58 protein-coding genes (2 of these 58 only partly in view) are annotated in these 55130 nt (G+C 67.5%); 32 read left to right on the forward strand and 26 right to left on the reverse strand.

What is annotated here, in order from left to right; all coding sequences use genetic code 11:
* Together ACW18C_RS10530 and ACW18C_RS10535 are read left to right on the forward strand one after the other, a co-directional pair.
* Positions 1-1003 carry the 3' portion of a peptidoglycan DD-metalloendopeptidase family protein gene (locus tag ACW18C_RS10530; protein ID WP_492070817.1) on the forward strand. It extends 143 nt beyond the left edge of the window, so the window shows 1003 of its 1146 coding nt (coding positions 144-1146); its start codon lies beyond the left edge, outside the window; the stop codon is at positions 1001-1003.
* Positions 987-1544: a bactofilin family protein gene (locus ACW18C_RS10535; protein WP_492070819.1), complete on the forward strand. Its 558-nt coding sequence runs from the start codon at positions 987-989 to the stop codon at positions 1542-1544. The genes ACW18C_RS10530 and ACW18C_RS10535 overlap by 17 nt, the downstream gene beginning before the upstream one ends.
* Before the next feature lie 78 nt (positions 1545-1622).
* Here the strand turns inward: ACW18C_RS10535 and prfB are convergent.
* Both prfB and ACW18C_RS10545 read right to left on the reverse strand, forming a co-directional pair.
* Positions 1623-2748 (reverse strand): peptide chain release factor 2 gene (gene prfB, locus ACW18C_RS10540; protein ID WP_492070820.1). Its coding sequence is split into 2 segments (ribosomal slippage): positions 1623-2678 and positions 2680-2748, totalling 1125 coding nucleotides; the frame shifts between segments, so codons are not numbered across the junction.
* 119 nt (positions 2749-2867) lie between these two features.
* Complete coding sequence (locus ACW18C_RS10545) at positions 2868-5279, reverse strand: penicillin-binding protein 1A (RefSeq protein ID WP_367118258.1); 2412 nt, start codon at positions 5277-5279, stop codon at positions 2868-2870.
* 138 nt (positions 5280-5417) lie between these two features.
* Between ACW18C_RS10545 and ACW18C_RS10550 the strand changes: the two genes are divergently transcribed.
* From ACW18C_RS10550 to ACW18C_RS10560, 3 genes are read left to right on the forward strand one after another with little or no spacing between them, the layout of a single operon-like run.
* Positions 5418-5846: an organic hydroperoxide resistance protein gene (locus tag ACW18C_RS10550; protein WP_492070822.1), complete on the forward strand. Its 429-nt coding sequence runs from the start codon at positions 5418-5420 to the stop codon at positions 5844-5846.
* Between the two features lie 57 nt (positions 5847-5903).
* Complete coding sequence (gene cobS / locus ACW18C_RS10555; protein ID WP_008262747.1) at positions 5904-6908, forward strand: cobaltochelatase subunit CobS; 1005 nt, start codon at positions 5904-5906, stop codon at positions 6906-6908.
* A 6-nt stretch (positions 6909-6914) separates the two neighbouring features.
* Positions 6915-7577 carry a Shedu anti-phage system protein SduA domain-containing protein gene (locus tag ACW18C_RS10560; protein ID WP_492070825.1) on the forward strand — a complete coding sequence of 221 codons (663 nt, stop codon included), beginning with the start codon at positions 6915-6917 and terminating at the stop codon, positions 7575-7577.
* Here ACW18C_RS10560 and ACW18C_RS10565 read toward each other — a convergent pair.
* Both ACW18C_RS10565 and ACW18C_RS10570 read right to left on the reverse strand, forming a co-directional pair.
* Positions 7574-7855: a HigA family addiction module antitoxin gene (locus tag ACW18C_RS10565; RefSeq protein WP_492070826.1), complete on the reverse strand. Its 282-nt coding sequence runs from the start codon at positions 7853-7855 to the stop codon at positions 7574-7576. The two genes, ACW18C_RS10560 and ACW18C_RS10565, sit on opposite strands and share 4 nt — an antisense overlap.
* A gap of 7 nt (positions 7856-7862) precedes the next feature.
* The gene (locus ACW18C_RS10570) at positions 7863-8144 is read right to left on the reverse strand and encodes a type II toxin-antitoxin system RelE/ParE family toxin (protein ID WP_008259369.1); all 282 of its coding nucleotides are present in this window, start codon (positions 8142-8144) and stop codon (positions 7863-7865) included.
* A 103-nt stretch (positions 8145-8247) separates the two neighbouring features.
* Between ACW18C_RS10570 and ACW18C_RS10575 the strand changes: the two genes are divergently transcribed.
* The 5 genes from ACW18C_RS10575 (at position 8248) to ACW18C_RS10595 (ending at position 13773) form a co-directional block, all read left to right on the forward strand.
* Entirely contained in the window at positions 8248-10020 is a 1773-nt protein-coding gene (locus ACW18C_RS10575; protein WP_492070828.1) for a response regulator, read from the forward strand.
* Between the two features lie 63 nt (positions 10021-10083).
* Positions 10084-11982 carry a DNA mismatch repair endonuclease MutL gene (mutL, locus tag ACW18C_RS10580; protein ID WP_492070830.1) on the forward strand — a complete coding sequence of 633 codons (1899 nt, stop codon included), beginning with the start codon at positions 10084-10086 and terminating at the stop codon, positions 11980-11982.
* Between the two features lie 110 nt (positions 11983-12092).
* Positions 12093-12767, forward strand: coding sequence for an FRG domain-containing protein (locus ACW18C_RS10585; RefSeq protein WP_492074004.1), 675 nt, complete (start codon positions 12093-12095; stop codon positions 12765-12767).
* Positions 12761-13246 (forward strand): low molecular weight protein-tyrosine-phosphatase, encoded by a 486-nt coding sequence (locus ACW18C_RS10590; RefSeq protein ID WP_492070831.1) that lies wholly within the window; start codon positions 12761-12763, stop codon positions 13244-13246. The genes ACW18C_RS10585 and ACW18C_RS10590 overlap by 7 nt, the downstream gene beginning before the upstream one ends.
* 176 nt (positions 13247-13422) lie before the next feature.
* Entirely contained in the window at positions 13423-13773 is a 351-nt protein-coding gene (locus ACW18C_RS10595) for an endonuclease domain-containing protein (protein WP_492070832.1), read from the forward strand.
* A 213-nt stretch (positions 13774-13986) separates the two neighbouring features.
* On the opposite strand, the gene ACW18C_RS10600 is transcribed toward ACW18C_RS10595, so the two are convergent.
* On the reverse strand, positions 13987-14280 hold the full coding sequence (locus ACW18C_RS10600) for a hypothetical protein (RefSeq protein WP_008261540.1): 294 nt from the start codon (positions 14278-14280) through the stop codon (positions 13987-13989).
* A gap of 98 nt (positions 14281-14378) precedes the next feature.
* Here ACW18C_RS10600 and ACW18C_RS10605 point away from each other — a divergent pair, with 98 nt between their 5' ends.
* The gene (locus ACW18C_RS10605) at positions 14379-14894 is read left to right on the forward strand and encodes an RNA polymerase sigma factor (protein ID WP_492070833.1); all 516 of its coding nucleotides are present in this window, start codon (positions 14379-14381) and stop codon (positions 14892-14894) included.
* On the forward strand, positions 14891-15463 hold the full coding sequence (locus tag ACW18C_RS10610; protein WP_492070834.1) for a hypothetical protein: 573 nt from the start codon (positions 14891-14893) through the stop codon (positions 15461-15463). The genes ACW18C_RS10605 and ACW18C_RS10610 overlap by 4 nt, the downstream gene beginning before the upstream one ends.
* Positions 15464-15470: 7 nt before the next feature.
* Here the strand turns inward: ACW18C_RS10610 and rsmD are convergent, their stop codons facing one another.
* Genes rsmD through ACW18C_RS10625 form a run of 3 tightly spaced genes read right to left on the reverse strand, consistent with a single transcriptional unit; the run spans position 15471 to position 18030 of the window.
* Complete coding sequence (gene rsmD / locus ACW18C_RS10615; RefSeq protein ID WP_492070836.1) at positions 15471-16034, reverse strand: 16S rRNA (guanine(966)-N(2))-methyltransferase RsmD; 564 nt, start codon at positions 16032-16034, stop codon at positions 15471-15473.
* Between the two features lie 4 nt (positions 16035-16038).
* On the reverse strand, positions 16039-16452 hold the full coding sequence (locus ACW18C_RS10620; RefSeq protein WP_292150462.1) for a GFA family protein: 414 nt from the start codon (positions 16450-16452) through the stop codon (positions 16039-16041).
* 21 nt (positions 16453-16473) lie between these two features.
* Positions 16474-18030, reverse strand: coding sequence for a pseudouridine synthase (locus ACW18C_RS10625; RefSeq protein ID WP_492070838.1), 1557 nt, complete (start codon positions 18028-18030; stop codon positions 16474-16476).
* Between the two features lie 12 nt (positions 18031-18042).
* Here ACW18C_RS10625 and tadA point away from each other — a divergent pair, with 12 nt between their 5' ends.
* Positions 18043-18501, forward strand: coding sequence for a tRNA adenosine(34) deaminase TadA (tadA, locus tag ACW18C_RS10630; RefSeq protein WP_492070840.1), 459 nt, complete (start codon positions 18043-18045; stop codon positions 18499-18501).
* A gap of 39 nt (positions 18502-18540) precedes the next feature.
* Positions 18541-18984: an MliC family protein gene (locus tag ACW18C_RS10635; RefSeq protein ID WP_008264014.1), complete on the forward strand. Its 444-nt coding sequence runs from the start codon at positions 18541-18543 to the stop codon at positions 18982-18984.
* Here the strand turns inward: ACW18C_RS10635 and ACW18C_RS10640 are convergent.
* From ACW18C_RS10640 to ACW18C_RS10650, 3 genes are read right to left on the reverse strand one after another with little or no spacing between them, the layout of a single operon-like run.
* Positions 18981-19568, reverse strand: coding sequence for a GNAT family N-acetyltransferase (locus ACW18C_RS10640; RefSeq protein ID WP_426026354.1), 588 nt, complete (start codon positions 19566-19568; stop codon positions 18981-18983). The two genes, ACW18C_RS10635 and ACW18C_RS10640, sit on opposite strands and share 4 nt — an antisense overlap.
* On the reverse strand, positions 19568-20674 hold the full coding sequence (gene aroB / locus ACW18C_RS10645; protein ID WP_492070842.1) for a 3-dehydroquinate synthase: 1107 nt from the start codon (positions 20672-20674) through the stop codon (positions 19568-19570). Before aroB ends, ACW18C_RS10640 begins: the two co-directional genes overlap by 1 nt.
* Positions 20671-21237 carry a shikimate kinase gene (locus ACW18C_RS10650; RefSeq protein WP_035309752.1) on the reverse strand — a complete coding sequence of 189 codons (567 nt, stop codon included), beginning with the start codon at positions 21235-21237 and terminating at the stop codon, positions 20671-20673. Before ACW18C_RS10650 ends, aroB begins: the two co-directional genes overlap by 4 nt.
* A 125-nt stretch (positions 21238-21362) precedes the next feature.
* Here ACW18C_RS10650 and ACW18C_RS10655 point away from each other — a divergent pair, with 125 nt between their 5' ends.
* The 5 genes from ACW18C_RS10655 to ACW18C_RS10675 all read left to right on the forward strand — a co-directional run bounded on the left by ACW18C_RS10655 (position 21363) and on the right by ACW18C_RS10675 (position 24821).
* Positions 21363-22283 carry a site-specific tyrosine recombinase XerD gene (locus tag ACW18C_RS10655; RefSeq protein ID WP_492070843.1) on the forward strand — a complete coding sequence of 307 codons (921 nt, stop codon included), beginning with the start codon at positions 21363-21365 and terminating at the stop codon, positions 22281-22283.
* A 17-nt stretch (positions 22284-22300) separates the two neighbouring features.
* Positions 22301-22594 (forward strand): DUF1902 domain-containing protein, encoded by a 294-nt coding sequence (locus tag ACW18C_RS10660; protein ID WP_492070845.1) that lies wholly within the window; start codon positions 22301-22303, stop codon positions 22592-22594.
* 175 nt (positions 22595-22769) lie between these two features.
* Entirely contained in the window at positions 22770-23717 is a 948-nt protein-coding gene (locus ACW18C_RS10665; RefSeq protein ID WP_492070846.1) for an acetyl-CoA carboxylase carboxyltransferase subunit alpha, read from the forward strand.
* Positions 23718-23853: 136 nt separating this feature from the next.
* A complete protein-coding gene (locus ACW18C_RS10670) occupies positions 23854-24336 on the forward strand; it encodes a response regulator (protein WP_230307721.1) in 483 nt (160 codons plus the stop codon).
* Complete coding sequence (locus ACW18C_RS10675) at positions 24333-24821, forward strand: chemotaxis protein CheE (protein ID WP_291753419.1); 489 nt, start codon at positions 24333-24335, stop codon at positions 24819-24821. Before ACW18C_RS10670 ends, ACW18C_RS10675 begins: the two co-directional genes overlap by 4 nt.
* Here the strand turns inward: ACW18C_RS10675 and ACW18C_RS10680 are convergent.
* The 3 genes from ACW18C_RS10680 to ACW18C_RS10690 form a co-directional block, all read right to left on the reverse strand.
* Entirely contained in the window at positions 24806-26629 is a 1824-nt protein-coding gene (locus ACW18C_RS10680) for an ABCB family ABC transporter ATP-binding protein/permease (RefSeq protein ID WP_232216246.1), read from the reverse strand. The two genes, ACW18C_RS10675 and ACW18C_RS10680, sit on opposite strands and share 16 nt — an antisense overlap.
* A gap of 125 nt (positions 26630-26754) precedes the next feature.
* Positions 26755-27771 (reverse strand): threonine aldolase family protein, encoded by a 1017-nt coding sequence (locus ACW18C_RS10685; protein ID WP_035308845.1) that lies wholly within the window; start codon positions 27769-27771, stop codon positions 26755-26757.
* Complete coding sequence (locus ACW18C_RS10690; protein ID WP_492070847.1) at positions 27771-28718, reverse strand: mechanosensitive ion channel family protein; 948 nt, start codon at positions 28716-28718, stop codon at positions 27771-27773. Before ACW18C_RS10690 ends, ACW18C_RS10685 begins: the two co-directional genes overlap by 1 nt.
* Positions 28719-29504: 786 nt before the next feature.
* Here ACW18C_RS10690 and ettA point away from each other — a divergent pair.
* The 8 genes from ettA (at position 29505) to metH (ending at position 38569) form a co-directional block, all read left to right on the forward strand.
* Positions 29505-31172 (forward strand): energy-dependent translational throttle protein EttA, encoded by a 1668-nt coding sequence (gene ettA / locus ACW18C_RS10695; RefSeq protein ID WP_035308847.1) that lies wholly within the window; start codon positions 29505-29507, stop codon positions 31170-31172.
* A 24-nt stretch (positions 31173-31196) separates the two neighbouring features.
* Positions 31197-31430 carry a DUF433 domain-containing protein gene (locus tag ACW18C_RS10700; RefSeq protein ID WP_035308849.1) on the forward strand — a complete coding sequence of 78 codons (234 nt, stop codon included), beginning with the start codon at positions 31197-31199 and terminating at the stop codon, positions 31428-31430.
* Entirely contained in the window at positions 31427-31759 is a 333-nt protein-coding gene (locus ACW18C_RS10705) for a DUF5615 family PIN-like protein (protein ID WP_492070849.1), read from the forward strand. The genes ACW18C_RS10700 and ACW18C_RS10705 overlap by 4 nt, the downstream gene beginning before the upstream one ends.
* The gene (locus ACW18C_RS10710; RefSeq protein WP_492070851.1) at positions 31756-32682 is read left to right on the forward strand and encodes a 2-hydroxyacid dehydrogenase; all 927 of its coding nucleotides are present in this window, start codon (positions 31756-31758) and stop codon (positions 32680-32682) included. Before ACW18C_RS10705 ends, ACW18C_RS10710 begins: the two co-directional genes overlap by 4 nt.
* Before the next feature lie 47 nt (positions 32683-32729).
* On the forward strand, positions 32730-33704 hold the full coding sequence (locus ACW18C_RS10715; RefSeq protein WP_291754398.1) for an ArsR/SmtB family transcription factor: 975 nt from the start codon (positions 32730-32732) through the stop codon (positions 33702-33704).
* Positions 33704-34657 (forward strand): methylenetetrahydrofolate reductase [NAD(P)H], encoded by a 954-nt coding sequence (gene metF / locus ACW18C_RS10720; protein WP_040350142.1) that lies wholly within the window; start codon positions 33704-33706, stop codon positions 34655-34657. Before ACW18C_RS10715 ends, metF begins: the two co-directional genes overlap by 1 nt.
* Entirely contained in the window at positions 34657-35751 is a 1095-nt protein-coding gene (locus ACW18C_RS10725) for a homocysteine S-methyltransferase family protein (protein WP_492070852.1), read from the forward strand. Before metF ends, ACW18C_RS10725 begins: the two co-directional genes overlap by 1 nt.
* A 151-nt stretch (positions 35752-35902) precedes the next feature.
* Positions 35903-38569 (forward strand): methionine synthase, encoded by a 2667-nt coding sequence (gene metH / locus ACW18C_RS10730; protein WP_492070854.1) that lies wholly within the window; start codon positions 35903-35905, stop codon positions 38567-38569.
* 45 nt (positions 38570-38614) lie between these two features.
* Here the strand turns inward: metH and ACW18C_RS10735 are convergent, their stop codons facing one another.
* Both ACW18C_RS10735 and ACW18C_RS10740 read right to left on the reverse strand, forming a co-directional pair.
* Positions 38615-39223 carry a hypothetical protein gene (locus ACW18C_RS10735; RefSeq protein ID WP_492070856.1) on the reverse strand — a complete coding sequence of 203 codons (609 nt, stop codon included), beginning with the start codon at positions 39221-39223 and terminating at the stop codon, positions 38615-38617.
* 146 nt (positions 39224-39369) lie between these two features.
* Positions 39370-42291, reverse strand: a complete 2922-nt coding sequence (locus ACW18C_RS10740) for a TonB-dependent receptor domain-containing protein (RefSeq protein ID WP_492070857.1) — start codon at positions 42289-42291, stop codon at positions 39370-39372.
* Positions 42292-42609: 318 nt separating this feature from the next.
* Between ACW18C_RS10740 and ACW18C_RS10745 the strand changes: the two genes are divergently transcribed.
* Together ACW18C_RS10745 and ACW18C_RS10750 are read left to right on the forward strand one after the other, a co-directional pair.
* On the forward strand, positions 42610-43140 hold the full coding sequence (locus tag ACW18C_RS10745; protein WP_492070858.1) for a hypothetical protein: 531 nt from the start codon (positions 42610-42612) through the stop codon (positions 43138-43140).
* 219 nt (positions 43141-43359) lie between these two features.
* On the forward strand, positions 43360-44262 hold the full coding sequence (locus ACW18C_RS10750) for an MBL fold metallo-hydrolase (RefSeq protein ID WP_492074007.1): 903 nt from the start codon (positions 43360-43362) through the stop codon (positions 44260-44262).
* Here ACW18C_RS10750 and ACW18C_RS10755 read toward each other — a convergent pair.
* Positions 44259-44945 carry a DUF1499 domain-containing protein gene (locus ACW18C_RS10755; protein ID WP_492070859.1) on the reverse strand — a complete coding sequence of 229 codons (687 nt, stop codon included), beginning with the start codon at positions 44943-44945 and terminating at the stop codon, positions 44259-44261. The genes ACW18C_RS10750 and ACW18C_RS10755 overlap by 4 nt on opposite strands.
* A gap of 15 nt (positions 44946-44960) precedes the next feature.
* Positions 44961-46595: a long-chain-fatty-acid--CoA ligase gene (locus ACW18C_RS10760; protein ID WP_492070861.1), complete on the reverse strand. Its 1635-nt coding sequence runs from the start codon at positions 46593-46595 to the stop codon at positions 44961-44963.
* A gap of 189 nt (positions 46596-46784) precedes the next feature.
* Here ACW18C_RS10760 and udk point away from each other — a divergent pair, with 189 nt between their 5' ends.
* Complete coding sequence (gene udk, locus ACW18C_RS10765; protein WP_492070863.1) at positions 46785-47432, forward strand: uridine kinase; 648 nt, start codon at positions 46785-46787, stop codon at positions 47430-47432.
* On the opposite strand, the gene ACW18C_RS10770 is transcribed toward udk, so the two are convergent.
* Together ACW18C_RS10770 and ACW18C_RS10775 are read right to left on the reverse strand one after the other, a co-directional pair.
* Positions 47429-47665 carry a hypothetical protein gene (locus ACW18C_RS10770; protein ID WP_008258972.1) on the reverse strand — a complete coding sequence of 79 codons (237 nt, stop codon included), beginning with the start codon at positions 47663-47665 and terminating at the stop codon, positions 47429-47431. The genes udk and ACW18C_RS10770 overlap by 4 nt on opposite strands.
* A 754-nt stretch (positions 47666-48419) precedes the next feature.
* Positions 48420-49676, reverse strand: a complete 1257-nt coding sequence (locus ACW18C_RS10775) for an alkaline phosphatase family protein (protein ID WP_492070865.1) — start codon at positions 49674-49676, stop codon at positions 48420-48422.
* Between the two features lie 99 nt (positions 49677-49775).
* Here ACW18C_RS10775 and ACW18C_RS10780 point away from each other — a divergent pair, with 99 nt between their 5' ends.
* Both ACW18C_RS10780 and ACW18C_RS10785 read left to right on the forward strand, forming a co-directional pair.
* Positions 49776-50702, forward strand: coding sequence for an ABC transporter ATP-binding protein (locus tag ACW18C_RS10780; protein ID WP_008260680.1), 927 nt, complete (start codon positions 49776-49778; stop codon positions 50700-50702).
* Positions 50692-51549: a hypothetical protein gene (locus ACW18C_RS10785; RefSeq protein WP_492070867.1), complete on the forward strand. Its 858-nt coding sequence runs from the start codon at positions 50692-50694 to the stop codon at positions 51547-51549. Before ACW18C_RS10780 ends, ACW18C_RS10785 begins: the two co-directional genes overlap by 11 nt.
* Here ACW18C_RS10785 and ACW18C_RS10790 read toward each other — a convergent pair.
* The 6 genes from ACW18C_RS10790 to ACW18C_RS10815 all read right to left on the reverse strand — a co-directional run.
* Positions 51509-52438, reverse strand: a complete 930-nt coding sequence (locus ACW18C_RS10790; protein ID WP_492070869.1) for a LysR substrate-binding domain-containing protein — start codon at positions 52436-52438, stop codon at positions 51509-51511. The genes ACW18C_RS10785 and ACW18C_RS10790 overlap by 41 nt on opposite strands.
* 188 nt (positions 52439-52626) lie before the next feature.
* The gene (locus ACW18C_RS10795) at positions 52627-53073 is read right to left on the reverse strand and encodes a GNAT family N-acetyltransferase (protein WP_492070870.1); all 447 of its coding nucleotides are present in this window, start codon (positions 53071-53073) and stop codon (positions 52627-52629) included.
* A 24-nt stretch (positions 53074-53097) separates the two neighbouring features.
* Positions 53098-53229 carry a hypothetical protein gene (locus ACW18C_RS10800; RefSeq protein WP_492070872.1) on the reverse strand — a complete coding sequence of 44 codons (132 nt, stop codon included), beginning with the start codon at positions 53227-53229 and terminating at the stop codon, positions 53098-53100.
* A 22-nt stretch (positions 53230-53251) separates the two neighbouring features.
* Positions 53252-54208, reverse strand: a complete 957-nt coding sequence (locus ACW18C_RS10805; RefSeq protein ID WP_492070873.1) for a hypothetical protein — start codon at positions 54206-54208, stop codon at positions 53252-53254.
* Positions 54209-54318: 110 nt separating this feature from the next.
* On the reverse strand, positions 54319-54738 hold the full coding sequence (rplQ, locus tag ACW18C_RS10810) for a 50S ribosomal protein L17 (protein WP_035307159.1): 420 nt from the start codon (positions 54736-54738) through the stop codon (positions 54319-54321).
* A 104-nt stretch (positions 54739-54842) separates the two neighbouring features.
* Positions 54843-55130, reverse strand: partial view of a DNA-directed RNA polymerase subunit alpha gene (locus tag ACW18C_RS10815; RefSeq protein WP_183194957.1) — the 3' end only. The gene runs 732 nt beyond the window's last position; only the last 288 of its 1020 coding nucleotides appear in the window; its start codon lies beyond the right edge, outside the window; its stop codon occupies positions 54843-54845.

The following is a 55130-nucleotide window of genomic DNA, read 5'->3' on the forward strand; positions in this document are numbered from 1 at the left end:
GGCCGTCGTCCTCTGGTCCCTGGTGGCCTCCGGCGCCTTCCTGTTCGACCTCATCGCCCAGCACCGCTCCGACGCCGAGGTCGTGCGCGCGCGCGCCGCGTCGGAACGTCTGAACGCCGACCTTCAGGCCCGGCTGGAAAGCGCGGTGGTCCGCATGTCCGCCGCCAACGGCTCGCTGGAACAGACCGCCGCCATGATCGAACGGCGCCACGCCGCCCTGACCACGGTGATGACCGACTTCCATGGCGTAGAGGGAGCCCAGCGCGCCCTCGCGCCCGCCGCCATCCCCGACAGCGCCAGCCCGATCCAGCGGATCCTGGCCGTGCGGCTGGATCAGGAGCGGCTGCTGGACCGGGCCGAAGACTTCGCCCAGACCCGGGCCGAACGCCTGCGCCTCGCCTTCCGTCTGGCGGGTCTGAACCCCGCCGCCTATGTCGCCGCGTCCGAGCCCCTGGGCGGCCCCCTGGTCGAGGCGCGCGACCCGCGCGCCCTGGCCGCCATCCTGGACGTGGACGAGCCCTTCGCCGTCCGCATCCGCCACGCCGCCACCAACCTGAACGAGATGCGGGCCTTGACCGACGCCGCGGGGGGCCTGCCGTTCAAACGCCCGACACAGGCCCGCACCACCTCGGGCTTCGGCGTCCGCTTCGATCCGTTCAACGGCCGGCCCGCCGTCCACCAGGGCCAGGACTTCGCCGCTCCCCTGAACACGCCCATCTACGCCACGGCCCCGGGCGTGGTCGCCTACGCCGGCGTCCGTTCAGGCTATGGCAATACTGTAGAGCTAGACCATGGTCGCGGTTTCAAGACGCGTTACGCCCATCTCAACACCCTGGGGGTTCAGCCCGGCCAGTCGGTCGCGCTCGGCCAACGTATCGGTGGGATGGGCACGACGGGCCGCTCCACCGGCGTCCACCTCCATTACGAAGTCTGGCTGAACGGCCGACCCCAGAACCCCGCACGCTTCCTCAGAGCAGGAGACCAACTTGTTCAACAAAATTAGCAAACCCTCGAGCCCGACCCCGGCGGCTCGCCCGACCGCTCCGGTCATCCCGCCGCTGCCGGACATGCCCGCCGCGCCGCGCGCCGGCGGCGGCGCCCCTTCGGCCGTGCCGACCGGCCGCGGTCTGTCGACCCTGTCGTCCGACCTGGTGTTCGAAGGCAATGTCTCGGGCGCCGGCGATCTGCAGATCGACGGCCAGGTGAAGGGCGACGTCCGCGTCGGCCGCCTGATCGTCGGCGAGACCGGCGCCGTCGAAGGCAATGTTCAGGCCGACTATGTCGAGGTGCGCGGCCGGGTCGTCGGCGGCGTCCAGGGCAAGCAGGTCAAACTGGTCGCCACCGCCTATGTGGACGGCGACATCACGGCCGAACAGCTGTCGATCGACGTCGGCGCCTTCTTCCAGGGCCGCGTCGCCCAGGGCCAGCGTCAGGCGCCCGCCCCCGCCGCCGTGACCCCGGTCGCGCCGGTCGTGCAGGCGGCGGCCCCTCTCGCTCCGAAGCCGGAAACCGCTCCGGTCGTCCAGGGGAAGGAAACGGTCTGACCCCGAGGCCCTGAAGTCAAAAGGGCGGCCCGGTGTCCGGGCCGCCCTTTTTCTTGTCCGCGGTCGTCCCGGCGCCGATCAGGCGTCCGCGCTGGAGCCGCGCGTCTCGCCGACCCGCGCCGCCAGGGCCGCGCCCATGAAGGCGTCCAGATCGCCGTCCAGCACCCCTTGGGTGTCCGAGGTCTCGACCTCGGTCCTCAGGTCCTTCACCATCTGATACGGCTGCAGCACATAGGATCGGATCTGGTGGCCCCAGCCGATGTCCGTCTTGGCGTCCGCCAGGGCCTGGGCCACGGCTTCGCGCTTCTGCAGTTCCAACTCATACAGCCGCGCCCGCAGCATCTTCCACGCCTGTTCGCGGTTCTGGTGCTGCGACCGGCCGGCCTGGCAGGCCACGACGGTGTTGGTCGGAACGTGGGTCAGACGCACGGCCGAGTCCGTCTTGTTGATGTGCTGGCCGCCCGCGCCCGAGGCGCGATAGGTGTCGGTGCGCACGTCCGATGGATTGATGTCGATCTCGATGGCGTCGTCCACCACCGGCGAGACGCCGATGGAGGCGAAGCTGGTGTGCCGTTTGGCCGCCGCGTCATAGGGGCTGATGCGCACCAGGCGATGCACCCCTGATTCCGACTTCAGCCAGCCGTAGGCGTTCGGCCCGGAGATCAGGATGGTGGCCGACTTGACCCCCGCCTGTTCGCCCTCTTCGTGGGCCTCGATCGTGACCTCGTACCCATGCGCCTTGGCCCAGCGGGAATACATCCGCAGCAGCATGCTGGCCCAGTCGTTCGACTCCGTGCCGCCGGCGCCGGAGTTGACTTCCAGATAGGCGTCGTTGCCGTCGGCCTCGCCGGACAGCAGGGCTTCCAGCTCGGCCCGGGCGGCGCGGTCCTTGATGCCCCGCAGCAGGACGCGCGCCTCTTCCAGCGTGCCCTCGTCGCCTTCCTCGTCCGCCATCTCGGCCAGCATCACCCCGTCCTCGAGATCCTGCTCCATCGCCTTGACGGTGTTGATCTTGGCTTCCAGCTGCGAACGATCGCGGCTGACGGCCTGGGCTTCTTCGGGCTTGTCCCACAGGGTCGGATCCTCGACCCGCGCGTTCAGCTCATCGAGCTTTCTTAGAGCGACATCCCAGTCAAAGACGCCTCCTGAGCAGAGCGACGCTCTGCTCGATGTCGGCCTTCATGGCCTCGACATCCGGTCTCATCGCAATCTCCAGCGACACAGGGCCCTCAGACAGCAAGGCTCGCGGCCATGCAAAAGGGCAGGATTAAAGGAAAACGGCGCGCCACGAGGACGCGCCGTTCGAAAGGCCTACCTAGAGCCTCAATACAATCCGCTCAAGTCCTCGGCCGGCGCCTTCTTCGGCGGAGGGGCGGCGGCGGGCGGCGGTGGCGCTGCGGCTGCGGCGGCGGCTGCCTCCTGCTCGCGGCGGATCACCTCATAATAGTTCTGGGGCCCGACGGGCTGGGTCGGGGCCTGGACCGGCCGCGGGGCCTGACGTTCCGTACCCGGACGGAATGCCTCTTCGATGCCGTTCACCATGCGGAAGACGGCGTTCTTGGGCCGCACGAAGGGCCGCGCCGGCCGTTCCTTCAGCGCCGTCTGCATGAATTCGGTGAACACCGGCACGGCGGCCGAGGCGCCCGCCTCGCCCGACCCCAGCGACCGGTTGTCGTCGAAGCCGATGAAGACGCCCACCACGATGTCGGTGGTGAAGCCGACGAACCAGGCCGACCGATATTCATTGGTCGTGCCGGTCTTGCCCGCCACCCAGCGGCCCAGGCCGCGCGCGCTGGCGGCCGTGCCCCGCTGGACCACGCCTTCCAGCATCGAACTCATCTGATAGGCGGTGATTGGATCGATGACCTGGGTTCCGCGCGGTTGAAGGCGCGGCGATTCCTGACCGGAGAAGCCCCGGGAGCAGTCGCGGCAGCTGCGGGTGTCGGCGCGGAAGATGGTCTCGCCGTCGCGATCTTGGACATAGTCGATCAGATAGGGGGTGACCCGCCGCCCGCCGTTGGCGAAGGCGGAATAGGCGGCCGTGATCTCCAGCGGCGTCACCTCGCCGGCGCCCAGCGACACCGACAGGTTGGGCGTCAGGCCGGGGATGCCCATCCGGGCCGACTGATCGACGATCTTCTTCATGCCCACCGACTGGGCCAGCCGCACCGTCATGACGTTCCGGGACAGCTCCAGCCCGCGCCGCAGGCTCTGGGGCCCATAGTATTCGCGGCTGTAGTTCTCCGGCGTCCAGCGCTGGCCGTTGGCCCCGCCCGCGAAGCTGATCGGCGCGTCCAGCACGATGGAGGCCGGGGTGAAGTCGCCTTCCAGGGCGGTCGCATAGACGAAGGGCTTGAAGGCTGAACCCGGCTGGCGCCGCGCCTGGGTCGCCCGGTTGAAGCTGGACAGGGCGTAGGAATAGCCCCCCACCATCGCCAGCACCCGGCCCGACTGGGGCTCGATCGCCACCAGGGCGCCGTTGACGCGCGGCACCTGTTTCAGGGCGTACTGACCGCCCTTCCGCTCGACGAAGATCAGTTCGCCGCGCCGCAGTTGCTTGTTGGCGTTGGCCCAGGCGGCGTCGGCGGCGATCAGGGTTCCGGTCTCGTCATCCTTGGCGGTGCGGATGCGGACGGTGTTTCCGCTGACGCTCTCGATGGCGGCGGCCTGCCAGGTGCGGCGTTCGGGCGGCGCCTGTTCCTTCAGGGCGGCGGCCTGCCATCCCTCGGCGAAGTCCGTCGTGCCCCAGCCCCCGCGCCAGCCGTGGCGACGGTCATAATTCTCCAGCCCCTGCATCAGGGCCTGCCGCGCCGCCGTCTGCAGCGTCGGATCCAGGGTGGTGCGCATATAGAAGCCGCCGGCGCGCAGCTGCGCCCCGAAGTCCGGATTGGCGGCGGCCTGGCGCCGCGCCTCTTCCACGAAGAAGTCGGCGTCCTTGTACTCTGACCGTTGCGGCGCATCGCGCGTGACCAGCGGCCGGGCGCGCGCCTCGACCAGCTGGGCCTCGGTCAGCCAGCCGCTCTGCTCCATCTCGCCCAGCACCCAGTCCCGCCGGCCCTTGGCCGCGCCGGGGTGGCGTTTGGGGTGGTAGTTGTTCGGTCCCTTGGGCAGGGAGGCCAGGAAGGCCGCCTCGTCCGGCGTCAGCTGCGCCAGCGACTTGCCGAAATAGTTGTAGGCCGCCGAGGCGATGCCGAACGAGCGATAGCCCAGGAAAATCTCGTTCAGATACAGGTTGAGGATCTGCTCCTTGGACAGGGTCGCCTCCAGGCGATTGGCCAGGATGGCTTCCTTCAGCTTGCGGTTCAGGCTCGATTCGTTGGTCAGCAGGACGTTCTTGGCCACCTGCTGGGTGATGGTCGATCCGCCCTCCAGCCGGCGCCCCTGCACCAGGTTGAAGATGTTCTTGATCGAGGCCCGGCCGATGCCGCCCACGTCGATCCCGCCGTGCTGGAAGAAGTTGCGGTCTTCCGCAGCCAGGAAGGCCTGCACCACGGTCAGGGGAATCTGGTCATAGGACACATAGATTCGGCGCTCGTCCGAGAATTCGCCGATCAGGGTGCCGTCGCCGGCATAGACCCGCGTCGCCGTCGGCGGCCGATAGTCGGCCAGCTCGGACGCGTCCGGCAGGTCGTGAAACAGCCACGCCGCATAGACGGCGACGACCAACCCCGCCAGGGCGATGCCGCCCAGCAGAACCATGCCCGCCCATACGAACCAGCGTTCGGCAATCTTCACTGCGTACTCCGACGACGCGCCCCGAAAGGGTGCTTTAGACCGCGTCGCCCCCTAAAGGCTAGGGCGCGGATGCAACGCCCCCTTACCGTCTCCCGTTAACCCCCCATCTGAAGCCTTCCCAACCCCCAGGAGCCCACCATGGAAGTTCTGTATCGCGCCCAGGCCACCGCCTCCGGCGGCGGCCGCGAGGACGGCCGCTCGGCCACCGACGACGGCAAGATCGACGTCAAACTGTCCACCCCCAAGGAAATGGGCGGCAAGGGCGGCGACGGCACCAATCCCGAACAGCTGTTCGCCACCGGCTACGCCGCCTGCTACCTCGGCGCCCTGCGTCTGGTCAGCGGCAAGGCCGGAACCCCGGTCGGCCCGGACACCAAGATCACCGCCGGTATCGGCTTCGGCAAGAATACGCGCGGCGAGGGCTTCAACCTCGACGTCGAACTGACCGTCACCGACCATGGCCTGGACCAGGCGGTCATCGACGACCTGATCGAGAAAGCCCACCAGGTCTGTCCCTATTCCAACGCCACGCGCGGCAACGTCGATGTGCGTCTCAGCGCGAAATAACCGCATGAAGGGCCGCGCGCGTGTTGAGCCGCGCGCGCGGCGCCTCTAGATGGAGGCATGACCTCCCCGCTCGACGCCACTCCCGACCCCCTGCTGACGCTCGAACCCGCCCGCCGCGTGACCCTGCGCGAGGCCTTCGGCGTGGACAGCGACATGACCGTGCCCGCCTTCGCCGAGCGCGACAGCCATGTGCCCGAGATCGACGAGGCCTATCGTTTCGACCCGCAGACGACGATCGCCATCTGCGCCGGCTTCGCCTTCGACCGCCGCGTCATGGTCCAAGGCTATCACGGCACGGGCAAGTCGACCCATATCGAACAGGTCGCGGCCCGCCTGAACTGGCCCCTGGTGCGCGTGAACCTGGACAGCCATGTCAGCCGGATCGACCTGATCGGCAAGGACGCCATCGTCCTGAAGGACGGCAAGCAGATCACCGAATTCCGCGAAGGCATCCTGCCCTGGGCGCTGCAACGCCCCGTCGCCCTGGTGTTCGACGAATATGACGCCGGCCGCCCCGACGTGATGTTCGTGATCCAGCGCGTGCTTGAGGCCCAGGGCCGCCTGACCCTGCTGGACCAGAACCGCGTCATCCGCCCCAACAAGCATTTCCGCCTGTTCGCCACGACCAACACCATCGGTCTGGGCGACACCACGGGCCTGTATCACGGCGCGCAACAGATCAATCAGGCCCAGCTGGACCGCTGGAACATCGTCACGACGCTGAACTACCTCGACCACGACGTCGAGGCCGAGATCGTCGCCGCCAAGGTGCCCGAGTGGAAGGACGCCGAGGGCCGCCGCCGCATCGCCGCCATGGTCCGCGTCGCCGACATGACCCGCAACGCCTTCATGAACGGCGACATCTCCACCGTCATGTCGCCCCGCACCGTCATCACCTGGGCCCAGAACGCCATCATCTTCGGCGGCGACCTGGCGCTCAGCTTCCGCCTGACCTTCCTGAACAAGTGCGACGAACTGGAACGCCCCACCATCGCCGAGTTCTACCAGCGGGCCTTCGGCGAAGACCTGCCCGAGGCGGCCACGCGGGTGAAGGTGGGCTAAACGGCAGTGGGCAAGCCCTACTACGAGCTGCACGAAGATCTTGAGCCGTTTGCCTCATCGCACTCGGACGCGAAGCTCACCGATATTGAGAAGTTTTTCGACCTTTTGGCGTCGGGGCCGAAAGAGCGCGACTGCCAAAAATTTATCGAAGAGCACCCTGCGCTAATAGCAGCCTATGGGCGCAGCGGTCATGGCGAGTGGGTGATCCCGCAAAAACGGCTCGGCTCAGAATTCATACCCGATTTTGTCCAAGGTCACGCTCATTCCGGGGGCTATCAGTGGGCCTTATGGGAACTGGAGTGTCCGTCAGACGTGCCATTCAATCGTGACGGCACGTTCTCAAAGTCCCTTCGCGAGGCAATCGATCAAATCGAGCGCTGGCGCGGCTGGTTAGAGTCAAATCTTGATTACGCGCGCCGACCTCGTTCTCAAAATGGTCTGGCGCTGTTCGACATCTCTCCGAGAGCATCGGCGATCATCGTAATCGGGCGCAGGATACAATTTCCTCCGCATTATAATCGCCTGCGTGAACGCCTGCGATTTGACAAGCATATCGAAGTAATGAGCTACGACCGCTTTATTGAAGCGCCAAAACGCCAAGCGGAGTTCTGGGATCGTGATGGTGGCCTCGCGGTAATTCCATTTTATCCAGAGGACGAAAATCTCTAAGCCGCCCTCGGCCTGATCATCTCCAGCGCATCGCCCATCTTCGCCCGCTGCATCCGCAGGTCGTAGCTCTTCTGCAGGTTTAGGAAGAACCCCTCGCTCACTCCCCAGTAGCGGGCCATGCGCAGGTCGGTGTCGGCGGTGATGGCGCGTTTGCCCAGGACGATCTCGTTGATCCGGCGCGGCGGCACCCCAATGGCCTTGGCCAGCGCAGTCTGGCTCAAACCCGCGGGAAGGATGAACTCCTCCAGCAGGATTTCACCCGGCGTCACCGGTTCCATCAGTTCCTCAGTGGTAGTCGCAGATTTCGACATCTTCGGCGCCTCCGTCTGTCCAGCGGAAACAGATCCGCCACTGCTGATTGATCCGTATCGAATGCTGTCCCTTCCGGTCGCCTGACAAGGCCTCCAGCCGGTTTCCCGGCGGCGATCTCAGGTCGTCCAGCCGCGAGGCCGCATCGATCAGCTCCAGCTTCCGCTGCGCCGCGCGTCGGATATCCGGCGGCAGTCGCCGTATGGCGACGCCGTTCCAGAAGCGCTCCGTCTCGCGATCACGGAAACTGCGGATCATGGCGGCAGCATAACGTACGGCGTTATGCCGATCAATCAAGCACGATTGAGGCCTCGTTAAGCTCCCTCGCGTAAGGCCACGCTTGAAGCGGGGACTTGGCGTAGTGGCCGACAGTACAGATTACCTAAAAGCCTATGCCGACCGTTACCGGGACATGTTCCCGGTGCGGCTGGTCACTATCGCCGCGATCGTGATCGTGGGCTGGTGGGTGATCGGCTGGGGTTGGGCGACCAATTTCGCGGTCTTCCAGTTCGGCCTCTACCTGGTGCTCTGGAACGTCGTCCAGACCGCTCGCGCTCGCCCCCGCGCCCCGGGGGCCGAGCGACGTTTCAGGCTCAGCACCGAGGCCGTCACCCTCGGCCTCTCCACGCACAACGCCCTGTTCATTCTCGCGGTCTGGCATTCCCAGCCCCACTATCTCGACTATCTGCGCCTGCTGCTGGCCGGCAATCTGATGGTCGGCGCCCTTCAGGTGCACATCAGCCGGCGCAGTTTCGCCGCAGCCGTCGTCCCGCCGTCCATCGCGGCCATGATCCTCGCCTCCAACCAGCCCCAGGCGACCACGGGGATCAAGGTCGCCGTCGGCGTGTTCGTCCTGGGGGTCATCGCCGCCTCCTGGCGCCAATGGCGCAGCGATCGCCAGACGGTCGAACTGATGGTGGCCCTGACCGAACGCTCGCGCGAACTTCAGACCGCCCTGGCCCAGGCCGAGACCGACCGCGCCGCCGCCGAACGGGCCAACAAGGCCAAGTCCCGCTTCCTGGCCATGATCAGCCACGAGGTCCGCACCCCCCTGAACGTCATCCTGGGCCTGACCGAGGTGCTGCGCGGCCGCCGTCGCCCCAAGGCCGAGGCCGCCGTGATCGACGACATGGCCAACGCCGGCGGCATGCTGCTGCGCCTGCTGAACGGCGCCCTGGACATCTCCAAGATCGAGTCCGGCGAGGTCGATCTGCGCCTCGCCCCGGTCGATCTGGGCGAGCGGCTGGACGCCATCGCGCGCGTCTGGCGATCCCGCGTGGACGAACTGGGCCTGAGCCTGAAGATCGAGCTTCAGGGCGCGCGCGAGCATTTCGTCGTGATGACGGACGAGGGTCGGGTCGAGCAGGTCCTGATCAACTATCTGTCCAATGCGCTGAAGCTGACGCCGGCCGGGACCATCTGCATCCGGATACGCGCCCTGCCCGCCGCCGACGGCCGCATCGACCTGGATTTCGAGGTTCACGACCAGGGCCCCGGCGTGCCCGAGGATCAGCGCGAACGCATCTTCCTGCCGTTCGAACAACTGGACGCCGGCCGCGCGGCGGGCGGCGCCGGCCTGGGTCTGGCCCTGTGTCGCGCCAGCGTCCAGGCCCTGGGCGGCGCCCTCGGCGTGCGGGCGGCCCAGCCCCGGGGCGCGGTCTTCTGGTTCCGCTTCACGGCGGAGCGGGCGACGCTTTCGACCGCCGCCGTCCAGCCCCACGCCCCGAACGCCTCGGTCGCCGCCCCGCGCGCGCCCCGCGTCCTGGCCGCCGAGGATCATGCGGCGAACCGCAAGCTGCTGGCCCTGCTGTTCCAGTCCTTCGGCCTGGACCTGGTGCTGGTCGAGAACGGGCGCGAGGCGGTCGAGGCCCTGCGCGCGACGCCCTTCGATCTGGTCCTGATGGATGTGATGATGCCGGTCATGGACGGGGTCGAGGCCCTGACGGCGATCCGCGCCGAGGAGGCCGCCACCGGCCGCCCCCGCACGGCGATCCAGATGCTGACCGCCAATGTGTTCGACGAGGACGTGGCCCGCTATATGGCGGCCGGCGCCGACGGCGTTCTGCGCAAGCCCATCGAGATCGCCGCCCTCCAGGCCGTTCTCTCGGCCGCCCCCCAGCACGCCGACGCCTGACGGGGCCGCGTCCCCACACGCCGTCGTGGCGCGAATCCCTTCGCCGCCCTATCTTGGGTGAACATGCCCATCCGCCGCCTCTCCCCCGAAACCGTCAACCGCATCGCCGCCGGCGAGGTGGTCGAGCGGCCGGCCAGCGCCATCAAGGAACTGGTCGAGAACGCCCTGGACGCGGGCGGCCGCAATATCGAGATCCAGGCCGACGGCGGCGGCCTGTCGCGCATCCTGATCGCCGACGACGGCAAGGGCATCCCGCGCGACGAACTGCCCCTGGCCGTCGAACGCCACGCCACCTCCAAGCTGGAGCCCGACGACGCCGGCGACGTGGACCTGTTGCGCATCCACACCCTGGGCTTCCGGGGCGAGGCCCTGCCCTCCATCGGCTCGGTCGCCCGCCTGTCGATCACCACCCGGTCGCGTGACGAGACCGAGGCCTGGGTCATCCAGGTCGAGGGCGGCGCGACCCGCCCCCTGGCCCCCGCCCCCTTCCCCGGCCCCCACGGCGCGCGGGTCGAGGTGCGCGACCTTTTCTACGCCACCCCCGCCCGGCTCAAGTTCATGAAGTCCGAACGGGCCGAGGCCATGGCCATTTCGGAAGAGATCAAACGCCAGGCCATGGCGCACGAGGCCGTGGCCTTCACCCTGTCGCTGGACGGCAAGGTCGCCCTGCGCCTGCCCGCCGAACACCCCGGCGACGAAGGCCGGCTGAAACGGCTGTCGGCCCTGCTGGGCCGCGACTTCGAGGCCAACGCCCTGCTGATCGATCAGGCGCGGGACGGGGTGCGCCTGTCGGGCTACGCCGGGCTGCCCACCTATTCGCGCGGCAATGCGGCGCATCAGTATCTGTTCGTCAACGGCCGCCCGGTGAAGGACCGGCTGCTGCAAGGGGCCCTGCGCGGCGCCTATGCCGACTTCCTGGCGCGAGACCGGCACCCGGCCGCGGTCCTGTTCCTGGACATCGACCCGCTGTACGTGGACGTCAACGTCCACCCCGCCAAGGCCGAGGTCCGGTTCCGCGACCCGGCCCTGGTGCGCGGCCTGATCGTCGGCGCCCTGCGCCACGCCCTCCACGCCGCCGGCCACCGCGCCTCCACCACCGTCGCCGCCGACGCCCTATCCAGTTTCCAGGCAGGCTTCCAGCCCCACACCGGCGTCTCCACCGGACCGGCCTACAGCCCCAGTTCCCCGTCAGCCCAGGGCTTCAGCGGCTGGACCGGCTGGTCCCAGCCCGCCGCCGCCGCGCAAGTCCTGCCCGGCCTCCACGAACGCAGCGCCCGCGTCGAACCGAGCTGGGACGGCCCCGCCTGGCCTCAGCACCCCGCCCAAGACAGCGACCTCGCCACTCGACACTCGACACTCGACACTCCCCTAGACCCCCTCGACTACCCCCTGGGCGCCGCGCGGGGCCAACTGCACGCCAACTATATCGTGGCCCAGACCCGCGACGGCCTGGTCATCGTCGATCAGCACGCCGCCCACGAGCGGCTGGTCTATGAGCGGATGAAGGCCCAGATGGCCGAGGGGTCCGTGACCCGCCAGGCCCTGCTGACGCCCGAGGTGGTCGATCTGGACCCGGCCGAGGCCGAACGCGTCGCCTCGCGCGCCGAGGAACTGGCCGAGATGGGCCTGATCGTCGAGGCCTTCGGCGCGGGCGCCGTCCTGGTGCGCGAAACCCCGGCCATGCTGGGCGACACGGACGTCCAGGGCCTGATCCGCGACATCGCCGACGACCTGGCCGAACACGGCGCCGCCCTGTCGCTGAAGGAACGGATGGCCGAGGTCTGCGGCACCATGGCCTGCCACGGCAGCGTCCGCTCCGGCCGCATCCTCACCGCCCCCGAAATGAACGCCCTGCTCCGCCAGATGGAAGCCACCCCGCATTCGGGCCAGTGCAACCACGGGCGGCCGACCTATGTGGAGCTGAAGCTGCACGATCTGGAGAAGCTGTTCGGGAGACGGTGATGAAGAATTATTCCTCCGGCGTATTTGGCAGACTGGTCGCTCCGGAAACGTTTTCGGAAGTCTTGGAGCTTACATTAAGACCACCTGAGCCTAGCATTGGGCGCGTCCGAATGTGGCGAGGACAGAGCGACATCCGATGGCCAATTCATAGCTCCGCCTTCAGACGTCTACAGCTCGAGGGTCCCACCCCGACTGAAAGAAACCTTATTTCCTATGAGAAGCGTCTCCTGATGCACGCTACCCATAAAGGCTATCGGCACGTCGGAGGTCGGCGTCTAAGTGATTTCGACCTCTTGGCACGATTACAACATCACGGAGCAGCCACAAGGCTGATAGACGCCACACGAAATGCTCTCGTGGCACTCTACTTCTCTGCTATTTCAAATCCTCGAACAGACGGAGTTCTTATAGGTCTGAATGCCCACTTCTTAGGAGGTTACGAGAACGAGCCGAAGGAAGATGAATATGATAAAGTCGTTGAAGGCCTAGAGAAATTCGAACACCCGCAAACTTGGGAACCCCCAGCCATCACAGCAAGAATATCTGCTCAAGGCTCCCAGTTTCTTTACAGCTCAGTGGCAATCACCGAACGCGGGAGCCTTTCCGTTTCCTCCAAGAAACATGCGCTCACAATCATTCCCATACTCTCATCCACAAAGCGCGAAATCGTAGAAACTCTCTCCGAGTCCTTCGACATTAGGCACCTAAATCTTTTTCCCGATATCGACGGGTTTTGCTACACTAACCGCGCCGACGTTAAGCAGTATGATGCGCTACGGTGGTAGTATCCTCCATCCTCTTCGTCTGCCTCGGCAACATCTGTCGCTCCCCCCTCGCCGAGGCCGCCCTCCGCGCCGAGGCCCAACGCCTGCGCCTTGACCTGATCGTCGAGTCCGCCGGCACGGGGAACTGGCATGTCGGCCATCCGCCCGATCCGCGCGCCCAGGCCGTGGCGCGCAAACATGGGATCGATATTTCCGGCTATCAGGGCCGGCAGGTGACGCCGGCGGACTTCCGCCGCTTCACCCACGTCATCGCCCTGGACCACGACAACCTGGCTGATCTGCGCCGGATCCAGCCCAGGGACGATGAAGGGGGCGCCGTCGCCGAACTCAGCCTGCTGCTCGACCACGTGCCCGGCCGCGAGGGCCAGGCCGTGACCGATCCCTATTTCGGCGACGACGCCGGGTTCGAGATCACCTGGGCCGAGGTGACGGCGGCGGGGGAACAGCTGGCCGGGAGACTGCGCCGCACGCGCGACTGACCGCGCCCCCTCCGTCTCGCCGGCTTCGCCGGCGATCCACCTCCCCCAAGGGGGGAGGATTTCGGTCGTCGTCACCGTTCGCATTCCTCCCCCATTGGGGGAGGGGGACCGCCGCGCTCTTCGCGCGGTGGTGGAGGGGGCTTGCCGCGCACCGGGTCTCGACGCACATTCCCGCCATGGATGCACCGCGCAAAACCCTGGATCGCGCCCGTGAACTCCGCCGCAGCCTGACCCTGCCCGAGGTCCTGCTGTGGCAGGCGTTGCGCGAACGCGGGCTGTGCGGGGCGCGGTTCCGGCGTCAGCATCCGATCGGCCCCTATATCCTCGACTTCTACTGCGACGCGGCCCGGCTGGCGGTCGAGATCGACGGGTCCAGCCATGACGCCCCCGATCAGGCGCGGCATGACGCCCGCCGCACCGACTGGCTGACCCAGAGGGGCGTCGCCGTGCTGCGGATACCGGCGCGGGATGTGCTGGCGGACCTGGCCGGGGTGCTGGAGGGGATCGGGTTGCGGCTCAGGGGCTAGACGGGCCCCCTCCGTCTCGCCGGCTTCGCCGGCGATCCACCTCCCCCAAGGGGGGAGGATTTCGGTCGTCGCCACGCGCATTCTGGATCATCGCCGTTCGCATTCCTCCCCCCTTGGGGGAGGGGGACCGCCGCGCCTCTTCGCGCGGTGGTGGAGGGGGCTGGGCGCGCGGCCGGCGCCCGAAGCGGTCGCCCCCGCCGTCGGCCTCGACGATCAGTCGCGGCCCCGTCCCGTGATCCTGCGCCAGATCCGCTTGCGCGCCTCGACCACCGACACCCCCAGCAGGGCCGCCGTGGTCCAGAACAGGGCCTCAGTCGTCACCGCCGCGACGAGGACCAGGGTGATGCGCGCGCCGCGATCCAGATCCAGATAGAGGCCCAGCCCGAACCCGGCCCAGGCGCATACCGCCGCCACCAGCAGGGCCGCCGCCAGGGCCTTCAGGAACCCCTTGCCCCGCGTCAGCACGCCCTTTTTCGGCGTCTCCACCGTCCCCGTTTCGATCGTCATGGCGAACTCCTTTGTTTTTCGACGCCTGACCTGAAAGTCTCGGCGCTTCCTTGAGTCTTTCATCCCGACCGACGATTCTTTCACGGAGACCGCCGCGCTTGGGACGCGACCAGACCTTCGAGGCCCTGCTGGCCGAGCACGGCGGCATGCTGCGCCGCATCGCCTCCGCCTATGAGGCGGATCGCGAGCGGCGGCGCGAGCTGGAGCAGGACATATTGCTGGCCGTCTGGCGCGCCCTGCCCCGGCACCGGGGCGAGGCGCCCCTGCGCCATTTCATCGCCCGGGTGGCCCACAACCGCGCCGTCACCCATGTGGCGCGCGAGGCGGCCGAGCCGCGCCGCCAGCCCCTGGACGAGGCCGCCCCCTGCGACGCCCCCACCCCGCACGAGGCGGCCGAGACGCGGGATCTGCACGACCGGCTGGGCCAGGCGGTGCGCGCCCTGCCCCTGTCGCTGCGCCAGCCGGCGCTTCTGACCCTGGAAGGCTTCGCCCCGGCCGAGATCGCCGACATGCTGGGCCTGAACCCCAACGCCGTCTCCATCCGCCTGACCCGCGCCAAGGCGGCGCTGCGGGAGGCGTTGAACCCCACACCGTCCCAAGAGGTCCGCCCATGACCCGCCCTGATGACGACTGGACCGACCTGACCCAGGCCTGGACCGAGACCCCCGACCCCGAACCCCGCCTGGACGCCGACTTCATCCGGACCTTGCGCCGCCGCGACCGACTGGCCCGGCTCAATTTCTGGCTGGAGATGGGCGGCGGGGTCGTCGTGCTGGGGGTCGTGGGCTGGGGCGCCTATCGCGGCATTCCCCTGGCCCCGCTCGCGGCCGGCCTGGTGTTCGTCCTCGTGGCCCTGGGCCTGACCGTCTGGGCGCGACGCGACCATCCCGGCCTATTGACCGAGACGCCCCAGGCCGGGCTGCGCTTCGCCCTGGGCCAGGCTCGCACCGGCTATCGCTGGGCCCTGTCCGGCGTCGCCATCAGCGTGGCGGCCATGATCTTCCAACTCGTCATCCTGACGACGGTCGATCCCGCGCGGGGCCCCGCCGGGGCCGTCATCGCCGGGATGTTCGGCTTTCTGGTCATCTGCATCGCCTACTACCTGCGTCACGCCCGCCGCTGCCGCCGTCGGATGGCGGCGCATCGGGCGGCGCTGGAGGCGCTGGAAATGGACGCCCCCTAGGTCCGGATTAGGCGACCCGGAGGAACAGCACTCGCGCCGCGCCGTAATCTCGGGCGTCCAGCCGTTCATAGCCGGGCGTGTCGATGTCGGGCTCGTCCGACCCGCGCTCGAACACCACCAGGGCGCCGGGCTTCAGCCAGTTCCCCTCCAGCAGCCTTGCCAGCGTCTGCTCCCCCAGACCCTTGCCGTAGGGCGGGTCCAGGAAGGCGATGTCGAAGGCCTCGCCGTCCGATCCGGGCCGCACCCCCAGATCCGTCGCGCTGCGCCGATGCACCCGCGTGCGCCCCATGACCCCATAGGCGTCGGCGTTCTCCCGGATCGCGCCCCGCGCCCCGTCGTCGGTCTCCACGAACAGGCAGAAGCCCGCGCCCCGACTGACGGCCTCGAACCCCAAGGCGCCCGATCCGGCGTACAGGTCGATGACCCGCGCGCCGTTCAGGCTCTCGGCCCAGGCGGCGTGTTCCAGCACATTGAACACCGCCTGCCGCGCGCGGTCGGAGGTCGGGCGCGTGCCCTGCCCCTCCGGCGCGACGATGGCCCGCCCCTTCAGGCTTCCCGCAACGATCCGCACGGCGTCAGTCCTGCGGCGGCGCGAACTGCGCCCACAGCTGTTCGGTCGTCAGGCGCGGCCGGTCGCCCGCCAGCGCGTAGCCGTCCGGCTTGCTTTCAATGCAGAACTCGTCCTCCAGCGCAAAGGCCGTCGGATCGTCGAACGCCTGGGCCGAGACCATGGTGATCCCGCCGTCGTTGGCGCGCCAGAACAGGCCGGTTCCGCAGGCCGGGCAGAACTGCCGCGTCGCCCAGTCGGACGAGGCGTAGGTCGCCACATCGCCCTGGACCTCGACGCTGTCGCCGCAATCGACGCTGAACAGGATGCCGCCCGAAATGCGCCGGCACGTGCCGCAATGGCAGGCGTGCATGCCGCCGTTGGGCGTTGCTGTGAAGGTTACCGCGCCGCACAGGCACCGGCCGGACAGGCGTGCATCCATCGTCAGGTCTCCATTCGCCTCTTAGCGCGGCGTGCGGGGCTTGCCCCCCGGCGCACGGCCGCTGGTGCCCGACGGGCCAGCCGGCTTGCCGCCGCCGGTGCGTGGCGGCCGGGTTTCGCGTCCGCTGGGCGAAGCCGCGCCGAAGCCGCGCGGCTTGAACTCGCGCTTGCCGGCGTCAGCGCCCGCCGTGCGCGGCTTGTACTCGCGCTTGGGCCCGTCGCTGCTGCGGGCCGGAGCCCCCTCGCGCGGCGTGTAGGCGCGGGCGGGACGATCACCCTCCTCGCGCGGCTTGTAGGTGCGGGCCGGGCGTTCGCCGTCGGTCGGCGCGCCCTCGCGCGGTTTGAAGCTCTTCTTCGGATGGCCGGTCTTGGGCGCGGCCTTGGCCCAGCCTTCCTTCTTCGGCGGGCGCTCGCGGCGCTCGACCGCGTCGGCCTGGGCCGTTTCGGCGGCGCGGACCCGGCTGGGCTTGCGCGACGGGTCCGACATGGCCGAGCCCGAGCGTCCCTTGACGATGGGGGTCGACACCCGACGGCCGGGGATGGGCGCGGGCGTCTCGACCGTATTGCCGGTCGGCAGGTTCTCGGGCCGGATGTACTCAGCCAGCAGTTCGCGGATCACCCGCGGCCCAACCTCTTCGACCGAGCCGATGGGCAGGACGTCGAGGCGGAACGGGCCATAGGCCAGGCGGATCAGGCGATTGACCGTCAGGCCGACCGACTCCAGCACCTTGCGGACTTCGCGGTTCTTGCCCTCGGTGATCGAGACCGAGATCCACAGGTTGGCCGGCGCGCGACCATCCTCGGACTTGGACTCCTTGGCCTTGTCCAGCGTCGCCTCGATGGGGCCGTAGGAGACGCCGTCCACGACGACGCCGTCCTTCAGCGCGTCCAGCTGTTCCTGGGTGATCTTGCCCCGCGCCCGCGCCCGGTACTGACGCACCAGCGAGGTCGCCGGCAGTTCCAGCGCCCGGCTCAGTTCGCCGTCATTGGTCAGCAGCAGCAGGCCTTCGGTCGCGAGGTCGAGCCGTCCGACCGAGATCACGCGCGGCAGACCGGCCGGCAGGGCGTCGAACACGGTCGGCCGTCCGGTCGGATCGCTGTGGCTGGTCAGCAGGCCGGCCGGCTTGTGATAGCGCCAGACCCGCGTCGCCTGGGTCGAGCCGATGGGCTTGCCGTCCACGGTGATCACGTCGTCGCGCGTCACCAGGGTGGCGGGCGTGTCCAGGATGCGGCCGTTGACGGCCACCTTGCCCAGGCCGATCAGTCGCTCGACCTCGCGGCGCGAGGCGATGCCGGCGCGGGCCATGGTCTTGGCGATTCGCTCGGCGCGCAGCGGCGTGTCGGTCTTGCCTGAATTGGACGACGGCTTGCCGTCCTTGCCGGCGCGCGGCCGATCTCCCCGGTCCGGCTTGTCGCCGAACCGCTTGGGGCCGTCTTCGCGAGGGCTGCGCGGCTTGTCGCCGAAGGAGGTCTTCCCGTCGCCGCTCTTGCGAGGACCGGAGGATTTAAAGGGCCGGGGCGACCGTTCGTCTTGACGGGCGCGGGGCTTCTTGTCGTTGTCGTCTGTATGGCGGACCATGATGAGCGGTTCATGCGCATGGCGCTGGACCAAGCGCAAGCGGCGGCGGACGCAGGAGAGGTGCCTGTGGGCGCAATTCTTGTCGATCCTGCCTCAGGTGAGGTAATTTCGACCGGCGCCAACGGTCCGATTGCGGCGCACGACCCCACCGCCCACGCCGAGATCGTCGCCATGCGGCGCGCGGCGACGGCGCTGGACAACTACCGACTGACCGGCCTGACCCTCTATGTGACGCTGGAGCCCTGCGCCATGTGCGCCGGCGCCATCAGCCACGCCCGGATCGGCCGCGTGGTCTGGGCCGCCGACGATCCGAAGGGCGGCGCGGTGATCCACGGCCCCCGCCTGTTCGAACAGCCCACATGCCACTGGCGCCCGACGACGGACTGGGGTCTTCTGGCTGACGAGTCGTCCGGCCTGCTCAAATCCTTCTTCCGTCAACGGAGGGGAACGGCCGCGAGCGGCGTACGTTAGACCGGCGCGCCAAGCGGCGCCGTTGTGAGGATAAGCGTCTTGTTCAAGCCGGTTCCGCCGTCGTCCCTCGTCCACCGCGGCCTGGCCGCCCCCGCCCTTGTCGCCGCCCTGGCGCTTCTGGCCGCCTGCGGCCCCGATCCCGACAAGGCGCCCAGCACCGGCGACGAGGTCAAGGAACGCGCCATCGAGGCCCAGACCGCCCGCCAGCGTACCGGCGCCGAGGTCCAGGACCGCACCCTGAACCGCGTCGTCCACACCGTTTATCTGTGCGACAACGGCGAACGCCTGTCGGTCGATTTCGACAATCCGCGCCAGATGGCGACCATCCGCAACTCGTCGGGCGAGGCCATCGACCTGTACCAGGAACGCGCCGCCGACGGCATCTGGTACCGCGCCTCCAACGTCGATCTGCGTGGCAAGGGCGTCCTCGCCACCTGGTCCGTCCAGGGCCGCCAGCCGACGCAATGCCGGGCGGTGGATTAGGCCAGCGCCGCCAGCCTTCGATCCAGCCCGTCCCGCACCTCGGGCCAGTCGTCGTCGATCACGGCGAACATGGCCGTATCCCGCGCCCGGCCGGTCCAGGTGATCTTGTGCTTTCTCAGCACCCCCTCGGCCCTGGCGCCCAGTTTCAGGATCGCCGCCCGGCTTCGGGCGTTGAGGGCGTCGGTGATGATCTCGACCCGCACCGCCCCGGCGTCAAAGGCATGGCCCAGCAACAGCCGTTTGCAGGCCGGATTGATCGCCCCGCCCCGCGCCTCAGGCCGATAGAAGGTCGAGCCGATCTCGCAGCGGCGATAGGCCGGATGGATCTCGTACAGGCTGGTCGTGCCCACCACCGCCCCGTCCGAGCGTCGCCGCACGGCGTAGGCGATCCGTGTGCCGGACCGCATGGCCGTCAGGGCGCTGTCCCACCAGCCGCCGAAATGCTCGCCCTGGGCCGAGCCGACCATGGCGGCCCAGGCCTCGGGATCGCAGTTCAGCGCCGCACGAACCTCGTCTTTCAGACCGTCCTCGAACGGCTCCAGCCGCACGAACCGATCCTCTAGCGGGACCGGGACGATCCGCATCACGCCGTCGCACCTTCCTCGATCAGGAAGGCGCGCACCTTGTTCGCGTCCACGCCTTTGGACACGAAGGCCTGGCCGATCCCGCGCGCCAGGATCAGGGTCAGGGCCCCGCCTTCGGCCTTCTTGTCGCCGGCCATCAGGGCCAGCAGCCGGTCGGCGCCGAACACGCCCGCCTGATCCAGACGCGTCGGCAGGCCCGCCGCCGCGACCACCGCCTCGACCCGCGCCACATCCTCGGCCGAACACAGGCCCTCGCGCGCCGAATAGCGGAAGGCCATGCAGCACCCTAAGGCCACCGCCTCGCCATGGGCCAGGGCGTCTTCGTCGAAGCCGACCTCGGTCTCGACCGCATGGCCGAAGGTGTGGCCCAGGTTCAGCAGGGCGCGCCGCCCGGCCTCCTTCTCGTCCTCGCCGACCACGGCGCTCTTGATCTCGACCGAGCGGATCACGGCCCGTTCCAGCGCCGCCGGATCGCCCTCGGCGCCCGCCGCCCCTTCGCCCGCCAGCCAGTCGAAGAAGCCCGCGTCGCAGATCAGCCCGTGCTTGAGCACCTCGGCCCAGCCGGACTTCACCTGCCGCGCCGGCAGGGTCGCCAGAACATCGATGTCGGCCAGGACCAGGCGCGGCTGATGAAAGGCGCCGACCAGGTTCTTGCCGCGCGGCGTGTCGATGGCCGTCTTGCCGCCGACCGACGAATCCACCTGGGCCAGCAGGGTGGTCGGAATCTGCACGAAGTCGACGCCCCGCATGTACAGCGCCGCCGCCAGACCGGCCAGATCGCCCACGACCCCGCCGCCCAGGGCGACGACCACGTCCTTGCGGTCCAGCCCGATCTCCAGCAGCCGGTCCAGCACCCGCTCCAGCTCGGCGAAGGACTTGGAGGCCTCGCCCGCCGGCACGGCCACGATCTCGCTCTTGACGCCCGCCGCCGACAGGGACGCGGTCAGGGCCGGCGCGTGGATGCGCGCCACGGTCTCGTCGGTGACGATGACGGTCCGTCCCCTGGCCAGGGGGGCGATGCGCGCGCCCGCCTGGGCCAGCAGCCCACGCCCCACCACGACGTCATAGGCCGCAAAGGCCCCGCCGCTGACCGAAATGATCGTCATCGCCTCGTCTCCGCGCGCCGTCTGTGGCGCCAGTGCCGGCGCAGGTTCTTGTGAATGGCGTCCACCGCCTGCCCATGCGAGCCCTGGCCCACGTCCACGGTCACATCCGCCTCGCCATAGATCGGATAGCGGGCTTCGGCCAAGGTCGTCAGCACCGCCAGCGGATCCTTGCCCCGCAACAGCGGCCGTGTGTCGCGCCGCGCCACCCGTTCGGCGATCACCGCCAGATCGGCCCTCAGCCAGACCGTGTCGGCCCGTTCCTTGAGCAGGGCGCGGGTTTCCGCATTCATCATCGCCCCGCCGCCGGTGGCCAGGACAATGGGCGGCCCCTCCAGCAGACGGCGGATCACCCGCGCCTCGCCCGCGCGGAATTCCTCCTCGCCCAGGGCGGCGAAGATTTCGGACACCGTCATCCCGGCCGCCGATTCGATCTCCACGTCGCCGTCGGCGAAGGGCAGTTTGAGCCGGTTGGCCAGCCGCCGCCCCACCGACGATTTGCCCACCCCCATCAGCCCGACCAGGGCTATGGTGCGGCTCGGGCCCGGATTCGCGCGCCGCCTCATCCGGCGGCTCCGGCGGAACGGACGGTCGAAAGGACGGCGAAGGCGGCGGAACGGGCAGGCATGATCGATCAAACCTCTACACCAAGCCCGCCCGCGCGCCAGCCGCCCAGGGACCGGATCGCGTCATGACGCCCCAGATCGAGGCCTTTCTGGAGATGATGGCGGTCGAACGCGACGCCTCGCCCCACACCCTGTCCGCCTACGGCCGCGACCTGGCGGACGCCGAGGCCGCCCTGGTCGAGGCCGGTGGGCTCATGCAGGCCGACCAGGAAGCGCTTGAGGTCTGGTTCGCCGACCTGTCGCGGCGCGGCCTGTCGGCCGCCACCGCCGCCCGACGTCGTTCCTCGGCGCGCCAGTTCTACCGGTTCGCCCTGGCCGAGGGCTGGCGCACGGACGATCCGTCGCGCCGTCTGGACGCGCCCAAGCAAGGCCGCCCCCTGCCCAAACTGCTCAGCCGCGACGAGATCGACCGCCTGCTGGCCGCCGCCGCCGCGCGCGACGCCGCAGGGGGGCTGCGCCTGGTCGCCCTGGTCGAAATGGCCTACGCCTCGGGGCTGCGGGTCTCGGAGCTGCTGGGGCTGAAGGTCGATGCGGTGCGTCGCGACCCCGCCTATCTGATCGTGCGCGGCAAGGGCGGCAAGGAACGGCTCGCCCCGCTGAACGCCGCCGCACGCGAGGCGATAAAGACCTGGCTGACCGCGCGCGACGCCAAGCTCAAGGGCAAAGATGGGCGAAAACCCGCGGCGCCCGACAGTCCCTGGCTGTTTCCCTCGTCCGGCCGCACCGGCCATCTGACGCCGCGCCGCTTCGCCCAGCTTCTGGACGAGGCGGCGCTGGTCGCCGGCGTCGACCCCGCCCGCGTCAGCCCCCACGTCCTGCGCCACGCCTTCGCCACCCACCTGCTGGAAGGCGGCGCCGACCTGCGCGTCGTCCAGACCCTGCTCGGCCACGCCGACATCGCCACGACCCAGATCTACACCCACGTCGCCACCGACCGCCTGGCCCAGGTCGTCCAGCAGAACCACCCCTTGGCGCGGGATGATTGACGGCGCATATTCGAGCCATGGGCGAGGATTTCTACGTCAAGGCGATCTGGGACCCCGAGGCCGAAGTCTGGTTCAGCGACTCCAACATCGTTGGCCTCGTGATCCAAACCGCGACGCTGACCGAGTTCGAAGTGCTGGCCCGGCATTTCGCTGCAGAGCTTCTGGCCGAAAATATGAACGTTATCGGCGACACCCTCATTAGGTTCGAGGCTGCAGCACGTTTCACAGTCGCGGCTCTTCCCTTCCCTCTCCCAGCGGTAGAGGGCTTGAGCGCCCGAGAGCGCAGCGATCGGTCTTGCGCGAAAGGGTGAGGGGTATGGGTGCGAACTCGCCCACCGACAGGCCCTCATCCGGCCCTGCGGGCCACCTTCCCCCCATGGGAGAAGGAAGCGGCTCTGAACCCCGCTTGCCCGGCGGCCTCGACCTCTCTAGTTTCCCCCGCCTTCCCTAGGGGCGGTTTTCCCGCCTGCAGTCCCGGACGCCTTTATGGCCACGCACTATCTCGACTTCGAAAAGCCGATCGCCGATCTGGAAGCCAAGATCGAGGAACTGTCGGCCCTGTCCGAGACCTCCGGCGGTTTCGACGCCGAGATCGCGGGCCTGCGCAAGAAGGCGGAACAGCTGCGTAAGAAGACCTACGCCGGTCTCGACCCCTGGATGAAGACCCAGGTGGCGCGCCATCCGCAGCGGCCGCATTTCGTCGACTATGTCGAGAGCCTGTTCACCGACTGGAACGAGCTGCACGGCGACCGCAAGTTCGGCGATGATCAGGCCATACTGGGCGGCCTGGCCCGGTTCCGCGGTCGGCCCGTCGTCATCATGGGCCAGGAAAAGGGCCACGACACCGCCACCCGCATCACCCACAATTTCGGCATGGCCCGGCCCGAGGGCTATCGCAAGGCCGTGCGCTTGATGGACCTGGCCGAACAGTTCGGCCTGCCGGTGCTCAGCTTCATCGACACCGCCGGCGCCTATCCGGGCCTGGGCGCCGAGGAGCGCGGTCAGGCTGAGGCCATCGCCCGTTCGACCGAACGCTGCCTGACCCTGGGCGTGCCCTCCATCGCCACCATCGCGGGCGAAGGCGGCTCAGGCGGGGCCATCGCCATCGCCGCCGCCAGCCGCGTGCTGATGCTGGAACACTCGATCTACTCCGTCATCTCGCCCGAGGGCGCGGCCGGCATCCTGTGGCGCGACGGCGCCCGGGCCAGGGACGCGGCCATGGCCATGAAGATCACCGGCCCGGACCTGCTGGCGCTGAAGATCGTGGACCGGCTGATCGACGAACCCGTCGGCGGCGCCCACACCGACCGCGCCGCCGCCATGGCCAACGTCGGCGACGTCCTGGCCGAGGAGCTGAAGGCCTTCGAAGGCCTGTCGCCCCAGCAGATCCGGAAGCAGCGCGCCGACCGCTTCTACGCCATCGGCGCGCTTTGACCGAACGGCGTTAACCCCGAATCCATGAAATCAGGTGAAGCTCTGCCCTGACCGGGGCGAAATCTAACCAATCATGGCGACACAGGGCGATTCTCTTCGAGAAAGCGCGGTTTTCAACCTCAGCGGCGCCATCACCATGGTCGTCGACGATTCGCCCTTCTCCCTGACCCTGACGGCGGGCGCCCTGGCCGGGTTCGGCATTCGCCCCGCCTTCACGGTCGGCAGAGGCGCCGAGGCGCGCCGCATTCTTCAGGAGAAGCCGGTCGATCTGCTGTTGGTCGATACCGACATGCCGGACATCGACGGTTTCGAACTGGTGCGCTGGCTGCGTCGGTCAGGGCCCAACCCCAACGCCTTCACGCCCGTGATCATGACGGCCAGCCATATTCGGCGCGGACGCGTCACCGAAGCGCGCGACTGCGGCGCCAATTTCGTCGTCACAAAGCCGTTCAGCGCCGCCATGCTGCTGGAGCGCATCCTGTGGGTCGCGCGCGACAGCCGGCCCTTCCTCGAGGTGGGCGACTATCTGGGACCGGATCGCCGGTTCCGGCACGACGACTATGACGGCGAAGAACGGCGGGCCGACATGATCCGCAAGAAGACCATGGAGTTCGCATGACGGTCATCACCCATGTCCAGCGCAAATCCCGTCTCGCGGAGATGGTGGATCGTCCCGGCGGCGTCAGCGTGGGAGTCGCCCTGGCCCAGGCCAAGGCCAATCTGGACGGGCTGAAGGACCAGGCCCTGGCCATCATATCCGAGAATATCGGCGCCCTGCTGGCGCACCCGACGCCGGACATCCCCGAAGCCCTGCGTCTGGACAGCGCCTACGCCGCCTCCAGCCAGGTCATCGACGCCGCCAGCCCCTTCGCGCTGGACGACCTGTGCACGGCGGCCAAGGGTCTGTGCGATCTGCTGGACGCCGCGCCGCGCCAGGGCGGGTTCGACTGGCGCATCGCCACGGTCCACGCCCAGGCGATGAAACTGCTGCTCAGCCTGACCCCGGACGCCCCCGGCACGGCCGAGGCCCGCATCGCCATCATGGCCAATCTGAGCGAAGTCCTGAAACGCAAGCTGCCGACGTCGCCTCAGTCCCCGGCCTGAGCCGCCTTGCCCGCCCGTGTCTGCTTTCGCCACAGGGCGGCGTATTCCCCGCCCAGCCGCGCCACCAGCTCGTGGTGCGCGCCCCGCTCGACGATCCGCCCAGCCTTCAGCACCAGGATCTGATCGGCGTCCGCCACGGTCGACAGCCGGTGCGCCACCACCAGGGTGGTCCGCCCCTGGCTGACCCGGCGCAGGGTCTTCTGGATCGCCGCCTCGGTGCGGCTGTCCAGGGCGCTGGTCGCCTCGTCCAGGATCAGGATGCAGGGATCGGCCAGCAGGGCGCGGGCGATGCCCACCCTCTGGCGTTCTCCGCCCGACAGTTTCAGCCCGCGCTCCCCGACCCGGGTCTCCATCCCGTCCGGCAGGCCCTGGATGAAGTCGGACAGTTCCGCCGCCGCCGCCGCCGCCCACACCTGGGCCGCATCGGCGTCCGGCCGGGCGAAGGCGATATTGGCGTAGAGGCTGTCGTTGAACAGGGCCACGTCCTGCGGCACCAGGGCCACCGCCGCCCGCAACGAGGCCTGGGTCACCGTCCGCGCATCATGCCCGTCGATCAGGACCCGCCCCTCCTGCGGATCCAGCAGCCGCAGCGCCAGTTTGACGATGGTGGACTTGCCCGCTCCCGACGGCCCCACCAGGGCCGTGGTCGTGCCCGGCGCGGCGACGAAGCTGACGTCCTCCAGCCCGCTGGTCCGGGCGTCGTGGCGATAGCCGACCTGCTGGAACTCCACCGAGGCCCCGCGCGCATCGACCGGGCGCGGCAGGGGGACGGCGTCGGCCGCATCCGCCACCTGGGGCGTCAGCCGCGTCACCTTCAGCATCTCCTCCATGTCGATGAAGGACTGGCGGATTTCCCGATAGGCGAAGCCCAGGATGTTCAGCGGCGCATACAGCGAGATCATGATCAGCACCGCCGCCGTCACATCCCCCGGCCCCATCCGCCCGGCGGCCGCCTCGAACCCGGCCATCACCGCCATGACGCCCAGACCCAGGTTCATGATCAGGGCCTGGATGCCGTTCAGCAGGGCCAGCGAACTGTTGGCCTTCAGCGACGCCTGGGCGTAGTCGCCCAGGGCCCGGTCATAGGTCTGGGCCGCCCGGCTCTCGGCCCCGAACGACTTGACCGTCTCATAGTTCAGCAGGGCGTCGACCGAGACGCCGGCCGCCTCGGAATCGGCGGCGTTCATGACCCGGCGATGCTCCAGCCGCCAGTTGGACAGGGCGAAGGTCGCGATCGTGTAGACCACCACCACCGCCACCGCGACCGCCGCGAACCGCCAGTCGTACTTGCCGCCCAGCACCGCCGCCGCCAGCGCCAGCTCCACCCCGGTCGGAACCAGGTTGAAGGCCAGGATGCGCAACAGGAAATCCACCGCCCGCGAGCCGCGATCCATGGTCCGCGACAGGGCGCCCGAGCGTTTGGTCTGGTGGAAATCCAGCGACAGGCTCAGCGCATGGGCGAACACCTCGGCCGCCGTCTTTCTCTGCGCCGCGGACCGCACCGGGGCGAACACCACGTCCGACACCTGGGGCGCGACCGACGACAGGAAGCGCACGATGGCCCAGCCCACGGCGAAGGCGGCGAAACCCCAGCCGACCGCCACGGCCGCCCCCTGCCCCGCCGCCAGCCGATTGACCGCCGCACCCAGCATCAGGGGCGCCAGCACCCCCAGCGCCTTGCCCGCCAGCGTCAGACCGACGGCCGAGACCAGCCGCACCCGCAGCTGCGGCGCGCCCGACCGGCCCACCAGCCGCACCAGGTCCGCCAACGCCTGCAGCGTCGGGGGTCCCTCTGTCTTTTCCTGCATGCTCCCCGCCTGTTGCGCCTTGACCATAGGGTCGCGCCGGCCGCCGGAGCGCTCTCCGCGCATCGCCATGATCCGCATATGGACAGACTATGCGACCGGGGAAAGGCCGCACGCGCGACAAGGGCTCAGTTCAGGCCCGCGATCGCCTCGATCAGTTCGTCCACGGCCTCTGCCTGGGTCGCCCAGGAACAGACGAACCGCACCGATCCGTCGTCGAACTGATAACAGGCCCAGCCTAGGGCGTTCAGCCTCTGGTGCGCCTCGGCCGGCATCCGCACGAACACCGTATTGGCCTCGACCGGATGGGCCAGGACATAGGGCGAGCGGGTCGCCACCCCCGCCGCCAGCCGTTTCGCCATCAGATTGGCGTGGGCGCCGCCCGATTCCCAGTCGCCGCTTTCCAGCAAGCCCAGCATCGGCCCGGCCAGCAGCCGCGCCTTGGACGCCACCTGCCCCGCCTGTTTCAGCCGATTGTCCAGCCGCCGCGCCAGGCTCTTGTCGAACAGGACCAGGGCCTCGACGCAGTTCGCCCCTGCCTTGGCCCCGCCGAACACCAGCACATCCACGCCCAGGCGCGGAATATCCTTCAGGTCGAACCCGGCCGCGACGGCGTTGGCCAGACGCGCCCCGTCCATGTGAACGCCGTATCCCCTGGCCTTCACCGGCTCGATCAGATGGCGCAGTTCTTCCTCGGTATAGACCGCGCCGTACTCGGTCGCCTGGGTCAGGGACAGGGCCGCCGGCGGCTGGCGATGCCCGACCTCGGGCTCGGCCAGTTGCGCCTTCAGCGCCAGCGGATCGATCCGCCCCGAAAACCCCGGCAGGCCGATCAGGCCGACGCCCTGGCCGAAGAAGCCCGGCGCCCCCGTCTCGTCGGTGCAGACATGGGCGGCGTTGTGCGCCAGCACCGCCTCGAACGGAAAGGCCAGCATCGACAGGGCGATGGCGTTGGCCGCCGTGCCGCTGAACACGAACCGGATCTCGGCGTCGGCGTCCAGCCGTTGGCGGATCTGGTCGGCGGCCCGCGCCGTGATCTCGTCTGAACCATAGGACCGGGCGTATCCGGCGTTGGCCCGCGCCAGACCTTCGACCGCGCTCGGCGCCATGCCGGCGGTGTTGTCGGATCCGAAATCGTATCGCATCAGCGCGTCTTCACCTTCACGTCATGCCCGCCGTCTTCCACCGTCCGTACACGGACGACCGGCATGACATCTTCATCGCCATAGGGCACGGCGACCTGATGCGGGAAGGGAATTTCGATCCCGGCGGCGTCCAGCGCCTCCTTGCCGCCCTGCATCAGATCGGCCTGGGTCTGCCACCAGTCCTCGACCTTGACCCAGGCGTGCAGCGTCACCTGCACCGAACTGTCCAGCAGCCCCGTCACCCCGGTCCAGGGGGGCGGATCAGCCAGCACGGTCTCGTGCGCCGCCGCCATGTCGGCCAGGACGGAACGCGCCTTGTTCAGGTCGTCGCCGTAGCCGACGCCGAAATTGATCTCGATCCGCCGCGTCTGCTGACCGGTCAGATTGGTCAGGGGATCGCTCAGAACCTTGGAATTGGGAATGACGATCTTGTGGTTGTTGGCGTTCGACAACTGGGTCGTGAACAGGTCCAGCCGCTGCACCGTGCCGGCCATGCCGCCGACGTCCACCACGTCGCCGACGCGATAGGGTCTCAGCACCAGCAGCATGATGCCCGAGGCCACGTTCGACAGGGTCCCCTGCAGGGCCAGGCCCACGGCCAGCGACGCCGCCCCCAGCACCGCGATGATCGAAGTGGTCTGCACCCCCAGCCGCTGCAGCACGGCGATCATGCCGATGATGATCACCACCACCCTGACCACCTGAACGCCGAAGCTCAGCACCGTCTGATCGTGCCGGAAGGCCCCGATCCGCGACAGGGCGTTGCGCGCCAGCCGCGCCGCCCATTTCGCCGCGAACAGCGTCGCCGCGAAGATCAGAACGGCGATGATCAGATTGATGGCGAAATCACCGGCCATGTCGGTGATCTTGGCGATCATGACGGTATCGACCGCCACGGCCTGACGCCCGGCGGCGACGGCTTCGGCTATAGGGGAGGCATTCGACATAAGGGGGGTCTAACGTCTCGATCTCCGAATGGAAGCCCGCTCAAGGCAATTTCACCACGACGCCGACGCGGGCCGCCCCCTCCGTCACGGCGCTCTGCGCCGCGCCACCTCCCCCAAGGGGGGAGGAATGCGAACACCAAAATCCTCCCCCCCCCTGGGGGAGGTGGATCGCCGGCGAAGCCGGCGAGACGGAGGGGGCCCGAACGGGTCCAACTGTCACAATGACGCTGGTCTCACTCCAATGATTCCAACCCCTTGCCAGATTCTCGCCCCGACTTCCCCGCCTGGGTTTCCCCGTCCCCTATAATCACGCCCGGTCTCGTCGCTTGGAGGGCTCGTAAGGCCTGCGACCTTGCGGCGGCGGGAGCGGATGGAACGGGAGCGGGGGTGAAATCCCTCCGCGCCGACGGCGTCTCAAAACGCCGCCGGAGGGTCGAGGGGGATACTCGGCCGCACTCGGGACGGTTCTTCGCAGGGACCGCCGACCCGTCGCAGGCTTATGGGGTTAGGCGATAAGACCGCCACCGCTCGGCGCCCCGAGCTTGCAGGCCAACCAACCGCGCGGGGCGTCAAACCTTCGTCGAAACGGTACTCAAAACACAAAACTCCGGGCGAAGGCCCGGCGCCCCGCCCAGCCCTCCGCTTCCAAAGGGCCTCCAACTCCGCCGCGAAAACGGCGGAGGCGCCGTCGTTCGCCGCTCGCCTTATTTGCTCTCGCGCCTCAGGATCGCTACATCCGCCCAAACCTCCCAATCCGACGAAACCCGAAGGGCGAAACCGCACCTCATGGCGCAGCAATATATTTTCCAGATGCAGGGTCTGACCAAGACCTTCCCCGGCGGCCGCAAGATCTTCGAGAACATCTGGCTCAGCTTCTATAACGACGCCAAGATCGGCGTCGTCGGGGTCAACGGCTCGGGTAAATCCACCCTGCTGAAGATCATGGCCGGCCTGGACAACGAGTTCACCGGCGAGGCCCGCGCCGCCGACGGCATCAAACGCGGCTATCTGGAGCAGGAGCCCCAGCTGGACCCCGCCCTGAACGTGCGCGAGAACGTCGAGGCCTGGTGCGAAGAGAAGCAGTGGGTCAACCGGTTCAACGCCGTCGCCGCCGAACTGGGCGAGAACTACACCGACGAGCTGATGGAGGAGATGACCGCCCTCCAGGAGAAGATCGACGCCGGCGACGTCTGGGACATCGACAGCCGTATCGAAATGGCCATGGGCGCCCTGCGCTGCCCGCCCGACGACTGGGAGGTCGCCAACCTGTCGGGCGGTGAGAAGCGCCGCGTGGCCCTGGCCCGCCTGCTGCTGTCCAAGCCCGACATGCTGCTGCTCGACGAACCGACCAACCACCTGGACGCCGAATCCGTCGCCTGGCTGCAGCACCACCTGGAAAACTTCCCCGGCTGCGTCATCCTGGTGACCCACGACCGTTACTTCCTGGACCTCGTCACCAAGTGGACGCTGGAGCTGGACCGCGGCAAGGGCCACCCGCACGAGGGCAATTATTCCTCGTGGCTGGAAGCCAAGACCAAGCGCGTCATCCAGGAACAGTCGGAATCCGAAGCCCGCCAGCGCGCCCTCACCCGCGAACTGGAATGGGTCCGTTCGGGCGCCAAGGCCCGTCAGGCCAAGTCCAAGGCCCGTCTGGCCGCCTATGAGCGGATGGTCGACGAGCAGGAATCGATGCGCGGGGCCCAGACCCACGCCCACATCCAGATCCCGCCCGGGCCGCGCCTGGGGAATGTCGTGCTGGAAGTCGAAGGCCTGGCCAAGACCTATGGCGACAAGACCCTGTTCGACAACCTGACCTTCAAGCTTCCGCCCAACGGCATCGTCGGCGTCATCGGCCCCAACGGCGCCGGCAAGTCGACCATGTTCAAGCTGATCACCGGTCAGGAAACCCCCGACGGCGGCACCATCAAGGTCGGCGAGACGGTCAAGCTGGCCTATGTCGACCAGTCGCGCGACGATCTGAAGCCGGACGAGACCATCTGGCAGGCCATCTCGGGCGGCACCGACGTGATGATGGTCGGCAAGCGCGAGATCAACACCCGCGCCTATGTCGGCAGCTTCAACTTCAAGGGCGGCGACCAGCAGAAGAAGGTCGGCCAGCTGTCGGGCGGTGAGCGCAACCGCGTCCACCTGGCCAAGACCCTGGCCTCGGGCGGCAATCTGATCCTGCTCGACGAACCGACCAACGACCTGGACATCGAAACCCTGCAGAACCTCGAAGAGGCGCTGGAAGAGTTCGCCGGCTGCGCCGTGGTCATCTCCCACGACCGCTGGTTCCTGGACCGTCTGGCCACCCACATCCTCGCCTTCGAAGGCGACGGCCATGTGGAATGGTTCGAAGGAAACTTCGAAGCCTACGAACAGGACAAGATGCGTCGCCTGGGCGCCGACAGCATCATCCCCAAGCGCATCCAGCACCAGAAGTTCGGCCGCTGATCGATCTGTGATAGGATGCGGGACATGAGCGACGATCTTCTGTCCCGCATCACTATCGAAGACGGCAAACGCGCCGGTCGGCCCTGCATCCGGGGCATGCGTATCGCCGTGCATGACATTCTCGGGTGGCTGGCCTCCGGAATGACTGAGGCCCAGATCCTTTCCGACTACGAGGAATTGGAAGCCGACGACCTGCGGGCCGCCCTGGCCTATGCCGCGCAGGCGCTCGATCATTCGGTGGCGGCCGCTGCAGCTTGAAATTCCTGCTCGATCAGAACCTGCCCGTCCGCCTGATCGATGCGATCACCGCATTCGATCATGAGGTCGAACACGTCAGATTGATGGGGCTGGCCACGGCAGGCGACCGGGAAATCTGGGCCTTGGCGGCGTCACGGGGGGCGGTCGTCGTCAGCAAGGACAAGGACTTTCTTTTGCTGGCGCAGCGTAGCGCCAGCGGTCAGCCACTGGTCCACCTCAACCTCGGAAACTGTTCGAACGACGAACTCTACGCCATCGTGCGGCGCGACTGGACCAGCGTCGTTGCTCGGCTGACCGAGGGTGAGGCCATTCTGGAGGTCCGACCATGACCCAACGCCCCGCCGTTCTCATCATGCAGCGGCATCTCGCCCCGCTCTCGCCGATCCTGGAGAGCGCCTATGACGTCTACCGCTTCTGGGAAGGCCCGCCGATCGAGGCCGCCCATGACATCCGCGCCCTGGTCGTCGCCGGCGAGGCGCCGCTGGACAAGGCGCTGATCGAACGCCTGCCCAACCTCGACCTGATCGCCTGTTTCACCTCGGGCTACGACGGGATCGACGTCGACTGGTGCCGTGAACGCGGCCTGCCGGTCACCCACGCGCCCGGCGTCAATCACGAGGACGTCGCCGACCACGCCCTGGGCCTGATCCTGGCCGCCCGCCGCCAGATCGTCTCGGGCGACCGTCAGGTCCGGTCCGGCGGCTGGACCGCCGAGACCCGCACCCTCACCCCCTCTGTCCGGGGCCAGAAGGTCGGCGTCGTCGGCCTGGGCGCCATCGGCAAGGCCGTCGCCGCTCGCTGCGCGCCCTTCCGAATGGAGGTGGCGTGGTGGGGCCCCCGCCCCCGCGACGCCGAATGGCCCAGGGCTGAATCTCTGCTCACCCTTGCGAAACAGAGCGACATCCTCGTGGTCGCCTGCAAGGCCGACGAAACCAACCGCGGCTTGATCTCGCGCGAGGTGCTTGAGGCGCTCGGCCCCGACGGCCTGCTGATCAATGTCTCGCGGGGCCAGGTGATCGAGGAGGACGCCCTGATCGCCGCGCTGAAATCCGGCGCCCTGGGCCAAGCCGCCCTTGATGTTTTCGCAGAGGAGCCGACCGATCCGAACCGTTGGGCCGACGTACCCAACATGGTCCTGACGCCTCACACCGCCGGCGCCACGACAGCCGGCGTTCAGGGCATGCTGATGCTGCTGATGCAGAACCTTCAGGCGCATTTCGCCGGGGAACCACTGAAAACGCCCGTCCTCTAGGCGGTTTTCACTTGCATAATCATATAAGGATATCCTTATATGATCTCATGAGTCTTACCGCCGACCAGACTGTCGAAGCCCTGCGCGCCGCCGGCGAGCCGACCCGTCTGCGCATCCTGTCGCTGCTGGCCGGCGAGGAGCTTTCGGTCATGGAGATGTCGCGCATCCTCGACCAGAGCCAGCCGCGCGTCTCACGCCATCTGAAACTGATGACCGACGCCGGCCTGATCGAACGATTCCCCGACGGCGCCCGCGTCTATTATCGCCTGTCCCACGACGCCCACGCCCGCCGGTTGATCGACACTGTTCTGGACATCCTGGCCGACGACGCCGGGGAGGCGGACCACCGTCGCCTGGACGAGGTTCGCAAGGATCGCGAACAGGCGGCTGAAAGCTATTTCGAACAGATCGCCCCCCAATGGGACCGTCTTCGCTCCCTCTATGTCAGCGAAGCCGCCGTCGAGGCCGCCCTGGAAAAGGCCGTCGGCCCCGGCCCGTTCAAGCGGGTCGTCGATCTGGGCACCGGCTCCGGCCGCATGCTGACCCTGTTCGGCAAGAAGGCCAAGATGTCGGTCGGGCTGGATCTGAGCCAGAACATGCTCAACATCGCCCGCGCCAATGTCTCCAAGGCCGGGCTGAACAAGGTCGAACTGCGCCACGGCGACATCTTCGCCACCCGCCTGCCCGCCGCCAGCGCCGATCTGGTGATCGTGCATCAGGTGCTGCACTATCTGGCCGACCCCTTCGCCGCCGTGGCCGAGGCCGCGCGCCTGGTCTGCCCCGGCGGCAGGCTGGTGATCGTCGATTTCGCGCCGCATGATTTCGAACATATGCGCGAGGCGCATCAGCATCGCCGCCTGGGCTTCGCCGACCACGAAATCAACGGCTGGCTGACCGATAGCGGTCTGACGCCCTCCCCGCCGATCGCCCTGCCGCCCGACAATGAGGGCCTGACCGTGACGATCTGGACAGCGGAACGTCCCGTCAACGCATCCTTGGCCCAGGCCAGAAAGACCGCATGATGGCCGCGTCCTCCACCAATCTCGCCGAAGCCCGCGCCCTGCTGCTGTCGCCGCTGGGTCCGGTCGCCCGCGCCGGCTCGAACCATGACGCCGTGCGCGTCTCCTTCGAATTCTTCCCGCCCAAGACCGACGAGGCCGAAGCCAATCTGTGGACGGCGATCCGTCGCCTTGAGCCGCTGAACCCGGCCTTCGTCTCGGTCACCTATGGGGCTGGCGGCTCGACCCGCGAACGCACCCACCGCACCGTCCAGCGGATCATCGCCGAGACCTCGCTGCGTCCCGCCGCTCACCTGACCTGCGTCGAGGCCAGCCGCGACGAGGTCGACGAGGTCATCGCCGGCTACAAGACCATCGGCGTCGATCATATCGTGGCCCTGCGCGGCGACCCGCCCGGCGGGGGCGGCATCGGCGGCGTCTATCAACCCCGCGCAGACGGCTACGCCAACGCCACCGAACTGACCGCCGCCATCAGCCGCGTCGGCGGCTTCGACGTCACGGTCGGCGCCTATCCCGAAAAACACCCCGAAAGCCCCTCCATCGACCACGACATCGATGTGCTGAAGGCCAAGGTGGACGCCGGTGCGACCCGCGCCGTCAGCCAGTTCTTCTTCGACATCGACGCCTTCCTGCGCTTCCGCGACCGGGTGCGGGCGGCGGGCGTCACCATTCCGCTGATCCCCGGCGTCATGCCCGTGTCCAACTTCGCCGGACTGACCCGCATGTGCGGCGCCTGCGGGACCAGCATCCCCGACTGGCTGAAAGCTCACTTCGACGGACTGGACGACGATCCCGAAACCCGCCGACTGCTGGCCGCCTCCGTCGCCGCCGAAACCTGCGCCCGCCTGCACGAAGAAGGCTTCTCCGACTTCCACTTCTACACCCTGAACCGCGCCGATCTGGTCTATGCGATCTGCCGCGTGCTGGGCGTGCGTGAACAGAAGGCAGCCGCCTGATGACCTCTCCCCTCACCCGCGCCGAGCGCATCGCCGCCCTGCATGCGGCGGCCAAGGAACGCATCCTCGTTCTCGACGGGAGCTGGGGCGTGATGATCCAGCGTCGCGGCCTGTCCGAAGCCGACTTCCGCGCCAACCGGTTCGTCGCCGCCAACGGCTATGACGAGGCGCAGCAGATGAAGGGGAACAACGACATCCTCTGCATCACCCGCCCGGACATCATCTCGGACCTGCACGACCAGTATTACGCCGCCGGCGCCGACATCTCCGAGACCAACACCTTCTCAGGCACCACCATCGCCCAGGAGGACTACGCCCTGGACGCCCAGGCGGTGTGGGACATCAATCTGGAAGGCGCCAAACTGGCCCGCGCCGCCGCCGACCGCTGGACGGAAAAGGAGCCGCACAAGCCGCGCTTCGCCGCCGGCTCCATCGGCCCGCTGAACAAGATGCTGTCGATGTCGTCCGACGTGAACGACCCCGGCGCCCGCAGCGTGACCTTCGACCAGGTCTATGAGGCCTATCGCCATCAGGTGAAGGCGCTGAACGAGGGCGGGGTCGATCTGTATCTGATCGAGACCATCACCGACACGCTGAACTGCAAGGCGGCGATCAAGGCCATCAAGGACCTGGAGGACGAGGGCATGGACGCCCTGCCCATCTGGATCAGCGGCACCATCACCGACCGTTCGGGCCGCACCCTGTCGGGCCAGACGGCCGAGGCCTTCTGGAACTCGGTGCGCCACGCCAAGCCGTTCGCCGTCGGCTTCAACTGCGCCCTGGGCGCCGACCTGATGCGGCCCTTCATCGCCGAACTGAGCCGCGTCGCCGACACCCTGGTCGCCGCCTACCCCAACGCCGGCCTGCCCAACGCCATGGGCCAGTACGACGAGGAACCGCACCAGACCGCCCACTTCATCGAGGAATGGGCGGCGTCGGGCCTGGTCAACATCGTCGGCGGCTGCTGCGGCACCACGCCGGATCATATCAAGCACGTCGCCCAAGAGGTCGCGCCGCTGAAGCCGCGCGCGATCCCGGAACGACCGGTAGCCTTGCGGCTGTCGGGGCTGGAACCGTTCGAGATGGTGGCGTGATGGCTGCCCCCTCCCGCTCATCCCGGCGAAAGCCGGGACCCAGTTCTTTGGGCGATCACCATCAACGCGATGTCATCGTCCTCAATCCCAAACACCGTGCCTCCCAAAAGCACTGGGTCCCGGCTTTCGCCGGGATGAGCGGAGTTTTTGCGTGAGACCCACCTTCATCAACGTCGGCGAACGAACCAACGTCACCGGCTCGGCCAAATTCCGCAAGCTGGTGGTCGAAGGCGACTACTCGGCCGCACTGGACGTCGCTCGGCAACAGGTCGAGGCCGGCGCCCAGATCATCGACATCAACATGGACGAGGGCCTGCTGGACGGCGCCGTGGCCATGCGGACCTTCCTCAACCTGATCGCGGCCGAGCCCGACATCGCCCGCGTGCCGGTGATGATCGACAGCTCCAAATGGGAGGTGATCGAGGCGGGGCTGAAGTGCGTGCAGGGCAAGCCCATCGTCAACTCGATCAGCATGAAGGAGGGCGAACAGGCCTTCCGCGATCATGCGATCAAATGCCTGCGCTATGGCGCCGCCGTCGTGGTCATGGCCTTCGACGAGGTGGGCCAGGCCGACACCGCCGCCCGCAAGATCGAGATCTGCACCCGCGCCTACAACATCCTGGTCAACGAGGTCGGCTTCCCGCCCGAGGACATCATCTTCGACCCCAATATCTTCGCCGTGGCGACGGGGATCGAGGAGCACGACAACTACGCCGTCGACTTCATCGAGGCGGTCAAGGTCATCAAGGCTGCCCTGCCCTACGCCCGCATCAGCGGCGGGGTGTCGAACGTCTCGTTCAGCTTCCGCGGCAACGAGCCGGTCCGCAGGGCCATCCACAGCGTTTTCCTATACCACGCCATCAACGCCGGCATGGACATGGGCATCGTCAATGCGGGCGACCTGCCGGTCTATGACGACATCGACGCCGAGCTGCGTGAGGCGGTCGAGGACGTGATCCTGAACCGCCCCCAGCGGACCAATGTCTCGAACACCGAGCGGCTGGTCGACATGGCCCCCCGCTACAAGGGCGAAAAGGGTCAGGCCCGCGTCGTCGATCTCAAATGGCGCGACCAGCCGGTCGGCAAGCGGATCGAACACGCCCTGGTCAACGGCATCACCGAGTTCATCGAGGCCGACACCGAAGAGGCGCGCCTGGGCGTCGAACGTCCGCTGCACGTCATCGAAGGTCCGCTGATGGACGGGATGAATGTCGTCGGCGACCTGTTCGGTTCGGGCAAGATGTTCCTGCCGCAGGTCGTGAAATCGGCCCGCGTCATGAAACAGGCCGTCGCCTGGCTGGAGCCCTATATGGAGGCCGAAAAGGCCGGCAAGCCGCGCGAACAGGCGGGCCGAATCCTGATGGCCACGGTCAAGGGCGACGTCCACGACATCGGCAAGAACATCGTCGGCGTCGTGCTGCAATGTAACAACTACGAGGTCATCGACCTGGGCGTCATGGTCCCGGCCGACCGCATCCTGGACGCCGCCGTCGAGCACAAGGTCGACATCATCGGCCTGTCCGGCCTGATCACCCCCTCGCTGGACGAGATGGTCTTCGTCGGCGCCGAGATGGAACGGCGCGGCTTCGACATCCCCCTGCTGATCGGCGGCGCCACCACCAGCCGCACCCATACGGCGGTCAAGATCGAGCCCGCCTATCGCCGCGGCTCGACCACCTATGTCGTCGATGCCTCGCGCGCCGTCAGCGTCGTCTCGGGCCTGCTGTCCAAGACCGACCGCGCCAAGAACGAAGCCGCCACCCGCGACGAATATATCCGCATCCGCGAGCAATACGCCCGCGGCCAGGAGGTCAAGGCGCGCGCCACACTGGCTCAGGCGCGCGAGAACCGCTTCCGCATCGACCCGACCCAGCCCATGCCCGGCAAGCCGTCCTTCATCGGCGTGAAGGCCTTCGACGCCTGGGACCTGAAGGACCTGGCCGACCACATCGACTGGACCCCCTTCTTCGCCAGTTGGGAGTTGATCGGCCGCTATCCGCTGATCCTGGAGGACGAGATCGTCGGCGAGGCCGCGCGCGACCTGTTCGAGGACGCCAAGCTCATGCTGAAGCGGATCATCGATGAGAAGTGGTTCACGGCCAAGGGCGTGGTCGGCTTCTGGCCCGCCCGCGCCGACGGCGACGACGTCATCGTCTTCGCTGACGAAAGCCGAGACGCGGAGATCGCCCGGTTCCACACCCTGCGCCAACAGATCAAGAAGTCGAACGGCAAGCCGAACCTGGCCCTGTCCGACTTCATCGCCGAAGAAGGCGACGACTATATCGGCGCCTTCGCCGTCACCGCCGGCCACGGCGAACTGGAGATCGCCAAACGCTTCAAGGACGCCGGCGACGACTATTCCGCCATCCTCGCCACCGCCCTGGCCGACCGCCTGGCCGAGGCCTTCGCCGAGCGGCTGCACAAGGAAGTCCGCACCCAGCTCTGGGGCTATGCCGCCGACGAAGCGACCAACATCGACGACCTAATCACCGAACAGTACCAGGGAATCCGCCCTGCTCCCGGCTACCCGGCCCAGCCCGATCATACGGAAAAGGCCACCCTGTTCCGCCTGCTTCAGGCCGAGGACAACGCCGGCATGGCCCTGACCGAAAGCTTCGCCATGACGCCCCCCGCCTCGGTCTCGGGCCTCTATTTCGGCCATCCGGGCAGCCACTATTTCGGCGTCGGCAAGATCGACCGCGATCAGGTCGAGGACTACGCCCGCCGCAAGGGCTGGGACGTCGCGACTTGCGAACGCTGGCTGGCCCCCATCCTCAACTATGATCCCTACGCGGCCAAACGCGAAACGGCGGCCTGAGCCGAGGCTCAGACCGCCGTCTAGACGTCTTGAGGTTTGCCCTGATCAGTTCGGCGCGGCTGTCGCCGGCGCACCCGTCTCGGTCAGACCCACATCGGCCAGGGTCGCCGGCGGGGTGGTGATATTGGCGCGGATGCGACGCGCGGCGTGTTCGCACCGGCCCGGGAGGCCATAGAACAGGCCGAACGACTGGCTGCGCGCCGCCTCGTCCTGCGTGGCCAGAAGCGCAGCCCACTGGGCCTTGGCCGACGCGGCGGCTTGCTGCGCAGCGGCCTTGGTCGCGGCGGTCTGACGCGGTTCTGCGGCGGCCAGGGCGCTGCGGAAATCCTGCGCCTCCAGACGACCCAGACGCACCAGTTCGAGATCCTCCGGCGAATGATCGGTCAGGCTCTCACCAAGATCGGCATGGCCCGTGACCAGGGCGTCGCACCAGGCCACCAGCGGATAATCCTGCGTCGGCGCCCCGCGCGGCAGCGGCCGGGCATAGGCCATCGCCTCGCGCACCTTCAGGGCGTCGGCGGTCTCGGCCGAGCGCGCGCCGGTGACGATGGGGCCGTCCTGATTTTGGCTCGGCCCTTGCCCCGGGGTCTGGGCCTGGGCGGTCGCACCCGCGAGAGTAATGATGGCGGCGAGCGCGGCTGCGGAATTCTTCAATTTTGGCATCCCTGTACTATGAGCCCCCCGGCCCATTCTCGGCACCGTAACGCTTGACCGCCGGAATGGTTTTTCTGCGGCCACAAAAAAGATAGGGCGGCCAACCCAAAGGTTGGCCGCCCCGTCCGACTTGACTGAATGTGAGCTTAGAAGCTCGCGGTCACGCTGATGAAGGCGTAACGGCCCATCGCATCATAGACTTGCGGATAGGTGTTGTTGTTGCCCGTGGTGCCGACCGAGTAGGACAGCGGCGGGTCGTTATCGAGGATATTGTTGACGCCGCCGCGAACCGTGACGTTGTCACGCAGCTGCCACGACCCGTTCAGATCGAAGTAGTGCTGCTCTTCCAGGGTGCTGTCCAGACGGGTGGTGACGCCCGAGTCCAGATCGACTGCGGAGATGTAACGCCACGTCAGGCCAAGGTTCACGCCTTCAACCGGAGTACCCCAAGAAACAGCGGCGCGATGACGCCATTCCGGAGAGGCCGCGATATCGTTCGCCGCACAAGTATTGCCGAACTTGCCCGCGCAATCGAAGACATCGAGGCCCGTGTCGGTTTCCAGCTTCTCGAGCCAGGTGCCCGTGAAGCTCAAGCCAATCGTACCCCAGTTGGATACGCCCCAGTCTTCGAGCGGCAGATTATAGCCGCCGACGAAATCGATACCCGAAGTCGCCAGGCCGCCGATGTTGGTGTTCCGGTCTTCGATGTAGCCGTCGCCTGACCAGAAGTTTCCATTATCGTTTCGGTTGATAAGGTTACAGGCGCCCAGGTCTCCCAATGTGTAGCAATAGGTCGCGATATTCGCCCCGCCGAGAGGCTGAATGAGGTTCGTGATTTTAATGTCGAAGTAGTCGATCGACATATTGAAACCAGGCAGGAAGCTCGGGGTAAAGACAATACCAAAGGTGGTTGTCTCTGAATCTTCAGGGCTCAGAGTGGAAGTACCGCTTTGAAGACGATTATACTGTCCAGCATCATTGCTCAGGAAGCCGCTGTTGGCTTGATCCAGGGTCACTTGCCACGGGTTCGTTCCGATACATGCCGCATTGCCTGCATAGGTGGCGGCGCTGGTTGCATCGCAAGGATCGACGTCAAGATCGAACAGATTGAACCCTTCGGCCGTGAAAAGATCGATGACGTTGGGGGCCCGTGTGGCCGACTGATAGCTCGCGCGGAATCGGATGTCGGAGACGGGGGCGTAGTCCATGCCGACCTTCCAAGTGTCGGTCTTGCCGCCAAGCGCATAGTCCGACGCGCGATAGGCGCCGTCCACGGTGATCGAATCTGCAAAGGGCAGGCCCTCGACGATCGGCATCTGGAACTCGCCGAACAGATCGTAGGTGGACTGGGCGCCGCCGAGTCCGATGGTGGGTCCGCCTTGCCCAGCCCCGTCGCCCGTCGAGTAGGTCACGTCAGTCACCAGATCGAGCGCGTCCCGACGATACTCGGCGCCCAGCGCCACTTGCAGGCCGCGAGAGGCCCACGGCGACACGACGCCGCGCTCCGTCAGATCGCCGGTAACCGACGCCGTGACGACCTGCTGCTCGGTATAGCCCGTCATCACCAGGGGCACCTGGAGGTAATCCAGAGTTTCCTGTGTCACGCCTCCGGCAGAGAAGACGTTGTAAGGGACGCAGTTTGGATCAGTCCCATCCAGCACCGAAGAACAAACCGGAGCGCCCGAAACCGGATCAGCAACGACGTCCAGCGCACGCGTCAGGCGAGCGACCGAGAACTCGTTCCGGTAAATCTGCGAGAGCTTGACCTTGGCGTATTGGGCCGAAACTTCATAGCTCCACGCATCATCAAGATCACCGCGCATCCCGATGACCCCGCGATAGGACGTGTAATCGAGGTGCGACTGACGCCCCCCCCCTTCTACGTTGCGACGAAGGATGTAGAGATCGGTGTCGGTCCCAGCCGCGATGTCTGCCGGCGTGCAGCCGATCCCTGCCGCCTGACTGGCTGACAGCAGCGGATTGTCACAGTTGATGGTGGTCGTGTTGCCGAAGTTGCCGGATGGCGCGATCTGAGCGACCGATTGATAGTCGCTGAACATCAACTGAGTGAAAACCTCAATCTTGTCGTTGACCTGGTAATGGCCCATGGCGCCGAGATTGTAGCGTTCGTCAGGACGTTGGTAGTAGTTCAGAGGGCCGAAATTATAGGCGTCTCTTGCCGCGCTGTACGGTATGAAGTTTCCGGACGCATCAAGCGTGTAGTTAAAGTTCGCGAAATCCGTAAACCGACCAGGGAAGGACGTACTAGAGCCACCGCAGGTAAAGCTGCCCGCGTCTTCACCACCCAAGGAGCACGACGCGTAGTCGTAATCGCGCCCCAGAACCTTGTTGTTCTTACGATATCCGGCATAGGCCGTGATATTGCCCTTCCCGTCAGGCGAGCTCACACCCATGATGGCGGTGATCTCCCGGCTGAAACCGGTCTGCACATCGTCGTCCGGCAGTTGGAACTGCGACGGGTTGGTCGCACCGCGCCCCTCGATCACCGAGCGCAGATTGCCCGGGCCATCGTAATCATTGTGGTGGAGGTACTGGCCGTACTGGGCCGTGATCTCGAGGCCTTCGAAGTCCTTCTTCATGATGAAATTGACGACGCCGGCAATCGCATCCGAACCGTAGACGGCCGAGGCGCCCCCGGTCAGCACTTCGACGCGCTCAACCAGTTGGGCCGGGATCTGGTTGAGGTCGGCGGCCGCATCCAGTGGCGAACCATACGCCATCCGCTTGCCGTCGATCAGCACCAGGGTGCGGGTCGCGCCAAGGTTCCGCAGCGAAACCGTGGCGGTGCCCGAGGCGCCGTTGGACACGGTCGAATTCTGAGCCGCAAAGGCTTGCGGCAGCTGGGTGACCAGATCTTCAACGCGACTGACGCCCGATTCACGCACGTCCTCAGCCGTAACCTGGGTCACCGGGCTGGTCGTGGTCAAATTCGCTTGGCGAATGCGCGAACCCGTGACGACGATTTCCGACACCGACGCCGGTTCGTCCTGAGTCGATTGGGCTACAGCAGGCGCCGCCATACCGATGGCGGCGAAGCCTGCGATCATGGTCGATGCCAGCAGACGTCGACGCTGGTTCTGTGATCTCACGTTGATAACCCTCCAAGGTTCAAATCGCGTTCGGGGCCAAGGACTCCGAAGACATTGCTTGTCGCATCTCCGTTTCCGGCGTGACACGAACAGTGAAGTGTTGGCCCGCCTTCGTCCGCGCCGCCATGCTAATTACACAATGGCAACCCCATTGTGGCAGGACTGTCGTAAAATCGCCACGCCATAGACACCTCCGGCGCGAAGATGCAGAATCACCGTAATCTCCGAGGCAAATTGGTTATATTTTCTCTTTTCTGAGCAAATGGAGGCGGGAATTTGCGGTACTTTATGGCAGCCTTGGTCGGTATTTCAGCCACAATCTTCGCAGGATCAACGGCGGCCGCCCCGGCGCAAGAAGGGGAGCGAGCGGAAAGGCTCATTGATCTCACCCGCTGTCGCGAGGTCACGCGGGACGCAGATCGCCTTTTGTGTTTCGATCGCGCGGTCGCAGCGCTCGAAGCGGCCGAGCGCACTGGCGAAGTCGTCGTGCTTGATCGAGCGCAGGTGCGCGAAACGAACCGCCAGTTGTTTGGGTTCCAGATCACCAATCCGTTTGCGGGACGCACAGACCTGTCCCCGGAGCCGCAGATCGAAGCGATCGAGACCACGCTGCTTTCCGCCAGCCCCTCCGGCGAGGGCAAGTGGCTGTTCCGGCTGGCGGACGGATCCGAATGGCGGCAGATCGATTCAGGCGCTGTCCGCTTCAGAAGTCGTGAAGGTGAGCCCGTGCGCGTTCGCCGGGCATCGCTGGGAAGCTATATGCTGACGATCTCCAACAGCCGTGCTGTTCGCGTCCGTCGGCAGTAGACGTCATCGCTGAATCGCCACCCGACTGGCGTAGGGCGCCGGCTCCGGCGTGCAGGAGGCGGCGATCAACTGCGTCGCCATGAGACAGAGAAGGGCCGCCGCGATGGGCTGGAGCCGATTTGAGACAGCGAAGGCGATTGATCGGGCCATGGCGGGCGCTCCGGCAAGGGTTACCAAGAGGTTAAGGCAAGGCCCGCGCCAGATGCGGACAGGTCGGTGATGATTCCCTTCGTGCGTGAGTTCGACTTCGCCTATGGACGGCGCGACCAGGTTTCGCCCCTGATCCAGCGGGTGATCGCGTCCAATCCGGGGCCGTTCACCTTCACCGGAACCGGGACCTATGTGGTCGGACCGCCCGAGGCGGGATCAGCGGTCGCGGTGATCGATCCGGGGCCGCTGGACCCGGCGCATCTGGAGGCCTTGCTGGCTGCGGTCGAAGGGCGGACGGTCAGCCATTTGCTGGTGACCCATACGCACCGCGATCACGCTCCCCTCGCCCGCCCCTTCGCCGAGCGGACCGGCGCCGTAATCCTGGCCGCCCGGCCGCCGGCGCAGGAGACGCACGCCTCGGGCGGGCTGGACGAGGATGAGGACGCGGTCTTTGCGCCCGATCAGGTTCTGACGGGCGGCGAAATCATCGAGGGCGACGGCTGGACGATGGAGGCGATGTTCACGCCGGGCCATGCGTCAAATCACATGGCCTTCGTGCTGAGGGAGGAAAACGCCCTGTTCAGCGGGGATCACGTCATGGGTTGGGCGACGACGGTGGTGGCGCCCCCGGACGGAAACATGCGTGATTACATGGCCAGCCTGGATGCGGTGATCGCCCGGGACTTCGCCACGCTGTGGCCGACGCACGGGGCGCCGGTGACGCAGCCCGCCCCCTTCCTGGCCGCCTATCGCGCGCACCGGCTGGAGCGGGAGGCCCAGGTGCTGACGCGGCTGCGGGCGGGGGACCGGAGCGTGGCGGAGATGGTGCCGGTGCTCTATGCGGCGGTGGATCAGCGGCTGTGGCCTGCGGCGTCGCTGTCGGTCCTGGCCCATCTGATCAAGCTGGTGGAGGACGGGGCGGCGACGGCAGAACCGGAGCCGGGCCTGGGGGACGTGTTCCACCTGGCCTAGCGGATCTCCTCTTCCAGGGCGGTGACGATCCTGTTCATCAGGCGGCAGGTCGCGCCGCCGTCGGGGCGGGAGTCGCGGGCGGTGACGCGGATGTCGGTGCGGCCGGGGCGGATGCGGACGACGGCGTCATAGGCGAAGCCGAACCAGGCGCCTTCGTGAACGCCCTCGACCTCGAAGGTCGAGGCGCGGACGATCGGGAAGCCGGCGTCGACCAGGGCCGAGACGGCCTGCTGGGCCAGGACCTGGGTCGGGATCGAACGGGCGGCCGAACAGGATTCGGGGCCGGTCACGCCGGAGGCGTCCGGATGCAGGGCCGCCAGGCGACTGTAGGCCGGGGGTTCGGCCACATTGGTGCTGATGTCGCGCGGGGACGGCTGGGCCAGCCGCTGTCCCTGATGCAGAAACGCCGCCAGGGTCGCGCCGGCCAGGACCAGGGCGACGACGGCGAAGATCCAGCGCCGGCCGAGGTCTCGCAGCGCCAGGGCCAGCACGAGAAGGGCGGCCGCCGTCCCGACCCAGGCCAGGCCTCGCGCCACGGTCCAGGTCAGCAGGTCATAGGTGACGGCTCGATCGACGCCGCCGAACAGGGTCGCCGCCATGGCCGCGACCACCAGGACCGGGGCGACCGCCGTCAGGGCGGTCAACCCCGGGATCAGGGCGGGGACAGGCTTTTTCGACGACATCGGCGCTCCGGATCTTCAACCAGGCTGGATCTCTGGCAAGCGGTAGTCCTTCATCCGCTCGCGTAGAAGCTTCTTGTCGATCTTGCCGGTGGCGCCCAGCGGAATCTCGTCCACGGCGACCACGTCGTCGGGCATCCACCATTTGGCGATCTTGCCATGCAGGAAGGCGAGATGCTCCTGCTTGTCCAGGGTCTCGCCGTCCTTGAGCCGCACGATCAGGACCGGCCGTTCGTCCCATTTGGCGTGGGCGGCGCCGATGACGGCGGCCAGCTCGACCTTCGGGTGGCCGACGGCGATATTCTCGATCTCGATGGAGCTGATCCACTCGCCGCCGGACTTGATCACGTCCTTGGACCGGTCGGTGATCTGCATGAAGCCCAGGTCGTCGACCGTCGCCACGTCGCCGGTGTCGAAGAAGCCCTCGTCGTCGACGATGTCGCCCTCCTCGCGGAAATAGGCGCGGGCGACGGTCGGACCCTTGACCATCAGATGGCCGAAGGTCACGCCATCGTGCGGCAGGGCCGCCCCGGCGTCGTTCTTGAGCTTCAGCTCGACGCCCAGCGGCGGCGTGCCCTGTTTGACGCGCCATTTCAGCTGTTCCTCGAACGGCTTGTCCGCCAGTTCGGGGGTCATGTTCGACAGGGTGCCGATGGGCGAGGTCTCGGTCATGCCCCAGCCCTGCAGCACCTCGATCCCATAGTCGTCGTGGAAGGCGCGGATCAGGCTTTCGGGCACGGCGGAGCCGCCGATCAACACGCGCTTGACCGTCGAGAGCCGCAGGTCGTTCTGCTTCATATGGCCCAGCAGCCCCTGCCAGACGGTGGGCACGGCGGCGGAGAAGGTGACCTTTTCGCTCTCCAGCAGTTCGTAGATCGAGGCGCCGTCCATCTTGGCGCCCGGCATGACCAGTTTGGCGCCGGCCGCCGGTCCGCCGAAGGCGATGCCCCAGGCGTTGGCGTGGAACATCGGCACGACGGGCAGGATCACCTCGTTGGGCGTGGCGCCCAGGACGGTGGACTGCAGGCCCAGCAGGGTATGGATGAAGTTCGAGCGGTGCGAATAGAGCACGCCCTTGGGATGGCCCGTGGTGCCCGAGGTGTAGCACAGGCCGCAGGCGGTCTGTTCGTCGAAATCGCCCCAGACCACCTCGGCCGACTGACCTGCGATCACCGTCTCATAGGCCTCGGCCCGGGGCAGAGTCGTCTGCGGCATATGGGCGTCGTCGGTCATGATGATGACGCGCTCGACCTTGGGCAGGTGCGGCAGGATGGCTTCCAGCAACGGTACGAAGGTCAGGTCGGTGAAGATGACCCGGTCCTCGGCGTGGTTGATGATGTAGACCAGCTGCTCGGGAAACAGGCGCGGGTTCAGGGTGTGGCAGACCGCGCCGATCCCCATGACGCCGTACCAGGTCTCGATATGTTTGTCGGTGTTCCAGGCCAGGGTGGCGACGCGGTCGCCGGGCGCGATCCCCCAGGCCTTGAGGGCGTTGGAGACGCGCCTGGCCCGGTCGTGAATCCGGCCATAGGTGGTGCGGACGATCGGCCCCTCGACCGAGCGCGTCACCACCTCGCGGTCGCCGTGCCAGTGTTTGGCGTGGTCGATGATCTTGTCGACCGTCAGCGGCCAGTCCTGCATCAAGCCCAGCATGTCGTTTCCTGTTCCTATGGATGCGTCTGCTCGAGGCGACGCTTGCCCGGACGCTAACTTGGTTATCGGCGATAAGCAACGTGACCGAGGGAAGGGCCGGCGCGACGGATCGCCCCCGGATCGTCTGGCGGGGGCTGCTCGCGCAAGCCGCTGTGGCGCAGGCTTCGCCGACGTTCTAGAAGGCCGGCCATGACCATATTGATCGCGATCACGGGGGGCTCCGGCTCCGGCAAGAGCACCCTGGCCGAGGCCCTGGTCTCGGCCCTGCCGGAGGGCAAGGCGGTGCTGGTGCGCGAGGATTCCTATTATCGGGACGCGGCCTCCCTGCCCGGCTTCGACGCGGCCACCTTCGACTTCGACGATGTGGCGGCGCGCGACCACGCCCTGATGATCGCCGACCTGATGGACCTGAAGGCCGGGCGGCCGGTCACGGCGCCGGTCTATTCCTTCATCCATCACGGCCGCGAGCCGGGCGGCGAGCCGATCCCCGCCAGCCAGGTGGTGATCGTCGAGGGCACCCATGTGCTGTGCACCCCCGAACTGACGGCCCTGTTCGACATCCGGGTCTTCGTCGACACCCCGTCCGACATCCGTTTCATTCGCCGCCTGTTGCGCGACCAGTCCGAACGCGGCCGTTCGGCGGATTCGGTCGTGGCCCAGTATCTGGCGACGGTGCGGCCGGGCCACGAACGGCTGACCGAGCCGTCGCGCACCCATGCCGACTTCATCATCGCCGACGCCACAGCGGCGGTGCGGCTGGAGGATCCGCAGGCCGTGGTGCGCCTGGCCGCGCCGGTCCTGGCCCATCCGCTGCTCCAGCCGCTGCTGGAGGCCTAAAACCAGGGATCGTCGTCCGCGAAGACGGCGCCGGCGGCGGCCCGTTCGGCCTGGATGCGAACCTGCTCCGCCGCCTCAGCCCACTTGTCGGCCAGTATGGCGTCCATCCGGGCGCACTGGATGACCAGTTCCGCCCGCAGGCGGTCGTCTTCCGCCTGTTCTTCAGGACTGCGCCTTTCCGGCGGCGGCAGGCCGCGGCCAGGTCTGGGACGAGGGGGTCTGGGACGGGCCATCAACGGCTCCTTTCAGGACAGGTCTGATCGTCCTCGCGCTTTCGCTGCGAAGTTCTGGAGGGCTGGGCGGGGCGCCGGGCCTTCGCCCGGAGTTTTGTGTTTTGAGTACCGTTTCGACGAAGGTTTGACGCCCCGCGCGAATGGTTGGCCTGCAAGCTCGGGGCGCCGAGCGGTGGCGGTCTTATCGCCTAACCCCATAAGCCTGCGACGGGTCGGCGGTCCCTGCGAAGAACCGTCCCGAGTGCGATCGAGTATCCCCCTCGACCCTCCGGCGACGTCCTGAGACGCCGTCGGCGCGGAGGAGTTGCACCCCCGCTCCCGTTCCATCCGCTCTCGCCGCCGCAAGGTCGCAGGCCTTACGAGCCCTCCAAGCGACGAGACCGGGCGTGATTATAGGGGACGGGGAAACCCTGGCGGGGAAGTCGGGGCGAGAATCTGACAAGGGATTGGAATCGTTACGGCAGGACCAGCGTCATTGTGACAGTTGGCGCCGTTCGGGCCCCCTCCGTCTCGCCGGCTTCGCCGGCGATCCACCTCCCCCAGGGGGGGAGGATTTTGGTGTTCGCATTCCTCCCCCCTTGGGGGAGGTGGCGCGGCGCAGAGCGCCGTGACGGAGGGGGCGACTCCGGCGGTGATGATGACCCTTGCTGGCTTCTGGAAGAAGACTTCCCTCTCCGACCCTGGTCCGCTGCGCGGACGCGGGGGATGGTCTCTCCCGCAAGCGGGAGAGGGTCTGGGGCGCGGAGCCGGCGTTCTACTGCGTGGTGACCGGCAGGGTGTCCTCGGCCCGGCCGTCGCCATGGGGCGCGGTGACGCCCAGCATGCGGGCCAGGAAGGGCTGGACATCGACGCTGTCGAGGTCGGTCAGGCGGCGGCCGGGGATGACGCCGGGGCCATGGGCGATGAACAGGGCCTGCATCTCGGGCGCCTGATTGTCATAGCCGTGGGCGCCGCCGGGCCGCGTGACGGGCCGGTCGCGCGTGGCGGTCAGCCAGCCGGTCTCGACCAGGCAGACGATCCGGGCCACGCGCGGATTCGAGCCATAGACCAGGCGGGCGGGGACATCGGCCTTGTTCCAGCATTCCATGTGCGGATGACGCCCGACCAGCTTCTGCTGCACCTCGGCCTCGCGGCCCGGCGCGGGGTCGGCGGTCAGGACCGCGCCGCCATAACCGATCTGGAGCGCCGCCGGATCGATGATGTCGTCGATCCACACCACCCGGTCCGGCGAGGTGGCGGCCATGCCGTGGTCGGACACGAGGACCAGAAGCGTTCGGTCATAGAGTCCCCTCGCCTTCAGACCCTCGACCAACCGACCGATGGAGGCGTCCACCGAGGCGACGGCGGCGCGGGTCTCGGCCGCATCCGGCCCATGACGGTGACCGGCGCTGTCGACGATGTCGAAATAGAGGGTCTCGAACCTCGGCCGCTGATCGGCGGGCAGGTCCAGCCACGACAGGATCCGGTCCACCCGGGCGTCGCCCGACATCGACTGGTCGAAGGGCTCCCAACGACTGGGCCGGACACCGTGGATGTCGACCTCGGAGCCCGGCCAGAACATGGTCCCGGTGCGGACGCCCGCCTTCTCGGCCGAGACCCAGATCGGCTCGGCCTGGTCCCAGAAGCCGCTCTCCTTGCTGGCCATGGTGAAGACGCCCAGTTCGGCGTCGGTGAAGCGGTTGCCGACGATCCCGTGGTGGTCCGGGTGCAGGCCCGTCACCAGCGTATAGTGGTTGGGGAAGGTCACGCTGGGAAAGGACGGACGCATCGGCCCGAAGGCGCCGCCGGCGACCAGGCCATCCATGACCGGCGTCGCCCCCCGGCCCAGATAGTCGGGGCGGAAGCCGTCGATGGAAATCAGAATCACCGGGTCCGGACGGCCGGCCTGAGTCGCAACGGCCGAAACGACCGGGGATTGCGTGACCGGAGCGGTCGAGGCCGGCGCCCCGGCGCAGGACGCAACCGCCAGTGCGGCGACGAGCGCCAGGCCGGAAACCAGGAAGCGGGACATGGGCGAACTCCGAAGCGACATGGAACCATTGCCTAAACTTAATGGACGACAACCGCGCGACGGCTTGTCGGAACGGCGTTCGCGGGCCAAGCTCGCCTCATGGAAACCGTCATCGAAATCCGCGGCCTGACCAAGACCTATGGGACGGTCAGGGCCCTAGACGGCCTGACCCTGTCGATCCCGCGCGGCGGGGTCTATGGCATTCTGGGGCCGAACGGCGCCGGCAAGTCGACCCTGTTCCGCACCCTGCTGGGCCTGATCCGTCCGACTGCGGGCGAGGCCACGGTCATGGGCGGGCGGATCGGCGATCCGGCGGCGACGCGGCGCATGGGCGCGATGATCGAAACCCCGCGCTTTCCCCCCTTCATGACGGCGCGCCAGGTGCTGGTCTGGCTGAGCTACGCCCACGGCGGCGTGCCGACCGCCGAGATCGAGGCCTGGCTGAAGCGGGTCGGCCTGGCCGAGGCGGCGGACCGGCGGGTGCGCGGCTTCTCGGTCGGCATGCTGCAGCGGCTGGGCGTGGCGGCGGCCCTGATGACCAGGCCCGACCTGGTCATCCTGGATGAACCGACCAGCGGCATGGATCCGCCCGGCATCCAGGAGATGCGGGCCCTGATCCGCAGCCTGGCCGACGACGACGGCGTGACCGTCATCCTGGCCAGCCACCAGTTGCAGGAGGTCCAACGCGTCTGCGACCGCGTCGCCATCTTCAACAAGGGCAAGGTGATCACCGAGGGTCGGGTCTCGGACCTGACCGCCTCGGGCGAGCGGCTGCGCCTGTCGGTCACACCCCTGGCCAGGGCCCTGGGCGTGCTGGGCGACCGGGCGACGCTGGACGGCGACGCCCTGATCGCCGCCGTGCCGCGCGCCGAGGCGGCGGCGACGATCCGCGCCCTGGTCGAGGCGGGGGTCGAGATCGAGGAGGCCCGCTGGATCGGCGCCGACCTGGAAGACGTCTTCATGAGCGAGACCGGCTGGACCGGGGTGCAGGGCGCGCCTGTGAAGGGGACCGATCATGCTGGTTGATGCGCTGAAATCCGAGGCCTATCGCGTCTCGCGGAACCGGACGGCGGTCTTCTGCAGCGTCCTGCTGACGCCGCTGCTGTTCATCATCGGCGGCGTGGCCTTCCACATCATCACCAAGACCAAGGGCGACGCCCTGGCGGCCAAGGCCAGTCTGCCCGCCGAGATGGGAAATCAGCCGGTCAATCTGGCGGACGCCCTGGGCTTCACGGCCACCTACGGCGCGAACGGCGTGCTGCTGGCCTTCATGCTGCTGGCGGCGGCGACCGTCTACGCCGGCGACTATCGCTGGGAGACCTGGCGTCTGATCAGCGCCCGCAACGGCCGGCCCTGGCTGATCCTGGGCAAGATCGGGGTGATGAAGGCCCTGGCCATGATCGCCATGCTGGCCATGCTGGTCGCCGCCTTCATCTTCTTCATCTCCCAGGCGGTGGTGACCGGGCGGCCGATGGCGTTCGACCTGACCGATTTCGACCTGGGCCAGTTCCTGCTGCTGTGGCTGTTGTCCCTCATCCGCATCGTCCAGTACGGCCTGATCGCCCTGCTGGCGGCGGTGGTCAGTCGCTCGCTGCTGGCGGCGCTGTTCGTGCCCTGGGCCCTGGGCTTCGCCCAGTCCATCCTGGGCGGGCCGCTGACGCCCGTGATCGGCTGGGCGCCGACCGACTGGGCCGCCCAGCTGCTTCTGCCCGGCCTGGCCTATGACACGCTGAAGGCCGCCGTCTCTCCCGGCCCCATGCCCATGCCCGAAGGCGCGGTCATGAAGGCGATCGTCAGCCTGACCCTGTGGTGCGTCGTGCCGGTCGCGGCCTCTATCGCCTGGTTCCAGCGTCAGGATCTGTCGAAGGAATAGGCGGCGGGGGGCTGAGCGCGCCTTCCACCACCAGCCAGTCGCGGAAGGCGTCCACAGCGGCGTCCCGGCGGCCCTCGGGACACAGGAAGGCGAACCAGGACGGACGTTCGACAAAGCCGAAGGGGGCCGCCAGCCGCCCCGCCACGACGTCCGGCGCCACAAAGGCCCAGGGCGCGATGGCGACGCCCATGCCGGACACGGCGGCCTCGACCATCGAATGGTTATGGGCGAACTCGCGCTCCACCCTGGCCGGGGGCAGGTCCAGCCCCACCAACTCGGCCCAGGCCGGCCAGGCGCGACGGAAGGTGGCCGAGCGCAGACGCGGCGCGCCGGCCACGGCCGCCAGGGTGGGAAGCCCCGCCATCAGATCCGGCGCCCCGACCGGTCCCTGATGCTGGGGCAGAAAACGTGTCGCCTGGGCGCGCGGATGAACCTCGTCCGGCTCGACGATGCGGATGGCGCCGTCAAACCGGTCGCGCCGATAATCGACCGGCGAATAGGATTCCGACAACCGCACCCGCACCTCGGGATGGGCTTCCAGAAACCCCGGCAGGCGCGGGATCAGCCATTTCAGCGCGAAGGTGCCCAGGCAGGAGATCTCGATCTCTCGCGCGGCGCCGTGGCGGGTCGCCTGGACCGCGTCGGCTATGGCGCCGAAGGCCGGGGTCAGGCGCTCGGCCAACTGCGACCCCGCCTCGGTCAGGACCAGAGCGTGACGGGGGCCGGACACCAGCACCACGCCCAGCGAGGCCTGCAGGGCCGCAATCTGGCGACTGACCGCGCCATGGGTGACGCAAAGCTCGGCGGCGGCGCGGGTCATGCTGCCGTGGCGGGCGAAGGCCTCGAAGGTGCGCAGGGCGTTCAGGGGCGGCGGCGCGGCGGGCTTCATGTGATTTCCCCTCACAGACCCCTGCCCGCTTAATCGATTTCGGCCTCCAGGGAAATCGGCTCCAAGCTGGTCATGCCTCAGTTCGACCCGCCGCCGCGCCCGCCCCGACGCACCCGCCTGGACAAGATAGTCTACGGCCTGTGCGTTCTGCTCATATGGATCCTGGCCCTGGCCGAGGTCTTCACCCGTTAGAGCCGTTTCTCCATGAAGACGTCGGCGCGGGCGTAGGGGGTCGGGCGGGGCGGCAGGTGGATGAAGCCGAAGCTTTCGTACAGGGCGATGGCCGGCTTCAGGGCGCTGTTGGTCTCCAGATACAGCAGGGTCGCGCCCGCCGCCTCGCAGGCCTCCAGCAGACGCCGCGCCAGGCCCAGACCGCGCGCGGCGGGCGTCACCGTCATCTTCGACACTTCAAAGCCGTCAGGAATACGGATCAGGGCGCAGCAGCCGACCGCCTCCCCGTCCCGTTCGGCGATGAAGATCCTCCCGCCGCCAGCGATGAAGACCCCGTGCGGATCGTCGATGGAGCGCCGGTCCTTGGCCTCGATGGCGAAGCCGCCCTCGGCCAGCCAGGCCTCGTTCAACCGGGCCCAGGCGGCGGCGTGGTCGGGGCGATAATCGACGATGGCGACGGTCATTCCCGCCTCTTGCCCCATGTCCAGTCAAAGCAAAAGGGCGGCCGGATCGATCCGGCCGCCCTTTCGAACATCAGTCTCGTCGTCGCCTTCGAAGGCCAGGACCGGACCGGAGTCCTTACCCTTGGCTTCGACGTCATGATCGACGAACTCGATCACGACGTCGGCTTGCCCAGAAGCTTTACAGCCGGCCGCCGCCGCCGGCCGGCAGTTCGGTCAACGGGAAGCCAGACACCGCACGTTTTTGCGCCTCAGCCATGCCCTGATCTGACGGCGTGGGAACATCTTTCATCAACGACCGGCAGATCTGCCATTCAGGCTCATAGTCATATGTCGAGGGATCCTCCACAACCGCTCGGAACTCCTGCATCCAGCTGTCGGAAAGTAACCAACGATCCTCGACCTTAGGCGCCCGCAGGCCCTCCTCGTTCGTTTGGCAGCGAATTCGTTCAAACCGATCCCGAGCCAGCCCCACGAACATAAGCCGGCGCGCGCGTTCGACATCTCTGTTGAGTTTGAACCAAGCCGAGGCCTCGACTGCGCACCGCTTGCCATCGCGCCACACCTGATCAGCAAGTTCTGCCCCGCTTGTCGCATCCCGATCAACGGACTTGACCTTCATACAGTTGGCGAGGGTGTAAAACTGCTGATCCAACTCGTAGTCGCTTGCGGTCGGTGGGCTGGGCGCCAGACGCGCTTGCGCAGCCGGGGCTGCGGTCTTCGCCTGTCTGCGCTTCTCAGCCTGATCGGCCTGATCGGCCTTAGCGTTTTTGCGATCCTCATCCCAATAGGCAAGTAAGATTGGCCACGTTATCGCCAAGGTGACCACGCCCGCTATGAGAGACGGCTGACCAGTCTGGATTTCCTCATAACGCACCGTGCGCGCTCGCGAAGTTTCGAAACACACATCTCGTATTTCGCCGCCGATCTCACCACACACCCAGCCCTTTAGCTCATGGGCTGAATACAAACTCAGCTCGGCACCGTCATCCAGTTCGACTTGACCAACAAAGCTCTGGTCAAACCGCGCCCGAGCCTCATCAAACGATTGTGTGACCTCAATTTTTTCGTGTCCACGACCACATCCAGTCAGGACCGTTGCTATAGAGGCGGCGACCAGTAAACGAGAATGCGGCATCGAACGAGCTCCGGCGAATAAGGCTCGCATATCAGGCAGGGGTAAACAAAAGGGCGGCCGGATTGCTCCGGCCGCCCTTTCGAACATCAGTCTCGTCAGAGACGAAAGGCTTAAGCCTCGTCGTCGCCTTCGAAGGCCAGGACCGGACCGGAGTCCTTGCCCTTGGCTTCGACGTCGCGATCGACGAACTCGATCACGGCCATCGGGGCGTTGTCGCCGTGGCGGAAGCCCGCCTTCATGATGCGGATATAGCCGCCGTTACGCTCGCTGTAGCGCGGGCCGAGCGTCTCGAACAGCTTGCCGACCTGCGGCACGTCGCGAACCTGGCTGATGGCCTGACGACGGGCGTGCAGATCGCCCTTCTTGGCCAGGGTGACCAGCTTCTCGACGAAGGGACGCAGTTCCTTCGCCTTGGGCAGGGTCGTGGTGATTTGCTCGTGCTTGATCAGCGAGGCGGCCATGTTCGCGAACATGGCGGTGCGGTGGCTGGTCGTGCGACCGAGTTTACGATGGGCGGCGCCGTGGCGCATCTGGGTCTCTCCTACTCCGGAACCGGTATCCCAACAGGGACCTGGAACCGTAATCTTCTAACCGCCCCGGCATTCTCCCGAGGGAGACGGGCGGAGGGTTGAACTTAGATCTGGTCGTCGAACTTCTTGGCCAGATCTTCGATGTTTTCGGGCGGCCAGTTCGGCACGTCCATGCCGAGGCTGAGGCCCATCGTCGCGAGAACTTCCTTGATCTCGTTCAGCGACTTGCGGCCGAAGTTCGGGGTGCGAAGCATTTCGCCCTCGGTCTTCTGGATCAGGTCGCCGATGTAGACGATGTTGTCGTTCTTCAGGCAGTTGGCCGAACGGACCGACAGCTCCAGCTCGTCCACCTTCTTCAGCAGGGCCGGGTTGAAGGGCAGGTCGGGCTTGCC

Source organism: Brevundimonas sp. FV1ye7S, from assembly GCF_058680995.1.

Coding starts and splice junctions, on each gene's coding strand:
- ACW18C_RS10550 (WP_492070822.1), top strand. CDS start 5,418: ATGGAAGTTCTGTATCGCGCCCAGGCCACCGCCTCCGGCGGCGGCCGC.
- cobS (WP_008262747.1), top strand. CDS start 5,904: ATGACCTCCCCGCTCGACGCCACTCCCGACCCCCTGCTGACGCTCGAA.
- ACW18C_RS10565 (WP_492070826.1), bottom strand. CDS start 7,855: ATGGAACCGGTGACGCCGGGTGAAATCCTGCTGGAGGAGTTCATCCTT.
- ACW18C_RS10570 (WP_008259369.1), bottom strand. CDS start 8,144: ATGATCCGCAGTTTCCGTGATCGCGAGACGGAGCGCTTCTGGAACGGC.
- mutL (WP_492070830.1), top strand. CDS start 10,084: ATGCCCATCCGCCGCCTCTCCCCCGAAACCGTCAACCGCATCGCCGCC.
- ACW18C_RS10585 (WP_492074004.1), top strand. CDS start 12,093: ATGTGGCGAGGACAGAGCGACATCCGATGGCCAATTCATAGCTCCGCC.
- ACW18C_RS10595 (WP_492070832.1), top strand. CDS start 13,423: ATGGATGCACCGCGCAAAACCCTGGATCGCGCCCGTGAACTCCGCCGC.
- ACW18C_RS10600 (WP_008261540.1), bottom strand. CDS start 14,280: ATGACGATCGAAACGGGGACGGTGGAGACGCCGAAAAAGGGCGTGCTG.
- ACW18C_RS10610 (WP_492070834.1), top strand. CDS start 14,891: ATGACCCGCCCTGATGACGACTGGACCGACCTGACCCAGGCCTGGACC.
- ACW18C_RS10620 (WP_292150462.1), bottom strand. CDS start 16,452: ATGGATGCACGCCTGTCCGGCCGGTGCCTGTGCGGCGCGGTAACCTTC.
- ACW18C_RS10625 (WP_492070838.1), bottom strand. CDS start 18,030: ATGGTCCGCCATACAGACGACAACGACAAGAAGCCCCGCGCCCGTCAA.
- tadA (WP_492070840.1), top strand. CDS start 18,043: ATGCGCATGGCGCTGGACCAAGCGCAAGCGGCGGCGGACGCAGGAGAG.
- ACW18C_RS10640 (WP_426026354.1), bottom strand. CDS start 19,568: ATGCGGATCGTCCCGGTCCCGCTAGAGGATCGGTTCGTGCGGCTGGAG.
- aroB (WP_492070842.1), bottom strand. CDS start 20,674: ATGACGATCATTTCGGTCAGCGGCGGGGCCTTTGCGGCCTATGACGTC.
- ACW18C_RS10650 (WP_035309752.1), bottom strand. CDS start 21,237: ATGAGGCGGCGCGCGAATCCGGGCCCGAGCCGCACCATAGCCCTGGTC.
- ACW18C_RS10655 (WP_492070843.1), top strand. CDS start 21,363: ATGACGCCCCAGATCGAGGCCTTTCTGGAGATGATGGCGGTCGAACGC.
- ACW18C_RS10660 (WP_492070845.1), top strand. CDS start 22,301: ATGGGCGAGGATTTCTACGTCAAGGCGATCTGGGACCCCGAGGCCGAA.
- ACW18C_RS10665 (WP_492070846.1), top strand. CDS start 22,770: ATGGCCACGCACTATCTCGACTTCGAAAAGCCGATCGCCGATCTGGAA.
- ACW18C_RS10670 (WP_230307721.1), top strand. CDS start 23,854: ATGGTCGTCGACGATTCGCCCTTCTCCCTGACCCTGACGGCGGGCGCC.
- ACW18C_RS10675 (WP_291753419.1), top strand. CDS start 24,333: ATGACGGTCATCACCCATGTCCAGCGCAAATCCCGTCTCGCGGAGATG.
- ACW18C_RS10680 (WP_232216246.1), bottom strand. CDS start 26,629: ATGCAGGAAAAGACAGAGGGACCCCCGACGCTGCAGGCGTTGGCGGAC.
- ACW18C_RS10685 (WP_035308845.1), bottom strand. CDS start 27,771: ATGCGATACGATTTCGGATCCGACAACACCGCCGGCATGGCGCCGAGC.
- ACW18C_RS10690 (WP_492070847.1), bottom strand. CDS start 28,718: ATGTCGAATGCCTCCCCTATAGCCGAAGCCGTCGCCGCCGGGCGTCAG.
- ettA (WP_035308847.1), top strand. CDS start 29,505: ATGGCGCAGCAATATATTTTCCAGATGCAGGGTCTGACCAAGACCTTC.
- ACW18C_RS10700 (WP_035308849.1), top strand. CDS start 31,197: ATGAGCGACGATCTTCTGTCCCGCATCACTATCGAAGACGGCAAACGC.
- ACW18C_RS10710 (WP_492070851.1), top strand. CDS start 31,756: ATGACCCAACGCCCCGCCGTTCTCATCATGCAGCGGCATCTCGCCCCG.
- ACW18C_RS10715 (WP_291754398.1), top strand. CDS start 32,730: ATGAGTCTTACCGCCGACCAGACTGTCGAAGCCCTGCGCGCCGCCGGC.
- metF (WP_040350142.1), top strand. CDS start 33,704: ATGGCCGCGTCCTCCACCAATCTCGCCGAAGCCCGCGCCCTGCTGCTG.
- ACW18C_RS10725 (WP_492070852.1), top strand. CDS start 34,657: ATGACCTCTCCCCTCACCCGCGCCGAGCGCATCGCCGCCCTGCATGCG.
- ACW18C_RS10740 (WP_492070857.1), bottom strand. CDS start 42,291: ATGATCGCAGGCTTCGCCGCCATCGGTATGGCGGCGCCTGCTGTAGCC.
- ACW18C_RS10750 (WP_492074007.1), top strand. CDS start 43,360: ATGATTCCCTTCGTGCGTGAGTTCGACTTCGCCTATGGACGGCGCGAC.
- ACW18C_RS10755 (WP_492070859.1), bottom strand. CDS start 44,945: ATGTCGTCGAAAAAGCCTGTCCCCGCCCTGATCCCGGGGTTGACCGCC.
- ACW18C_RS10760 (WP_492070861.1), bottom strand. CDS start 46,595: ATGCTGGGCTTGATGCAGGACTGGCCGCTGACGGTCGACAAGATCATC.
- udk (WP_492070863.1), top strand. CDS start 46,785: ATGACCATATTGATCGCGATCACGGGGGGCTCCGGCTCCGGCAAGAGC.
- ACW18C_RS10770 (WP_008258972.1), bottom strand. CDS start 47,665: ATGGCCCGTCCCAGACCCCCTCGTCCCAGACCTGGCCGCGGCCTGCCG.
- ACW18C_RS10775 (WP_492070865.1), bottom strand. CDS start 49,676: ATGTCCCGCTTCCTGGTTTCCGGCCTGGCGCTCGTCGCCGCACTGGCG.
- ACW18C_RS10780 (WP_008260680.1), top strand. CDS start 49,776: ATGGAAACCGTCATCGAAATCCGCGGCCTGACCAAGACCTATGGGACG.
- ACW18C_RS10785 (WP_492070867.1), top strand. CDS start 50,692: ATGCTGGTTGATGCGCTGAAATCCGAGGCCTATCGCGTCTCGCGGAAC.
- ACW18C_RS10790 (WP_492070869.1), bottom strand. CDS start 52,438: ATGAAGCCCGCCGCGCCGCCGCCCCTGAACGCCCTGCGCACCTTCGAG.
- ACW18C_RS10795 (WP_492070870.1), bottom strand. CDS start 53,073: ATGACCGTCGCCATCGTCGATTATCGCCCCGACCACGCCGCCGCCTGG.
- ACW18C_RS10805 (WP_492070873.1), bottom strand. CDS start 54,208: ATGCCGCATTCTCGTTTACTGGTCGCCGCCTCTATAGCAACGGTCCTG.
- rplQ (WP_035307159.1), bottom strand. CDS start 54,738: ATGCGCCACGGCGCCGCCCATCGTAAACTCGGTCGCACGACCAGCCAC.